A 57,671-nucleotide genomic window follows, 5' to 3' on the forward strand; every position below is an offset into this window, starting at 1 on the left:
GCATGAGTGTATAGAGGCGGTGACTCGTAGGGATAGTTGTGGTATAGATGCGAAGTTCGTCGGATCCGGCGCTTAACACAATCTCTTCTCTCCAGTCGCCAAAGAGGTCGGCCGTCAGATTAGGGTTTCTCCTCGAGTTTCCTCTCACACCACCAGGTACACTGAAGATGGTGTCGCCTCTGTATTTATTAATTTTACCGCCGCTCATCAGCTCGCGGGTTAAATCGCCGTCCCACCAAATTAGCCAGGAGCCCGTAGGGTTGGGGCCTATTTTTTCGCCAGCCATGGTGTATAGCCCCTCAGAGCCTGACCACCACATTTCAGCTCCAGGGTTTTTGGAATCTATATTTTCTGCTATGCCTCCGCCTACATCTGTGTCAATTGCGCCTTTAAAATAGACTTCTCCTGTTCGGGCACTGTAAACCGTTACTCCCGGGCCAGCGTCTTTAACATATCCGAAGTCGCCTTTTGAGTGATCCTCTATTTCATGAGGTCCAAAAACTTCGAGTCCCGGACGAGTTAAATCAAGGTCTCCTACATGAAGGGCATCTCCATGACGAAATCCTGTAGAGAACAGCCCTGTTCCATCATCATCGACAACCATTGAGCCGTAAACTATTTCATCCTTACCATCATCATCAACATCGGTGACGGTTAAATTATGGTTCCCCTGGCCTGAAAAGGGATTTTTACCATCCTTGGTATCGAACACCCAACGGGAGGTCAATTTCCCGTCTCTGTAGTCCCATGCAGCGAGCACGGTGCGACCATAATACCCGCGGCACATGACTACACTCGGTAGCTTGCCATCCAGGTACGCTGCACAAGCCAGGAAACGGTCGACGCGGTTCCCCGTATTGTCATTACCTCCGTTGCCTCCGGGACCACCCCAGCCATCAGTAGGATATCGGGATGGAATATAGTCAGTTGTAGCTAGTGCTGCACCGCTTAATCCATCGAATATGGTAAAATATTCGGGCCCCTCTAACACTTTCCCAAGGGTAGCTGGTTTTTTGCTTCGGTAGTCTTTAGTCGAGTCACCAATCACCTTTCCATTGCCGTCGATCGTTCCGTCGGCGGTTTTCATGGCTACTTCAGCTTTGCCATCGCCATCCATATCGGCCACGATAAATTGAGTATAATGTTCGCCTTCGCGGATGTTATGGCCCAGGTCAATTGTCCAAAGATGCGTTCCGTCAAGCTTGTAAGCCTGAATGATTGGTTTATCAGTCATGCCATTGAAGGAGTTGTCAAGACCTTTCCCCACTTGGTGAAGAATAATTTCGTATTCACCATCGCCATCCAGGTCGCCGGTAGAAGCATCGTGCGGTCTGTATCCAGCCGGCGTCTTAAGTGGAATCGAAAGGTATTGGCCTACAGGGGTGTTTGCAGGTATTAAAAAAGGTTTACTGCCTTGTGTTTCTTTACCATCAACAAGGGCCTTAACGACATAAGTATTCGGTTTTGTTAAATCGGCTTTTACATCGATAAAGTTTGTGCCGCCTGTAAGAGGCCGGGAGTTTAACTTGTGAGGCCTTAAATCGCCGGTCTTTCGGTAAATGTTAAAAGGAAGGTTTTCAGGTTCCGTTGCCAATAAACGCCAGCTGATGAAGACCGAATCAGGTGCATGCCGGACGGCGACAACTCCCCGGTCGAGATTTTCCATCATACGCTGACTAAAACCGGAACTGGTTAAGAATAATAGGAGTAAGGTTAGAATTGGTTTTCGCATATCTTAAATCTACGGAAATTTCGATTTTACTCCGCCTTACGGTATCATTTCATATGGAATTCTTTTTTTCGTAATAGGATGAGTTCAGGTTCTCGTTAGCCATTTCAGCATTTTCGATGATACCAAAGTCTGTCAGGATGATAGGACTGCCTTTCTTAACACATATATCCTGTTCGAAATGTACGGATGGTTTGCCATCCATTGTCAGGAATGTCCAGTTATCTTTAGAAAGGTAGACCCTCGGGGATCCCAGGTTGATCATTGGTTCTATAGCGAGTACCATGTTTTCTTGCAATACCTTGCCATGGCCTCTGCGGCCGAAGTTGGGTACATCGGGTTTCTCATGCAGCTCTTTGCCCAGGCCATGTCCGACGAGGTCCTGAACTATACCAAAGCCGAACTTGTCGACGTGTGACTGAATAGCATAACCGATATCTCCGGTTCTGTTTCCATGTTTTGCATTCTCAATGCCCCTGGAAAGAGATTCTTTCGTCACACGAACAAGATCTAAAAGTTCAGTAGACAGGTCACCGATTAAAAAAGTATAAGCCTGATCGCCATGGTATCCGTTTTTATAAGCCCCAACATCTACAGATACTATGTCACCTTCCCGCAAAGGTCTATCATTTGGAAAACCGTGTACTACTTCGCTATTCACGGATGTGCAGATATGGAATGGAAATCCTTCAAACTGGTAAAAAGAGGGGGTAGCGCCGTTGTCTCGAATGTACTCGTCGGCATATTTATCAAGAGTCAGCGTGGTTATTCCGGGCCGGATGATGGAGGCTAATTCGGCTAAGGTCTTGCTTACAAGCAACGCGCTTTCAGCTATCAAGGATATTTCTTCTTCTGTTTTCGTAAGCATGGTATTTATTTATGTTGCTGTCAAAGTTCGTAAGCTCCGGCTTTCGCTGAAAGTAAAAAACCGACACTTCGTTAGCAGGCAGTTATGCTTATCTTTGCGAAGTATGCCCATATCATTATTAACGGATATCAAACTTTCTGGCCAGCCTTGTTTCGACTTCACTGACGAGATGGAGTCAGCTTCTGGAAGTTGGTTTGGTGGGCCTATCATGGGTGCATATTTTCTCTCTTGCAAGGATCTGAAGTTCAATCAACCGCTTTTTAGCGATGGCATTCCCTCTATGATATTTATGCCGGATAGGGCAGACGAGGTATCTTTGATTAAAGAAGGAGAACTGCTTAGGCTGAAGTCTGTTTGGGTTTGTTGTGGCGTGATCCGGGACACTCAATGGATAAGACCAGAACAACTCGAACATATCCTCGTGCTGAGGTTTAACCCTTCCGCCTTTTATTCTGCGTTTAATATTAGTCCGTCCATGTTTGTCGCTTCGCCTGTATGTAATTTCGAGGATCTGGTGGATCAAAGCTGGCTCGGAGTAATAGGCGAGATGTATAAAGTGAACAGTCCCGCAGAAAAGCTAACGGTGATGAATAAAGCCTTGTCAGCGTCTGGGAAAAGCAGTTATCTCCCGTACTTATTGGAAGTTGCCATTGACCATATTGATCAACGCAAGGGCAACACAACGGTTTCCGATTTACTGGCCGCGATTGGAGGCAAGGTAAATCAAAGATGGTTGCAGCGTAACTTTATCAAGTATATTGGGATGCCTCCTAAACGATACATTTCTCTTCAGCGGTTTATATACACTTATGGCCAGTGTGATAGGAGTAAGTCCTCAGATTTTTCTGATGCCGCTATATCCTATGGATATTATGATTACAATCATTTCCAAAAAGACTTTAAGCATTATATGGGTATTGCTCCATCAAGGTACAGGTGGAAATAGGCGAAGCCCGGCGTCAGCGGATAGTAGACCCAGTCCGACGGTTCAGCAGGTTTGGTTCTTTGATCTTGTTTTCTTAGCTTAGTTTGACCTCAAAACAGAATAGATGAGGAGTTTGCTTATCAGTAAACCACTTTCATGAAGAAGTATTGTCTGAGTTTGTGTCCAGTGTATTTACGGTAATCTTTGCACGAAGAAGTGCGCTTATTTCAGCGGATCGCGGGTATCAATAAATTAATCTATGTCGCAAAAATTGGAAGTATGGCAACGGGGGCCATTGCCTCAAGTCAGTTCGCTGTTACAGCCAGTAGCTCACGCTTTGCTGCAAGCCAGAGAAGAGCTCAACGAATATATGGAAGATTTTCCGAGTGAACTGCTTTGGTTACGTCCAGCCGGAATGGCTTCTGTGGGTTTCCATCTTCAGCACCTGAGTGGTGTACTCGACCGCGTTTTTACTTATGCCAGATCTGAGGGCCTAACTCCGGCCCAGTTTGAAGCGCTTGCTGAAGAAGGAAGGGATTCAGCAGAGGGATATACCGTCTCAGATCTTGTGGAGCGGTTTAATCAGCAGGTTGACCTTGCGCTTAAGCAAATAAAGGAAACCAATGAGGCTACGCTATCAGATTTTAGAAAGGTGGGGAGAGCTGGTTTGCCTTCAACCGTTATCGGGCTGCTCTTTCATGCTGCGGAGCATACCATGCGTCATCTCGGCCAACTTATGGTAACCGCCGCAGTCTTGAGAGAAGGGTTTGCAGGTTCAGGAATCGATAGCGAAGGAACTAAGTAACCAGGCGGACGTTCGGAGCCCACGTGATCAAATACAGTAATCGCTGAGCCAGACAACTGTTGAAACCCATTGAGGGGATTGTTATTATAACAAGCCCCTCAGTATTTATATTCCTAAGCGAAAATCTTTCACACTGCTCTGCTCTAAGCTTACTTCTCCAAAGTTACTTAGGCCGCCCTTAGCTACAGGACACTGCGCACTTAGGCCCATCCAAATCTCAGATGGATAATCGTTTTTGTAAAGGCGGGCCAAATTCCAGGTCTTCTTATCCACGGAAAAATAAAAGCCAACCGTACGTGTATCGGATGATATCTTCATGTATACCGACCCGCCCGAGACGACATCATGGTTGTTGTCATCTGACGTTCCGATAGTACGAACTGTAACGACTCGATGATTACCCCGTTCATCTTGTTCATAACAAAACTTTTGCCAATGGCTATCATTTACATAGATGTATAGTACCCCGGCGTCATACATCCCCTCCTTTGTGAACTCCGGTGTAACCTTCGCAATCAGGGTAAATGGCTGAGAATTGTCAACTTTTGATAAAAGAATAGGCGCCGTGTTATTAGACAGCTTATTGTTAGGATCGTTGAAGTAGTCCTTTTTCTCACCTACCCGAAAAATGACATTTCCTTTGGTGTCTACAGTCGCGAGTGAGTCGGCACCGTTTATACTTCTGGTGAAGTGAATACCTGGAAGCTTGATGTCGCATGGGCTGCCTTTAGCCAACGCGGAATCTTGTCTGATTTCGTCAGAAGAAGTTACCTGGGTAAAGCTTTGATTATTGGAGTTGGTGCAACTTGCTGAGAAGTAAAGGGTTGCCAGCGTTAGCAATGGATAGAATTTTGATCTCATGAGAATAGTGTGATTGGTCATTACTTAGCCAGGCCTTACTGTGCAAAGCCAGGTTACAAAATAAGATTATTAAACTAATTTCTGTTACTATGCGTGTTAAACTTCGCAGAGCAGCGTAATTTATGTCCCTCTATGTACAGGTTGGGCAGTTAAGAAAGCGGCTTCATAGGTGTTATGTCTATATTTTGCAAGGTGGGTATAGTTTCTTTACTTTGTCAAAATATCATCCCCAGGGCTCATGCACAAAATCGCTATATTCATCTTTTTTTTCATTATTTCAATCCCGGTTACCAAAGGAGCTTCAGGAAAATGGCAGAGCAGGGTAACCGGAGGTGCAATCGCTTATAAGCTTACAGAATCGAAGAAGGTAAATCCTGATTTCCATGGAGACTATCCAACAATTGTTTATTTGGAGAACTTAAATATAAAGAAGATAGGTAGAAACACGAATTCTGCTGATGTGGCCTGGCTATTATCGCAGGGCTACCGTGTTATAGAGTTAGACTACAAAAACAATGCGAATGCTACCGCTATCTCGATTAACGCTGATATAATTGCCATCAATGATTCGATTGCTGCAGGCTCTTTTTGCGGCCATAAACGTTCCTCCAGATACCAGTCTTATGTGTTGTTCGAGGGCTACCGGATTTCACGTAATGTTCCATATTTCAACGATGATCCCACCGTCTATAATACTCCAGCCGAGTACAAGTTTGGCGATATGCTGCAAATGGATATCGTTTATCCTGCGAATGCAGCTGTTAAAGTGCCGGTTATCCTTTCTTTTTCATATAGCAACAGCTACGCTACGTACGACGCTGAAACAAGAACACTTACAACAGCTAACAAAGATCAAAGGTTGAACCTAGCTTATACCCTTGCTGGTTTTGACGATTCATTTCTGGAGGGAGCACCTGCGAATGGGATCGCCTGGGCGATAGCAGACCATCCTAAATATTGTCCCTGGGGAAAAGGCCGGCCAGCCGATGGCAGGAACGATACCTACAAATCTTATCAGAGTAATCCCGATGCAGCAAGGAAAGTAAAGTCAGCTGTACGCACGTTGCGTTCTTTGGGTGCCGGACTGGGTCTTTCAGAGGATATCGGTATTTATGGATTCTCTCGCGGGTCAACTGCTGGCTCAATGGCTGTGGGTGACAGAACGGTTCCTGGCTTCGAGAACGCAGGCTTTCATATAGGTGTAGATGATAATGTACAAGCCGCAGCTCTTGGCCCCGGCGTTTTTGACTACACCATAATATATAATAACCTAAATGACGGTGATGTTAACCTGGAAACCAGGTGTCCATGGGCCTGGGGATCTCTCGAAACGAATCTCGATTTTTGGCAAACTATGGGCGCCGCCTATCTGGTAGAATCTGCCGATACAGCACCCGTTTTGTTTTTCTATAACACGACAGATGAGCGGTATTATCAGGACCAGGTGGCGAGCTTTAAATTTAAACTGGACTCGCTGAATATTCCGAACACTACGCTTGTTGACTACGGTAAGGGCCATTCTGTTCCTCAAACTAAAGACTCTTTACGTAAAATGTATAGCTTTTTTAGCACACACCTTCATCCGCCTAAAGTATAGGCCGATCTGAAGAGTGCTTTTCGCAGGCTTCAAACTTTGCAGCATCTTCAATATTCCCGCAGCATCTTATTATCTGTATGAGATTAACTTATTCTGTGTCGATTGGATTAGATCATCTTTTTAACATAAGGATAAACGTCAACACCACTTTAGCGCTACACCACCAGACTGTTGATATATTTCTCCAGCATTGTATAGCCGTCGTCAGCGACAATATTTCGGTCCTCCACGTTGTTGGGGTTTAGTTTATTTTTGATTTCCCAGTCATCAGCCATGCCGTCGTGGTCTAAGTCGACGGGTGCCTTGCTCGACTTAAGCTCCGGCCAGCCGCCGACACTTTTTTGTGTGTCGATGATTCCTTTGTTTTGACCATAGGCACCGCTGCCCGACGGCTTTAGTTTACCTGAGGCCTCATTAACAACTCTTTTGTCAACTTTATCTCTCTCCGGAAATATTGCACCTGCATTGGCCAGGACAGACTTGTAAGCCTCCCCGGCAGTCTCTGTAAAAGGTCTTTCCACGTGAAATTCGCTCATTGACCGGATATTTTCAGCTGAACCTACTTTGCTTGCATCAACGCCCTTCCAGTTGTCGGAATTTAGCGATCCATCTGTTCCCTCCATGACGTTTCCGTCCAAGTACCATTTGGCATAACCCTTAGCGGCACCTTTCCGGGATTCATAAGATGGTTGAACAAAATACAGATCGGATGCGGTGGCCGGTCCCGGCTTATAATAATTGTTTACCCAATTAACATAACACCTGGCATTCGGGTCATTTACTTCCAGCTCGCCTCCGTACACGGCACCCGATTTCCCCCAGTTGTAGATTACATTATTACGATAATCGCATACAGCTACCGTATCGTGAGATCTGGATCCGTTAACACGCGGAGAACGGCTGGCATTGCTCGCAATCAGGTTATGATGGTAGGTAGCGTATTGGCCACCCCATTGTGCAGCATAGCTTCTGGCACCTTTTGAGTCAAATGACTTGTAAAGACTTTCACTAAGAATGCACCATTGTACCGTGATGTACTTATTATCGTAACACGTATGACTTTCTTCATTTGACCAACTCAAAGAACAATGATCAATGATGACGTTTTGAGAGTTTTCGTTACCCAAACAGGAGAGATCACTAAGTCCTGAGGCGTCGCCGGGCCTAAAGCGCATAAAGCGTATAATGAGATTACTTCCGCTGAACTTCAGATATCCATCTTTGATACAAATTCCACCGCCGGGAGCGGTTTGCCCGGCAATGGTCATATTGGACCTGCCTACCTTTACCTGACCGTTAGTAAGACTAATGTTTCCTGAAATTCGGAACACGATAGTGATGGGGTCAGACCCCGGGGTATTTAAAGCCGCCCGCAAGCTGCCCGGGGACTCGTCCCCTTTAAGATTCGTCACCTCTATCACTCTTCCGCCTCTGCCGCCAGTGGTGAATTTGCCATAACCTTCCGCCCCGGGGAAGGCTATTTGCTGCGCCTGTAATGGCAAAGTAAAGGCTAAAAATACTAGGGTTATACAAAAGATACGCGTGGAATATGTTGCCATCGGTTATTGGTTTGTAATGGCTAAAGCTAGGCGCTTATCATTCGCAAATCTTATACCTTCTTTACAAAAAATTGTAGCATATTACCCCATTTTTGTCAATCTATCCTAAACAAAGTGAACGGAAAGGCGTTGCCTAGGATAGATGAAAAGTTTTGATAATTCAGATAAGCACAGGCGTTTCAGACCATCAAGCAAGTCTGGTTTTGGAGGTGTTGCTATAGGCAACGGATTCAACGTAAATCCGGATTTGGAATGTTTGCAATGTATATCAGCAGCCTGGGATGCGGGTGTTCGCTACTACGACACCTCTCCATGGTATGGACTGGGCATAAGTGAACGCCGGCTAGGCCTGTTTCTTAAAGACAAAGCGCGGGATGAGTACACATTGTCGTCCAAAGTAGGCAGAATTTTAGAGCCCAGAGAGGATTTCGATGTGACACAGGCGATATGGAAGGGTAAAATGAACTTTGCTTACCGCTACGACTACAGTGCCGACGGCGTACGCCGGTCAATAGAGGATAGTCTACAGCGCCTTGGTGTTTCCTCACTCGATATCATTTACATCCACGACCTGTCACCAGATAACGGAGACTTCGGCAAGGATTGGTTACAATATTTTGAAGCTGCTAGAAAAGGGGCCATGAAGGAGCTTACCAGGATGAGAGAGGAGGGGCTGATCAAAGCCTGGGGCTTGGGCGTAAACACCATTGAACCCATTTTGAAAACGATGGAAGTGGCAGACCCGGATATTTTTCTTTCGGCATGCCAATATTCGCTGATCCATCATGAAGATGATCTGAATATGGTATTTCCCAAAGCTGCTGAGCGCGATATCTCCATCGTTGTCGGGGCTCCTCTATGCGCAGGATTTCTTTCCGGAAAGGATAGGTATTTATACGAAGATGAATATCCTGCTGGTGTAAAGGAAAAGTTAGCTGCCCTGAAAGTAATTGCTGAGAATCACCGGGTAACCCTTCGCAGCGCAGCCCTACAGTTCTGCGCTGCTCCTGAGGTTGTTTCTGCCGTCATTCCTGGGGCGCATACTGTGCAACAGGCCGTGGAGAACGCTGCCTCATTCTCTGAAAAAATCCCTGCGGACTTTTGGACAGAGCTTAAACAGAAAAAGCTGATTGCTGATAATGCTCCTGTACCTCCGGCATAGCAAACTACAGTTTCATTCTCTTCATAACCCACCAAAAGCCAAGCGCTGCCAGGATCGTTACGAGGCCGGTCAATGACCATAGCATATCAAAGCCGAGGTTATGTGCAATACGGGTTCCCAGAAAAGGAGAAAGAACATAAGCCACTGAAAAAGCGAGAGAGTTCATCCCCATGTAGGCGCCTCTGGTTTCGGCTGTAGCGCGCTGCATAGCAACTGTCGACATGAACGGCATTGCAAGTATCTCTGAAATACAGAGCACAAAGATCGACGTGTAAAGGATGATAAGGCTTCCCGGCAACAACAACATCAGATAAGACGCGCCACAAAGTAATGTGCCCAGGATAATGACGGCTGATGCACTCAGGCGTTTCTCCGCGATGTGTACCAGCAGCATTTCGAGGGAAAAGACCACGAGCCCACTGAACCCCAATATGAGTCCTATATTCCATTCATCAAGCATATGCACCTCCCTGTAAAAAAGCGGCAATGTGTTGAGTAATTGAAAGAAGCAAATGGTATAGAGACAGCAAAACAAGCTAAATAGTACAAATTGAGCATCTTTCCATGGAGAGGTGCCTTTTTTCCTTCCCGGTCTCTCACTTGTTTTTTTATGATGTTCTCTTGCCCGTTTCCTGAAGAAGGCATAAAATACCATTGCTGCAATCGCACAACTTAAGGCATTACCATAGAACAGGAGGCGATAAGAAAAAGCAGCCAGAAAGCCGCCGAGCGCCGGGCCGATCGAAAATCCCAGGTTTACGGCCATTCTGTTTAAGGAAAATGCCTTTGTGATATTTTCCTCCTTCGTGTATGATGCGATAGCTACTGAATTTGCAGGCCTGAATGTCTCTGAAACAACACTCAGTACAAATACACCTGCCGAAAGGCTTAACGGATCAGTAAGAGCTGGCAGAAGACAGAATATCGGAATACAAAGCAGCAAGCAAAATAGCTGGATATTAAAGTGGTCCATGCGATCGCTAAGCCAGCCACCCGCCCAGGAACCACAAATCGCACCGATTCCGAAGCAGCTCAGAACCGTACCCGTCTCTGTCAGGCTGAAGTTCAGCGACTGCGTCATATAAACTCCCAGGAATGGTATTACCATTGCACCGCTGCGGTTAATCAGCATAATAACCGCCAACATCCATACTGGCCTGGAAAGGCCTTCGTAAGATCCTAAGTATAGTTTCCAGAGCCGTTTCATATGTCTGCAGAAGAAACGACCTCATCGCTGAAAATCGAAATGGTCATATCATATTTGAGCCGCAAAGTTAACGTATAACACGGAGCTACAAACAAAAATCTTCATGCTTTATCCATGCTGGTTCTGCCGATAATCATGTATTTTTAATATCTTGTAATCAATTAGATACCATCTTAACCGACAGAAACTATGAAAGAAATTAAAAAAGAGGACATCAAGCAGGAAGTATTTGACCTATATGACGATTACGCGCATAACCGGGTAAACCGACGTGATTTTATGCAAAAACTATCGTTATTTGCGGTTGGCGGCCTAACCGTAACCTCGCTCATGAGTTTTCTTAGTCCTGACTATATTCATGCGATTCAGGTTAAGGAAGATGATCCGCGGCTTAAGTCTGATTTTATTTCTTACCCGTCTGTTAAAGGGGGGGGCGAGATCAAGGGTCTGCTATCTTCGCCGGTTGACGCGAAAGGGAAGCTTGGTGGGGTTATTGTGGTCCACGAGAACCGAGGTCTGAACCCACACATAGAAGATGTTTCGAGAAGAGCCGCATTAGCCGGATTTGTTAGTTTAGCTCCGGACGCCTTAACGCCGCTCGGCGGATATCCTGGCAATGATGATGATGGCAGAACATTGCAGAGTAAGCGCGATAGGGATGAAATGCTGGAGGATTTTATTGCTGCATATGAATATCTGAAAAATCACAAGGATTGCAACGGGAAAGTGGGGGTGGTAGGATTTTGTTTCGGTGGCTGGATATCGAATATGATGGCCGTGCGAATACCAGACCTCGCAGCTTCGGTCCCGTTCTATGGTGGACAGCCTCCTGTGACGGACGTTCCGAAGATCAATGCACCGCTGTTGATCCACTACGCCGAACTGGATACGCGTGTTAACGAAGGTTGGCCTGCTTATGAAGCTGCCTTGAAAGAGTATGAAAAATCCTATGAGGCGTATATCTATCCGAAAGTGAATCACGGGTTTCATAACGACACAACGCCACGTTATGACCAAGCAGCATCTGAACTTGCATGGAATCGTACGGTGGAGTTTTTTAAAAAGAAACTCAGTTAATTTGATAATTAGTATTATTGGGCAACTAAAAGAACACATGAAAATAGAACACTTCGCCCTTAATGTGGAAGACCCAATCAATATGGCCGAATGGTATGTAAAAAATCTGGGACTATCGATTATAAAACAGCAGAACCAAGCCCCTTTTATGACGTTTCTGGCGGATGATAGTGGTCAGATAATGATCGAAGTTTACACAAATCCCGTTGATCAGGTGCCCAACTATCGTGACTTGGACCCATTAATTGTGCATCTCGCGTTTGTATCTGAAGCTCCGGAGCAGGATAGAACGAGATTGGAAAATGCGGGTGCTACCACCGTGTCTGACGATGTCCTGGATGATGGATCGCATCTGGTAATGATGCGTGATCCATGGGGCTTAGCGATTCAATTTTGTAAGCGCGCTATTCCAATGCTTAAGTAAAATCCTGTTCTTTTACTTTCAGACTAGCACGCTATCCGCAGATCCGGACAATCCAAAACAATAAGTAAGGATGCTCCCAAGGGATTTCGTTCGTACCGGCCTGTGAATCATCTGACTGCATGCATTGTTAAATAAACAGTAGAATATCCACATTAACGTGTTGAGATTCTACATTTTTGAAATTCCTCAAAGCGCACATTGTCAGCACCTAAGGCTTTTTAAATAAGTCAGCCGTGTAATCAAACAGTTCGGGGCCGCCGATCTTTCCATGCCCGGGAATGACCATCCGGGTGTTAGGATACCGGGCTTTTAATGAAATAATCGTTTCCGCCCAGGCAGCTATATTAGCATCCGCCAAGTTGCCTTTACCCGCACCTTGTTCTTTGATCAGGCAGCCTCCGAACATGATGCCTTCATGGGGAAAGTAGGCAATTATGTTGTCACGAGTATGGCCTTCTCCTGAATAGTCGAGAAGCACTTGCTGAGTTCCTACCCTAAGCGTCTTCTTATCTGCAAAGCCCGATTGTGGAACGGGCAGATTTTTTTCCTTGGCCAAAGCTATAGTACGTTCATTTGCAACCGACGGAATTCCACGCGTATGGAAGGCATTGAGCCCGCCAAGACAATCATCATGAAAATGAGTAGCTACAACAGCCTTAACCTTGCAGCGAAGGGAGTTTTCGACCCAACTGATCAATTCAGCTGACGTTTTTTCATCCGTGGGAGTGTCAATAATAATCGCTTCATTATGGTTGGCAACGATCATACCGTTGCAAGAAACACGGCCAAAGCTCTCTGTCTTCAGGTAGGAAATATGCTGATATACATCTTCGGCAATCGGCTTGACCTCCAACTCGCCGGATTTATAGGAGCGGGAGCTTTGCGGATCTTTCTTGAGTGCACAGCTACAAGCAAAGGCGGAAAGGATCAACAGTATGAAAGTTTTCATGACATTCTGGTTTAGGGGTAAAATTACAAAGACCTGTTTATATTTTGAATGAACACCCGTATATCATGGTATTTTTCAGGTGAATTTATTAAGTTAGTAAGTATCAAAACGATTATCTACCAAAACCCTAATAACGGACCAACAGAGATGTCAGCTTTACAGTTAATCTATCAACACCCTTTGCTATCTGCTGAGGATGTCAACACCATAATAAACGCCCACAAGAAAGTCTACTTCCGGAAAGGGGATTACCTGTTAAAAAAGGATCAGGTGGCAAAAATGTACTTCTGTGTGGAGAAGGGCCTTATACGGTCTTATGTGTATGACTTCGAGGGAAATGATATCACCACCGGTTTTGTCGGCGAAAACGAATTGGCCATTGATGTGATATCGCTATTCCACGGGATTCCGGCGGTAGAGTATTTTCAGGCGCTTACAGATTGCGAGTGCTACTCAATTCCATTTAACGATTTCCAAGTCTTGTATCATTCGATTAAAGGATTTAACGAGTGGGGACGGGCCTGGATGTCAGGAAACTTATTTGAATTGAAACAACGTACCATCTCTATGATAACAGATTCGGCAAGCGAACGTTACAAAACCTTACGTTCAAGGCACCCCCAAATTCTCCAGCAGTCCCCTTTAAAGTATATCGCCAGTTACTTAGGTATTACGGACACATCACTTAGCAGGATCAGGAAAGAACTTGTAAGGGAAAGTTAGAGGTTTTTCTTGTCTTATGGTAAGTGGCTTTTCCTGAGGTTACGTTAGTTTTGGTCTATCAAGCAAAGGCTTGAATACAACTACATAACTAAATTAATCTCAACATGAAGCTCAATCCCTATCTTAATTTTGACGGAAACGCCGAGAAAGCGTTCCAGTTCTATCAATCGGTCTTTGGTGGTGAACTATTCATCCAGAAAATGGGCTCGGCACCGGGGACAGAAGGCCTGTCGGAAGAGGAAAAAAACCTGGCCATGCATGTTTCCATCCCTATAGGCGATGGGCAGTTTCTAATGGCGTCTGACTGTATCAAATCACAGGGGCACACGTTAGTGAACGGAAATAATAATTATATATCCGTTTCCCCGGATAGCCGGGAGGAAGCAGAAAGAATCTTTAATGGACTGTCTGAAGGAGGCAAAATCGAAATGCCGTTGGAAGATATGTTTTGGGGAGACTACTTCGGTTCATTCCAGGACAAATTCGGCACTTTCTGGATGATAAACTACGCTAACCAACAACCAAACTTATGAAAAGCTTCGGATACATGTTGATGGCGCTACTATTAGCAGCTGGCAGCATCAACGCACAACAAGCTTCAGTCGATCAGCATTCGGTCGCATCATTGAACGGAAAAAACTTTCTGCTGAATTATTATCAGCAGACCTTTGACGCCCTTAAAAAAAGTACCGAAGGTTTAAGTCCGGCACAACTCTATTTCAAGCCTGCGACTGACAAATGGTCTGTGGGGGAGTGCATGGAGCACATTGTCGCCACTGAAAAAGTGCTATTCGATTATGCTAAGCAGGCAATGGAGAAGCCCGCTACCCCAGAGCGCCGGTCGGAAGTTAAGTCGAAAGACGAGGACATTATCAAAGGAATCAATGACAGGTCCTTTAAAGCCAAAGCGACTGACGATATAACCGGAAAGAATCAACTCAATAACGCTTCAAAGGCACTCGATGATTTGCAAGATGGTAGAAAAGTGATTCTAGCGTATTTAGAAGGCGTGCAAGAGAGCGACCTCCGTAATCACATCAGTGACTCTCCATTCGGACCCATTGACGCTTTTCAGTCTTTCTTATTTATTGCCGGACACACCTCCAGGCATACACTCCAAATCGAGGAAGTCAAAGCAGACAAAAATTTTCCCAAGAAATAGATCACGGCAATTAAGTAGCTAACCGATATGATGAAAAGACCTGTTTATCCCTGCCTTTGGTTTGATGGAAAAGCAGAAGAAGCCGCCAGGCTATACTGCCGTGCCTTCAACGATGCCAAATTGGAAGAGTGTACACCTTTGGTGTGCACCTTCTCCATTAAAAATAAGCCATTTATGGGACTCAACGGAGGTCCGCAGTTCAGACCTAATCCATGCATATCTTTCTTTACTATCTGCGGTTCAGAAGAGGAAATCGATCGCGCCTGGACCTTACTCAGCGAAGGCGGGAATGTTCTGATGCCGCTAAATAGCTATCCATGGAGCGATAAGTACGGATGGGTGCAAGACCAGTACGGGGTTTCATGGCAGCTTAGTCTTGGAAAGAAGGACCTCGAGAACCCCGACGTCTTTCCGTCTTTGATGTTTGTAGGCCAGCAGAACGGAAATGCAGAGCGGGCCATTAACTTTTACACCTCCTTGTTTAAAAACTCTGATATCGAATTGATAGCCCGTTACGAAGTTGGTGATCAGGATACGACGGGAAATATCAAATACTCCCAGTTCTATATCGACGGATGCCGCTTCGCGGCGATGGACAGTTCGATGCCGCATGGCTTCAGCTTTAACGAGGGTATAAGCCTCGTACTGAGTTGCGAGTCACAAGAGGAAATTGACTTCTACTGGCTCAATCTCACTGAAGGGGGCAAAGAAAGCCAATGCGGTTGGTGTCAGGACTCCTTTGGCGTATGGTGGCAGGTTGTTCCTTCCGCGTTAAGCAACCTGATGAAAGACCCGGTCACAGGTCCGCAAGTGACCGCGGCCTTAATGAAGATGGGTAAAATCGATATAGCAGGGCTGAAGAGAGGCTCAGGTGAGATTTAATCCAGTGGTTGCGGCAGAGGCAGAAAGTAATTGCCTAGGGCAAGGCATCGAATCCTCTTACCAGCTCTTCTACCTGAATCCCAATATCTTCACCTTTTTTATCCCAATCGACCGATGTTACCTTCCTGGTAACATGGGTTAATTTTCTGAGAAGTGCCATATGCTTGGCCTGCCATTCCGGACTTTCGAACTTTCTTTGCAGTTTTTCGATTTGCAGATGCAGCTTTCCCTGTTCTTTTGGAAGCTCAGGAGGAGGAGGAGGAAGAGGGAGCTCGTCAAGATACTGTGCATCCAGGGCGGCCTCGGCTACAGCTGCGCTGTGCTCAGCCAATTTTTTTTGCATGTCTTTCCATTCCTGACTCTCGAAATGCTTTTTTACCTCCTCAGCATGCTGGCGGACGCTCGCATGGTGTTTCGCCTGAAGCAATGCGTGTTCCCTGGCTATTTCAGCATGTTTCCGGAGCTCTCTCTGGTGCAGGCCCATCGTTGCGTCTTCCAAACATACGGTATCCGTCTTTTTGGAAGCTTTCAGCAGGTATTTATTCAGCACCGGCCGGCCCTCATCATTATCTGATGAAGATATGGTTTCTTCAACCTTTTGAACGGTTATTTCCTGCCGTTTATCGGATAACGCTTCGTTTTTAACAACAATAACATCCGTTTCTTCTTGTGGTAATGCAACAGCAAGAGACAAGCCCACACACAGTATGGTAACCAAGACGATCAGGCCTGTTTTAGGCGAAGGATCGGGATTCTTCATTCCCGAAATTCTCTTGATCCTGTCAAGAAGCGGATACTTTTCTTCACCGCTGGCGGCCATGGCCAGTTCGTTATACTTTACCTGGACCTCTAGTTGGAGCAAGGCTTTTGCGTACGTCAGGGGATCCGACGTTTTGCTAACGACGATTTCATCACAGCAGTACTCACGTTCCTTGTGTATTTCTTTAACGATCAGCCAAACGAAAGGATTAAAGAAAAGTATACTTTCGATAACCTTTTGTACTATATTCCATAGATAATCAAGCCTTTTAATATGCGCTAACTCATGTAATAGTATAGATTCGACCTGCTCCGGGCTAAGCCTGGAAACCATTGCCAGAGGTAATATAATAACAGGCTTTAAAAAACCGGCTGTTACCGGAACCTTGATCTTTTCTGAAACATGCAGGCTGACATGTTTCACAATGTCGAGCTGCCGGCGCAGTGCGTTTAATTTTGCTATCCATACAGGTTCTTCCAAAAGCGGATCGGACTTACCCAAAGTCCGCGTCCGGAACCATGCGAAAGCAAGAGACAGAAACTGTATACCAACACCCGCTAAATATAACGATGCAATCCAGCCAGCATATTCTTGTTTCCATGCCTCTGCCTTATCCAACCAGCTGATTTGATGTGTCCCGGCATGATTTTCCGATACTACCCTGGTTAAGGTGTCCAGCTCAAGCTTTTGGTTGTAAAGCGAAAATAAGGTATAAACGAAAAGGCCAAAAATCAGAACGAGCGACGAATACCATAGCCGGTATTTGATTGCAGAAGGGATATCCGGTACTGCACCAAACATTACTCTGAAAAAAAGCACAATCGCAAAAGCCTGCGCTGTCGAAATAAGCAGCGTTTCGGTCAAGGCTTCAATAAATGCAGAGGTTTCCATAATTTTATTGTTTTTGCATCTGTTCCAAGTATTTCCGTATAAGCTCTATTTCCTTTGGAGAGGATTTCTTGCTGTTAAGAGCCTGCATGACCAGTTGGGATGGCGAGCCGTTAAACACCGTGTCGATAATCTTGCTCACCAGATTGACCTGTGTGTCTTTCTGACTGATTAAAGGCTTGTAAATATGTGTCCGGGAGCTTACGTCGCGAACAACCAATTCCTTCTCATGCATGATCTGCATGAGCTTAAGCGTTGTAGTATAGCCTACTTCTTTATCCTTGTTTTTCGACAACGCTTCATTCACTTCCCTTACCGTGGCGCTTTTAAGCTCCCAAAGGATCTGCAGGATTTCTAATTCACTATCTGTTGGTTTGCTGGACATTCTTATCTACGAATATTTTCGTATGTAATATTACGAATGATTTCGTAAATAAAAAAGGAATCTTCCTGATTGTTTATTTATTTGTGTACATTGTTGTAACAACTGTATACTGTTCATTAATCATTTTTGACATCTTATCGCATGGTAGTTACCAAGAAATCCTTTCCTGACCTCGTTTACCTCAACGGAGAATGGCTGTCTCACGATAGCGCGTATGTTTCGGTCTTCGACCGCGGATATATGCTCGGTGACGGGATTTACGAAGTCATCCCCGTTTATAAGGGGAAGCCATTTGCCCTGGAGGGACATATGACGCGGTTTCAAAACGGCTTGAACGCGGTCGCGATTGACTTCAACGTTGGCGACCTACAGCCCCTGTTGCTCGAGTGCCTCAGGCGGTCGTCCCTGGACTCCTCTGATGCAGCAATCTATGTACAGGTGACCAGAGGGGTAGCACCGCGAACCCATTTTTTTCCTGAAGGTGTAAGGCCCAGTATTCTGCTCTATGCTTACCCCATCACATTGAAGGGGTTTGAGAGTAAGCTCGCCGGTGTAATCGTCTCCGAGGACATTCGATGGCACAGGTGCGATATCAAATCCATTTCTTTAATGGCGAACGTGCAGGCAAACAACGAAGCCCACCGGCAAGGAGTCCTTGAAAACCTTCTTTCCAGGGATGGATATATTACAGAGGGCTCACACACATCTGTTTTTTTCGTTAAAGACAATACGGTATACACACATCCTGAGGGTCATCATATATTGCCCGGCATCACTAGGAAGGTGGTAATAGGCCTGTGTGAAAAGCTAGGCTTCGCCTTTAAAGAGGAAGCTGTCCGAACCGATGAGATGAAGTATGTAGATGAGGTTTTTCTGACCGGAACCACCGTACAGATTACCGCGGTTACTTCCGTCAGGGTAGACGGTAACGAAGTGTTTAAGACAGAGGATGGAGGTCCGCTCACCAAAAGGCTTCAAAGGGCGTTTATAGACTATGTGGCGGCCGAGATCGACCGGTAATTAACCTTCTATAGACAAATATTAGCGCGTAGCATTTCCTCCGGAGATCCAGTTCTGACTGGTGGGCATAACGCAGGGCCGATGCTAATCCTGATCCTCGCCCATTGTAGTTTTTACCTCCAGCGGCTTACTGTAATCACGCCACATGCGGTCTATAAAACGAATATCTGCATCACCGTCATAAACGATGAACCGATATCTCGCTATATAGGGTTTTCCGGGCTCGATCACGAATTCTCCGGCCTGAGACGGAGCGAAACTGATGTAAGGCTCTTTCGGATGAATCCTTAGCGGTTGTGGAGCCCGAAAGTTTTCAGGGTGAGACAGAATGGTAATCCCGGTTTCCTGACCAGCTACATTTCCGCTGACGCGGATCCAGTCGGCAGCCGTGGCATTCCCTGTCTCTCTGTCCTTTCCTACCGAAGTAAGGAAGTTTGCATTGCCCGTTCCGTTCCATTCGCCGTTACCTCGGAAGGCAATGCCGCCATATATATGATGCAGGAGCTTAAGGGGATCTGACGTCGCACATTCTTGTCTCAGCTCAACATCAAACAAGTAATAAGGCTTGTCCGATCCTGTCAGGTTAAAAACGCGAACGGTAAAATCTTCATCTAAAACCTTCGTATGAGGTATTGACGTCTTATCTATATAGCTGTTTTTTGCTGAGAGCAATGCCAATACCGGGCCCGATTGAATATGGTCAATTCCTTCGAAAAGTACGGCACCTGTATTATCATCTACATTCCAGAAATCCGGCTTGTTTCCACGGAACGACGTTTTAGTCCAGGCTGCCCATACCCCATGATGATGCTTGTGATCTGACGGGTAATCATCTGTTATCTGTAGTCCGCCGGGCGAAAGTACTGGATGCACATAACCACCCCTTCTGTAGACAGGGGCTACACCATCCGGCAAAGGCGCCTGACCTGTCTGGAAGCCTAGAACTTGCTTCCCCGCAAGCATAACGCTATAATCCGTTTGCGACTTAATCGCTGTTATAGTGGCCTGTGCCTTCTTTGCTTTCGCGAGGCTGAGAACCTTCTTTTCACCGGCATCAATGTCAATTATGCTGACCGCTTCACCACCCGGCAGCACCTGAACAGGGTATATGGCTTTGCTCACGCGATCAACGAGCTGGAGTTGTGCCTTGCCTGCCGATTGTTTGTACGGGAAGCTTATAATACTGCTCTTCCTTGCATCTCCGTTGTTGGAAACGGTTAACTGGAGGGCTTTCTGTCCGTAGCCCTGAGCCGACGTCGAAATTAAAAATAGTGTAACAAATCTCTTAAACATCCTAGGAATTGGTCTTACTGAGGGAACTTTCTTAATTTATCCCTTAATTTGTTAAATATAAATAACATTATGAACAAAATAAGAAGAGTTATCGTGATGGCAGTCGCGGGGGTAATGCTGTCTGCTAACCTGCAAGCCCAGGATGTGAAGCTGCCTGCTCCGAGCCCTGCCCAAACAGTTACCCAGGAGTTTGCACTTTCCAATATTTCGGTAAGCTATTCCAGACCGGCAGTGAAGGGAAGGACTATTTTTGGTGACCTGGTTCCATACGGGCAAATTTGGCGGACAGGAGCTAATTCCCCTACAAAGATCAAGTTCGGCGAGCCAGTCTCCATCAATGGAAAGCCAGTACCCGCCGGGGAATATGCACTTTACACCATACCAGGAGAGAGCCAATGGACATTTATCTTAAGCAAAAAGCTCTCTTTATGGGGATCTTCGGGTTATCAGGAAGCCGATGATCTGATGAGGTTCAGCGCTGCACCACAGCAACTTCCTTTGAACGTGGAAAATTTCACCATTCTTTTCACCAATCAAACGGCGAACGCTGTTGATATCCAGCTGTTATGGGCTAATGTCGCGGTAGGATTTACCGTCAAAGCGGATATAGACGACAGGATCCTTGCATCAATCGATCAGGCGATGAAGGGTGAGAAGAAACCCTATTTTCAGGCAGCAAGCTATTACTTTGAAAAAGGGCTTGACATCAACAAAGCTGCGGCCTGGGCTACTGAGGCGGTAAAGTTACAACCCGACGCCTATTGGGTAGAGCATCTTAAAGCAAAGATCTTATTAAAGAAGAATGATAAGAAGGGTGCAATAGCTGCGGCTCAAAGCTCTATGAAGAAAGCTGAGGCTCAGAATAATCCCGATTACGTCGCTTTGAATAAGAAACTGATAGCAGAAGCCGGTAAATAACCAACACTTTAACTGCGTCCTGCCGATAGCAGGCGCAGTGATCTTTAGATTTCCTTTGAGACGTCCAGGAAAGTACCCCCGGTGATTATCCTCCACCTGCTCCCCGAAGCGTCGCTTTCTCCTCTTGTTTTGGAAGCAGCATTTCAGCAAGAATACTGAAGATGACCACCAGTACACAGCCGAGTACGTTTAGCCAGAGATAAGCCATTACTTCATAGTAGTACGCCAGGCATACTAAAACTTCTGCCACAACCGCCGCCACGAAAACGGCATTTCCCTTAACCCATTTAACATAAAAGGCTACTACAAATATGCCTAGAATAGTTCCGTAGAATAGCGAACCTAATATGTTGACGGCCTCAATCAGATTCCCCATTTTTCCGGCGTATAGCGCCATGCCGATGCTGATCAGTCCCCATCCGATGGTACTGGCCCTGGAAAACTTAAGGTAGTTCTCCTCACTGGCGTTTGGATTTATCAAACGCTTATAGATATCCACCGAAGTGGTGGAAGCCAGGGAATTAAATGCGCTGGCTATAGAACCCATCGAGGCAAGAAAGATGATCGCAATCAGCAGTCCCACCAGCCCCTTTGGAAGATGCTGCGTAACGAAAGTTAGAAAGACATAATTCGAATCGTTGGTATCCGCTTCCTTATTGTTCCTCTTCATCAAAGCAGTCGCTTCGTCCCTGGTCTTTTCCATAGCCTGGTTCGACTCTTTGACCTGTTTCCTCAGCAGTGGATTCTCGCTATCTTCAGCAAGTAGCGTAGCAACTTTCCGCCGCTCCTGAAATTCTGCCTGATACCGTTCATCTAGCTGATTGTATTCCTTGCTGAGCGGAGACTCAGATATGCGCTTTACTTCATAGCTATTGAAGAACAAAGGAGGCTGATTGTACTGATAAAAAGCGAATACCAGCACACCGATCAGGAGAATCAAAAACTGCATCGGGATCTTTACTACGGCATTCATGATGAGCCCGAGCCTGCTCTGGTTAACAGACTTTCCGGTAAGATACCTCCCTACCTGCGACTGGTCAGTGCCAAAATAGGAGAGCTGCAAAAAGAAGCCTCCCAGAATTCCGGTCCACACCGTATAGCGGTTGTCCCAGTCAAAGTTCCAGTCGATTACATTCATCCGATCCATGCTGCCGGCAATATGCAAGGCTTTGTGCATACCTACATTATCCGGTAAAAGCATAACAACAACGATCCCCGCCAAAAAGAGTCCGGAAAAGATAATGCTCATCTGTAGAAGCTGTGTGTATGATACCGCCTTAGTTCCCCCATAAACGGTGTATATGATCACCAATCCGCCGGTAAACAGGGTTGTGTAAAGGGTATCAATTTGCAGTATGGTCGATAGAATAATAGCAGGAGCATAGATAGAGATGCCTGTAGATAAACCCCTCTGTATCAAGAACAGAAACGCGGTAAAAGCGCGGGTCTTAAGATCAAATCGTTGCTCAAGATATTCGTAGGCAGTATAGATCTTCAGCCTGTGAAAGATTGGCACGAACGTGATGCAGAGAACAATCATCGCCAGAGGTAAGCCGAAATAGAACTGCACAAACCTCATCCCATCTGAAAACGCCTGTCCGGGTGCCGACAGGAAGGTGATGGCGCTTGCCTGTGTCGCCATAACAGACAGCCCGACGTGGTACCATGGCAAAGACTGATCTCCCAGAAAATAGTGGTCCATATTTCGGCTGCCACTGCTCTTCCATACGCCATAGATAACTATCGAAGCTAATGTTATTCCAAGAACAACCCAATCAACTAAGCTCATGAGTAAATATTAGTTATCACGGAGAAAGCGGCTATCATGAAAATGAGCCATAATAAAATGATCAGGTAAAATTGCTTCCAGGATCGTATGAAAGGAGGAAGGCCTTCTTTGTTCTCTTTCATTTTCAGCGGGAAATAAGATTTACAAACAGACGGTAGGCGCCAGGTACGCCAGCAGGGAGTTGTCTGAAAAAAGACAAACCGGTATAGACAAATCTACCTTTTCCATAGTTTGAAACAAATAAAGCTCCCGTATTTTCAACTTCGCCCATATCTCGCATGGCAAGCAGCGATTCATACCTCGGATCAATTGAACCGCCGAAATATAAACCTCGTTCCTGTACCCAGCCATCAAAGTCCCGGGCAGTGATCTTATTCGGGTAATTGAAGATCCGGTGTTCTGGATGAAGCATCTTAACGGGTGCATCTTCCTCGGTTACCCGGCTACGCGTAATGGAAAAAGGGTAAGGGCCAATATTAGGGAGCATCAAAGGCTGGCTGACGTTATATTGTACGAGTAATACACCACCGTCCTCTACATACTTTAAAAGTTTATCATTGGCATGTTTGATAGCGGGCGAAACGTTGTAAAGTCGTATGCCGGCAACAATGGCGTCAAAAGAGCTCAAGTCAATGTTATCCAGGGATCCCGGGCTCAGCATGATCACCTCGTATCCCATTTGCTTCAAAGACTCGGGGATAAGATCGCCGGCTCCGGGTATATATCCAATCCTGTTGCCTGCCTTCCTGACTTGCAGTCGCACCAGATTAATGGCAGCTTCCGGAAACCAGGTTGTGGCCGGGATATGATCATAGTGAATGCTTCTCATTGCCTTGCTCCACGTGACTCCGTCAGTGGTTAACTCAGCGGTCAACTGTCCTGATACGGCCGATTGACCCGCTTTTACCTCAAATCTGAATGTTCGCTCTTCTCCTTTGGTCGTCATCTGATAGGGAACTGATTGCGGATTTGATGTCCATCCATCTGGTAATTTGAGCCGCAAATCACCTTTAGCAGCGCTATTGAACGATTTCAACTTCACCTCTAAGGATTGCGGTTGCTCATCCGTGTAAAGTAAGCGGGAGCTTTGGAGAGCGATAACGACAGGCGGAGTCACTTCCAGCTTGCGGTACACCTCACCCCGTACAGGATCGGTGAATTTGTAGACTACGGGTCTGTTATATGGAATCGTCCGGCCGTCAATGTGAAGGTTGATTGTGATTGCAAGCGGAGCAGGACTCTCAGCCATGCCAATATATTCCCTGTTGCTGATCTTGTATTCGCCTATCGGATGTGCGTTTTCCAGCCAATAAGGCTGACTTAGACGAGATGCTTTAACACGTTCATCCAGAGACTCCATCCGGTTATAGGCTAACGAAGTTTTCTGCTCTGAAGCTCCGCTGATGATTGGAGCGATAGCTGCACCACCCGGGTATCGGGAGATGGCCTGAATTCTTAGAGGGATACTATCTGTAATAGAGTAGGCCGGCTCTGACGCATATACTTCGAACCACGTGCCGCTCGCTGCAAGAATGAGATCCGCTACTTCGGCCATTTTTAGCGCCTTGAGTTGTTGATCCGGAAGACCCGACATCATTTCGTATAGCCGTAGCAATGCGGGCACAGACTTTTCTGGCGACTCGATCCGGTAATCGCGGTTAACCTCTGCAACGAGCTTGGCAATGGAAGCACCGTTTGGTGCTATTTTCCAATTCTCCTCCCTGCCCTCCAAAAGATCTTTCCTGGCAGGTGCACCGCCTAACAATTGAAAGTATTCAAACGATTCACCCCTTTGCTTGGCTACTCCAAATCCCTGTGATTTGTGCTGTGAGCGGCTCTCAGATGCAATTTCCCCGTAAGACTGGCCCAGAAGAGCATTATACTGTCCCACATCAATCTTCAGTTGATCTTCGCTCGTTGTGTTATTTCCCCCGAAATTGAACGTATTCCATAAAATGCGGTGTGACTTCCAGGGCTTGACAAAGGAAAGCTGCTCTGGAAAGGCGAGGGGATCTGCGGCTGCTTTAAATGCTTCGATTGCTAAAATAGCAGAAGCTGCATGATGTCCGTGACCGGCCCTGGCATCAGGTGGAAAGCGCGTTATGATAACATCAGGTCTGAACTTTCGGATTACCCATACAACATCTGACAAAATGCTGTCTTTGTTCCAGATCTTGAACGTCTCTTCGGATGTCTTGGAGAAACCAAAGTCATTGGCTCTGGTGAAAAATTGTTCCGCTCCATCTATTTTTCTTGCTGCCAGGAGTTCCTGTGTGCGAATCAGCCCAAGCTCCTCAGCTTGTTCTGTGCCGATCAGATTTTGCCCTCCATCTCCTCTCGTTAGTGAAAGATAACCGGTTCTTACCTGGCGTTCAGTGGCCAGGTAAGACAACAACCGCGTGTTTTCGTCGTCAGGATGCGCGGCGATATACAGCACGCTGCCTGTAACTCTGAGCTTCTGAATGCCTAGTTTAATTTCTGACGAAGAAAGCTGCACGGAAGTCTGACCTAAGACAATACAAGATAAGAGCAGAAAATTGCAGACAAGGAAAAAAAGTTTCATTTTATGATGTAGTAGGGGGAGTAAATTTAATGCCTTCGATATACCTTACCATGCAATGTCTGTAAAAAAGATGATTGATACGCGCATATTTCGCTAAATATCTCTTTTTTCAATAAAGACACAGGATAAATTTATAGTTTTATGGAAACGATTCAACTAACTTAACCTAAAATACCAACGTTGGCATGAAGCTGAACATTAAAATTTTTTCCATGAACAAACCACTTAACCTACTGATTGTATTGATCCTCGTGGCAACCACGTCCTTCAAGCCTCCGCAACAAGCTCCTTATACCTATCTCTTTCAGGATCCCGCGAAAAGCATTGAGGCACGGGTGGATGACCTTGTTTCGAAGCTGACTTTGGAAGAGAAGGTAGCACAGATGTTAAATGCCGCACCAGCTATTGAGCGTCTCGGGATTCCGGCATATGACTGGTGGAACGAAGTACTTCACGGAGTGGCGCGTACGCCTTATAAGGTAACCGTATTTCCGCAGGCAATCGGTATGGCAGCTACATTTGACACCTTGTCTTTATTTCATATGGCTGACTTTTCAGCTTTAGAAGGCAGGGCAATCTATAACAAGGCTATTGCTGACGGAAAAGAGGGTCAGCGCTATGTCGGCCTTACTTACTGGACGCCGAACATAAACATATTCAGAGATCCCCGCTGGGGCAGAGGTCAGGAAACCTACGGGGAGGATCCTTATCTGACGGCTATGCTGGGCAAAGCCTTTGTTCACGGGCTTCAGGGGGACGATCCGAAATATCTGAAAGCCGCCGCCTGCGCCAAGCATTATGCCGTCCACAGTGGTCCTGAGCCCTTAAGGCATGTATTTGATGTCACTGTCAGCAAATATGATCTGTGGGACACTTATCTGCCCGCATTTGAAGAGTTGATCGTCCGGGGGAAAGTTGCAGGTGTCATGTGTGCATATAACGCCTATCAGGGTCAGCCATGTTGTGGAAGCGATCTGCTGATGACTGATATCCTGAGAAATCAATGGAACTTCGATGGTTATGTAACATCTGACTGTTGGGCGATAGACGATTTTTATAAAAATCACAAAACCCATCCTGATGCAGCGAGTGCCTCCGCAGACGCTGTGATGCACGGAACAGACCTTGACTGTGGAGAGGAAGCATATAAAGCGCTGGTGCAGGCAGTAAAGCAAGGGAAAATAACCGAGAAACAAATCGATGTTTCCGTAAAGCGATTGTTTACCATCCGGTTCAAGCTGGGCATGTTTGACCCGGTCGCCATGGTTAAATATGCACAAACGCCGGTTTCTGTGCTGGAAAGTGAGCCGCACCGCGCGCATGCCCTTAAGATGGCTCAGCAATCCATTGTACTGCTGAAAAATCAAAACAATGTTCTTCCTCTAAGTAAAAAGCTGAAGAAGATTGCTGTACTCGGACCGAATGCCGATAACGAGATTTCTGTTCTTGGAAACTACAACGGAACTCCATCAGAAGTGGTAACTGCCCTGAAAGGTATAAAGAACAAGCTCGGACCGGGCACCGAAGTGGTATTTGAGCGTGCGACTACCTTCACAAAGGACACATTGCTTATTTACAGAGATGTGAGTGCACAATACAGCTTTGATGGAAAAAAAGGTGTGAAAGTCGAATATTTCAGCAATAAAGAGCTCAGTGGCAGCCCTATCGTTAGCCGTATCGAACAGGATATCAACCATAGCTGGCAGGAAGGTGAAACAGTAGTGAATCAAATGAAAGCCTACAGTTTTTCCGCACGTTATACTACAGACTACAAAGCAACCGAGACCGGAAGCATCACCTTTGAAGTGGAAGGCGATGACGGTTACCGCTTTTCTGTCAATGGAAAGGAAGAACTGAACGCCTGGACAAGGAACAGGTGGGGGGCGAAAAGCTTCAGGTTAAACACCGAAAAGGGCAAAACCTATCGTTTAGTTATGGAGTACTATCAGGATGGTGGAAAGGCTTCTATAAAGCTTCGTGCGGGAGATTTTGCGAAAACGAACTTCCAGCAATTGGCCAACCGTCTGAAAGACGCAGATGCGATCATCTATGTGGGCGGTATTTCGCCGCAGCTTGAAGGTGAAGAAATGAAGGTGAATGAGGTGGGCTTCGATGGAGGTGACCGTACTTCCATTTTATTGCCTGCTGTTCAGACGGAAATGATGAAAGCACTCCAGTCTACTGGTAAACCTCTTGTATTTGTAATGATGACAGGAAGTGCTATCGCTACCCCCTGGGAAGCTGAAAATGTTCCGGCAATTGTTAATGCCTGGTATGGTGGACAGTCTGCCGGTACGGCGATAGCAGATGTACTTTTTGGTGACTACAATCCTGCAGGCCGTTTGCCGGTAACATTTTATGGAAAGGATTCCGATCTACCACCATTTAATGATTATTCCATGAACAACCGTACTTACCGATACTTTACCGGAAAGCCGCTGTTCGAATTCGGTCATGGCTTAAGCTATACCACTTTCACTTACGATCAGCTGAATATTCCAGGGAATGTAAAGACGGGAGATAAAGTGTCCGTTAATGTTCGGGTTACCAATTCAGGTACCCGTGACGGCGATGAAGTTGTCCAGTTGTATCTTTCGCACGATGGCAAAAATAAAACTGCTTTAAGATCGCTTAGGGGATTTAAACGGGTATTCCTCAAAAAAGGCGAGAGCCAGGTGGTATCGTTCACCCTCAACCCTGAGGACCTGTCTGTCGTAGGTGAAGACGGAACCGCTCGCCAGCCGAAGGGAAAGGTGATGATCACCACTGGGGGGAGTCAGCCAAACCCAGGCGCAATCAGTAATAAAAAGGTCGCGCAAAAAGTCTTAACTGTTCTCTAATAGAAACCAGTACTTTTTTTAACGGTCTGTGACTTACATCACAGACCTTTTTTTTGTGCGAAGATTTTCCCTGGTTGCTGCCCCGGGACGACTGTAGTCGATGGGGTGTCTGTTAAGTGGCATCATGCACTTAGTGCAATTCTAGACAAGTAGGATATGCAGGTGATAAGACCCCCACTTTATTCCCTGATGAGTCCGACTTTTAGCTGTTAAAGTCGGACTCATCAGGGCCTTACATCGGGATAAACAGGGTCTCATATAGAGGATTGTTAAGCCCAGCCAGTCCGGATTCTGTAAGGTGTTTTTACGAATAGGCCCCATTGGTTTAGTAAGTTTGTCATAAAATGGGGGAACAGATCTGAGTCTGCGATTTAGTATTTAAGTTTGTGTCGTAAAATCGCGTTAATATGGAATCTATAAAAGGAAAAATAGCATTGGTAACCGGAGCAGGGAAAGGTATCGGGAGAGCAATAGCCTTAGCTTTGGCCGATGAGGGAGTACATGTAGGCTTAATAGCAAGGACGGAGAGCGACCTTCAGCGCCTGGCGAATGAAATTGAGGCGAAAGGAGTAAAGTCTGCCATGGCAGTGGCAGATGTAAGCAGCATCGACTCTGTGAGCACAGCAGTTGCAGAAATTCAGCAGGCTCTCGGGAACGTCGATATACTGATAAACAATGCCGGTATTGCTAAGTTTGGCAAGTTCCTGGATTTGGAACCTGAGGAATGGGAAGCACAGCTAAAGGTAAACTTGTTCGGCGTGTATTATGTAACGCGGTCTGTCATACCGCAGATGATCGAAAGAAAGACAGGCGATATCATAAATATCTCATCTACCGCGGGGCTGAAAGGTGCAGCAACTACTAGTGCTTATAGTGCTTCAAAATTTGCGCTCTTAGGATTAACAGATTCGCTGATGCAGGAAATGCGCAAGCATAATATTCGCGTAACGGCACTTACACCAAGTACTGTTGTAACAGATCTCGCAAAAAGTTCTAATCTGATTAACAATAACGAGGAGCGCGTAATGCATCCGGAAGATCTTGCAGAGCTTATCATTTCTCAGCTAAAGCTTAACAGACGGGTTTTTGTAAAGGACTCGTCTATGTGGTCAACGAATCCCTAGCATATTTGACTTTAAAAAGAAGAGTTGCGCATGGCAACTCTTCTTTTTAAACTATGCATTACCTCTGGTCGGGTGCGGTTTGAGTTTAGTCAGATCTTTGATCTTCACGACCTTTCCTTTGTCTATACTCTGTCTGGCGGCAATACCGACCAAAATAGACATAGCACCATCACGACTTCCGGCGCCTTGCTTATAAGGATCAGGTCCAGGGTTAAACAGCTGCTGTCTCAGGCGTTTATCTCCTCCACCATGTCCTTCTTCGGTATTGTCGATGCGGATATATTCGGTGTCGCCAAAATTCCTGGTAACCTGTATTTCGTCATATTTTTCCATCTCCCAGGGTTGTCTTTCATGTATCCATGCGTCGAGCTTACCTTTGGTACCATTGAATGAAATCCGGTAGCCCTCGTATGGTGAATACGTGGTGAGAGAATAGCTAACCTGAACGTTGTTTGCATATTTAATTTGAACGGCCATCTTGTCGAAGATATCGATATCTTCTTTCCATACACAGCCATCACGGTGATAGCCATCGTACTTCTCATTGTCTACGTAAAGCTGGACCAGGCGCGGGCTCTTCGTTACGTCGAAATAGAATTTACATTTATCTTTATGAGGACAAGGACGGCAGTGGGTGTGGCGAAACGGATTGTTTTTTCCGTAAAACTCCAGCGAGCCGTTTGCATAAACTTCTTCCGGGTCGGAATTTAGCCACCAATTCAGGAGGTCAAAATGATGCGTTGATTTATGGACCAGCAAAGAGCCTCCAAACTCTCTTTTCCTGTGCCATCTTCTGAAATAGTCGGCACCATGAGAGGTATCCAGATACCAGTGAAAGTCAACTGACGTTACTTTTCCGATGGTGTCATTGTTAAGGAGTTCATAGATCTTTTGCCGGTGCGGAGAGTATCGGTAATTAAAAGTAACATATACTTTTTTGCCTGTTCTCGCCTCGGCATCGAGAATCATCTGACACTTCTTTTCGTCGGTCGTCATGGGTTTTTCCGTGATGACATCAGCTCCCGATTCCAGTCCCTTAACAATCTGCTCATGATGTGTACTATCAACGGTAGTTACTATTAGGATCTCTGGCTTTGTTTCCTTTAACATCTTGTCAAGATCCACATAAGTAGGGCAACTTAAATTCATCATTTTCTTTGCTGTTGCGACCCTCCCGGAATTTTTATCACAGAGCCCCACAAATTCGACAGTTTGTGCATATTCCTGAAGCACTTCCGTACCCCACATTCCAGTTCCCCTATGGCCGGTGCCAACCATAGCAATCTTTTTCTTGGGCAAATTAAGAGCAGAAGCAAATAGCGAGTCTGAAAGGAGGGCACCTGCCATTACAGTGCCGGTCTGTTGTATGAATTTTCTCCGAAGCATATTATTTTGGTTAGTAAAAACGAATCTAAAAAAATACACTGGCAAAACACGTTCGTCTAAACAAGAAAACTATGCAATCGATCCCGTAATAAATATATTACATGCTCGTATGTCCAACGGATCAGAACGGTGTCGTCTGCCCGATTCTGCTCCTGATTTTTTCGGCACACTTAAGGGCTTCAGCAAGGATTTCGTCATTTTCAATACCCTTATTCATATTCAATGTAGTTAAGCGGGAAACGGTCAGACATGCAGTGACTCCCTGAGCTGAAATGGAGACAGGAACTGCAATATCAACAACCCCTTCGGCCAACTCACTTCTTTTGATATAGTAACCGTCTTTTTTTATCTTTTTTAGCGTATCAAAGAAATTCTCCGGTTGGCTTTTGGTCACATCATCAAGATTGCTTTCGTGTAAGCTCTCTTTTAATACAGAGTCAGACATATAGGCTAGAAAAACTTTTCCCGATGCAGTAAGTGAAAGAGGGAAAGTATTTCCTTCTTCAACGGATAAGGCTATCGGTTCGGGACTCTTGGCGTGCATGATCACCAGCACCTTACTCATATACAAAATGCTCATATGGCAGGACTGCCGAATATGGTAGGCTAACTCTTCTATTGGATAGCGGGCAGCTTTGCGTAGTTCATCGATCGGTGAGTGACGATGGGAGAGATGATAGAGCTTCAGAGAAAGTCTGTACTTTCCGGAGATTTCGTCTCTCAGGATGTAATTTCTGGCTTCCAGGGTAGTTAACATCCTGTAAATTTCATTTGCGTTTTTATCAATTCCGGCAGCAATTTCAGTCTGCGACTGAGGTGTCGACTGCGATGACAGATACTCCAGTATGTCCAGTCCCTTATCTAAAGCCGGCGCATTGTACTTACTTTCCTTTTCTTTCATTGAGAGCGGTTTAGGTTAACAAACATACAAATCCCGGTGATATGTTTTAATAAACTCATTTAGGGAATTATCAAAAAGGGTTTTTATATATGAAATAACTATTTATATTTGAATTTACATCAACTAACTATTTTAATACATCAACTAATGGGGGAAATAACTTATGAGAAAAAACTAGTGTAGATCTTCTTAAGACTGCCGGATTCTACCGGGTTATTATTAACTAACCATCAATTATTTAACAATGCAAACTTTCAAACTAACTCTATCTAGTTGGGGAAGGATGTGTTTAACAGTATCATTTCTGTTAATCCATGTCTGTTATTCTGACGCTATCTACGCACAGGCCCCTGGTTCATCACTCATCTCTGGAAAAATAACCGCTGAAGACGGCGAGGAGTTGCCTGGCGTGAGTGTCAAGGTAAAGGGAACGGCCCTCTCAACAGTATCCGATGTTAACGGTAATTTTAAGATCTCCTCGTCGGGAAATGCAACGCTTGTCTTTACTTATATCGGTTTTGTCACACAGGAGGTACCCGTTCAAAACCGTACTTCGGTCAATGTTCAACTAAAGAGCGATAGCAAGGCCCTGGATGAGGTGGTTGTAATCGGCTATGGCACACAGCGCAAGGTCAACCTCACTGGATCTGTAGCGTCTGTTAGTGGTAACACCCTGACGCAGAGAGCAGCACCAAATGCAGCCTCGCTTTTACAGGGTCGTGTAACCGGACTTCAGGTAACCCAGAATTCCTCTGAGCCGGGGCGCGACAATCCTAGCTTTCTGATAAGAGGCCGCGGGTCATTCAGCGGTGGAACAGCCAACGAACCTTTGGTGTTAATTGACGGAGTGACAGGATCTTTCAGCAATCTGTCACCCGATGACATCGAATCAGTGACCGTGTTAAAGGATGCTGCATCCGCATCAATTTACGGTGCGAGAGCTGCGAATGGCGTAATATTGGTCACAACGAAAAGAGGGAAGAAAGGGCAGACGGTAATCAGCTACAGAGGAAATGTGGCCAGGCATACGCCAACTGCTTTACCTGACCTGATCACGAACTCCGCGGAGTATATGGAGATGTTCAATGCTGCCGCTACGAGACAAGGACTTCCTGCAACCAGCCAGTTTCAGCAAGCTGAAATAGAAAAGTATCGAAATGCAACAGATAGAAATCAGTATCCGAACTTCGATAACGTTGATTATTATATCAATCCCGCCACAGTGAACAATCATAATATCTCGGCATCAGGCGGGTCGGAAAAGAGCACGTATAATTTGTCACTGGGATACCTGGACCAAAACGCAATGATAAAAGGTTACAAGTACAAACGATACAATGGCCTGCTTAGCTACACGAATGATATAAGCAAGGTTGTCACGATCGGGACGTCAATAAACGCAACCTATAAAGACAGAAATGAACCTCCCTTCACCGGAGAGAATCTTACATTGGCCATTTATGCTGCGGGACCATTATACGGCCCGTTCCTGGCGGACGGAAGTGGTAGAATTGCTTCCAAGGCATACGCCTTTGAAGGCAGGAACCGTAATCCGCAGGAGTATTACGCCATGGGAAACCAGAGTACAAAGGAATACAACTTCAACGGACAGGCATTTATTGATGTAAAGCCATTTAAGGGTTTGACCTGGACAACCAAGGTGGCGATGAATTACGTGGATGAGTACTATAAGATGTACCAGAAAAATTATGATGCTTTTCTCTTTCAAAAGGGACCTGCTGATGCTGATTACACCCGAAATACCTTCGGGCCTGATATTTTAGGTGTTACAGATCAATACTCAAAAGTGTTGAATCCGACTATTTATTCTACCGCTACCTATAACACGACCATCGCCAAGGACCACAATGTTCGCTTCCTGGCAGGTTATGAGCAGTTGTTCTACAAGAATCAAAACCTCAGAGGGCGCAGGATTAATACGGTTGCTCCGGTCTTGACAGACCTTACGGGATACCTGCCGGGCGGTGAATCGTTATATTTTAACCATCCGAGACTTCCTTCGCTTCAAGCACCATCCGAATGGGCGATGCGATCTTTCTTTGGGAGTGCCAACTATAACTTCAAAGGAAAATACTTGTTAGAAGTAAACGCGCGATATGACGGAACATCGAAAGTATCGCCTGATTATCGTTGGGGTTTCTATCCCTCTGTCTCAGGAGGCTGGATAGTTTCTGAAGAAAGTTTCGTTAAAGACCGGTTTAACTGGCTAAGTAACTTCAAGCTGAGAGCATCATATGGTATACTTGGAAATCAGGATGTGGGGACTTACCTCTACCAGGATAACTTGGTGATTAACAATATATTTTATCCATTCGACAACGGAACGCTTCAGCAAGGTGCCGTAAACAACGTTTTCCGGGATCAAAGCCTGAGATGGGAGTCAACAAAAATGCTTGACCTGGGGCTTGATCTGGACATTAGGAACGGTCTGTTAGGGCTTACCTTTGATTGGTTCAATAAGACAACGTACGACATTCTGGCCAGCCAGCCGATCCCGGCAAGTCTCGGTTTAACCGCACCTACACTTAATGACGGAAGGATGCGTAACCGCGGTATTGAACTTGGGCTTACGCATCAGAACAGAATTGGCGAGGTTACTTACGGAGTTAACGGTCTCATATCTACGGCTAGAAATCAGGTGCTGGACATACGTATTCCGGCCGAGTCAGGTGCTAATATCAGAAGGATCGGGCTACCTTACGACGCACATTATCTCTACGTCTGGGACGGCATTTTCCAGGTAGAAGACATCGGCAATCCAAATGTTCCAAAACACGCTTTGAACATGAACCCCAAGGCAGGGGATCTTAAGATGAAGGATTTGAACGGCGATGGGGTAGTAGACGTGAACGACAGAAGGGTAGTCGACGGATATTATCCTGATTTCTCTTATTCCTTCGGTTTCAATGTAGGTTATAAAGGCTTCCAGTTAAATGGATTCTTCCAGGGCGTAGAGGGAATTAAGAGCCGGGTGAACAACTGGGGCATCGACCCCTTTATGCAAGGTACTGCACCAACTACAAAGTGGAGGGATGCATGGACTCCGGAGAACAGGAGCAATGAGCTTCCTGGCATCTACATCGCAGGTTATTCTGGCGTTGCAAGCTACGGTAGTTCTACCTACTACCTACAGGATGCATCCTACCTGAGACTTAAAAACATCATGCTTTCTTATGAGGTGCCTGTGTCTCTGGCGAAGAAAGTAGGTGCTAAGAATCTGGGTGTTTATGTATCAGCGGATAACCTCTTCACCATTACAAAATACGAAGGTGGTGATCCGGAGCGCGCCAGCCCGACAGGGAATTACGCCCAGTACCCTCAGGCGAAGATTTATAACGTGGGACTTAATGTTAAATTTTAAAAGACTGCCATGCGACATACATTTAAAATAGCCTGTGTGCTTACGGCCAGTATTCTACTGGGAAGCACTGCATGTAAAAATGACTTTTTAGACCGGAATCCTTTAAACAGCATTTCGAGCCAGATATTCTGGACGTCGGAAGCGGATGTTCAAACAGGCCTTACCGGCGTATATTCACGTCTTCAACAGAATTTCCTTGGATACGAGCGTGTATATCTTGATGGCCTTAGCGATAATGCCTATCTGGACCCGGGAAACGGGAACCAGCCTAACATGCAGATTCTGACCACGGGCGGCATCAATGCCGGCGTGACGGGAGCCATCGCAAATATGTACAGTACGCCATACCGGGCTATATCGTCATGCAATTATTTTCTGGATAATATCGATAAGGCACCCGTATCTGAAGAAAACAAAAATAAATACAAAGCTGAAGCACGCTTTATTCGTGCCTTGTGTTATTTCGACCTTGTTCAACTGTTTGGAGGTGTGCCGGTTTACAGGAACTATCTGAAATCACTGGATGAATACAAAATAGCGAAAAGCAGTCAGGAAGAAGTTTACGCCTTCATCGAGGAGGATCTTGATTTTGCTATACAGCATCTGCCCAATACCCGGTATAATGGTCACGCGGTGAAGGGAAGTGCACAGGGAATTAAGGCCAGAGTGCTCGTAACACAGCAGAAGTGGACTCAGGCCGTTACCGTATTGGAGGATTTGATGAGCAATTCATCTGGCTTGTTCTCTTTATCGAATAACTATGCTGCTTTGTTCACGGCGGCCGGACAAGCAAATCCTGCTGTTAATTCGGAAATTATGTTTTCGACACAATATCTTGGTCCTGTGAACCCGCAACGTACCACTCCTGGAGCAGCAGGCATGAACATCGAGCTTGGATGGTGGTCATTGATGCAGCCGTACAAGGATCTGGCTGACGATTACGAGATGAAAGACGGGCTTCCAGCGAGCGAATCATCCCTGTTTGATCCCGCCAATCCGTATGCCAACCGTGATCCACGTTTGGATCTAACAGTGAGGCTTCCAGGCGAGGTCTGGAGAAACGCCTCAGGTGTAGCATGGACGGACAGTTATACAACGGCTACAGGTTTCCTGGTTGAAAAATATGTTGATCTCTCGCAAGCGCCGTTCACTACGTCAACAGCAACGACCACGGATCAAGACTATATTCATCTTCGATATGCCGACATTCTGCTGATGTATGCGGAAGCGAAAAACGAAGTTTTAGCAACTCCCGACCAGTCGATATATAACGCTATTAACAAGGTGCGCTCACGCCCCGGCATCAATATGCCAGCGGTAGACGAGGAAAAATATAATACAAAGGAAAAGTTACGTGATTATATACGCCATGAATACCGGGTGGAGTTTGCCCTTGAGGGACAGCGTTATAACGATCTGAAGCGGTGGAAAATTGCCCATGTTAAACTTCCTTTGTTGAAAACTCCCAGCAATACGCCTCTTGTTTTCAATGAAAACAACTATCTTTTGCCATTTGCATCTTCTGAATTATTAAACAACCCGCAACTGATACAGAACCCGGGTTACAATTAACATATAACAAGAGAGGGTGGTGCGAACCACCTTCTCCATTTACTTATTTAAAACATGCCAGATACAATAACGCTAAAAGGAATTACCTGGAATCATAGCAGAGGGCTTGTGCCAATGGTTGCAACAGCGCAGCGATTTGCCGAGCTACATCCCGGAATGGAGATATCCTGGGAAAAACGCAGTCTTCAGCAATTTGCAGACTTTTCGATAGAAGAGCTTGCCAAAAGATTCGACCTCCTTGTCATCGATCATCCCTGGGCGGGGTTCGCTGCTAAAAAGCGGTCAATTATCCCATTGGATGAAGTACTACCTGCCGATTTTTTGATGAACCAGCAGCAGAACTCTGTTGGCCATTCTTACGAAAGTTATGCCTATGACAATCACCAGTGGGCATTGCCCATCGATGCTGCTACACCTGTAGCTGCAAGCAGGCCCGATCTGCTGGAGAAAGCTGGCATGGAGCTGCCCAAGAATTTTGAGCAACTGCTTTCCCTTGCTGATAAAGGTCTCGTCGCGTTTGCGGGAATTCCGATCGACGTGCTGATGAGCTTCTACATGTTCTGTAGTTCTCTGGGCGAAGACCCTTGCCAGGAGGAAGGTCAGATCGTTTCTGAGTCTGTTGGTATAAACGCACTGAAAATGTTCAGAGCACTCGCTTCGCGCATTGATGTTGCTCATTTCGGCCGAAATCCTATACAGATTTACGAAGTGATGACTCAGACAGATGAAATAGCCTATTGTCCGTTTGCCTATGGATATTCGAACTACGCACGGGAGGGATATGCCAGGAGTGTGCTGCACTTTCATGATATGATAACCCTGGATGGCAGGTCAAATATGAGGAGCACTCTGGGAGGTACCGGTCTCGCTATTTCAGCACACAGTGCCCACATGGAGGTTGCGGCGCAATACGCACATTTTGTAGCTTCAGAGGAATGTCAGCGCAGCCTTTACTTCAGTAATGGCGGTCAACCGGGACATTTGGCTGCCTGGCAGGATCCAGAGGCTAACCGTCAGACGAATAACTATTTTGCCGATACGCTTCCGGCATTGCAGAGAGCTTTTCTACGCCCGCGTTACTATGGACATATGTATTTCCAGGATCATGCCGGCGACATCGTACGCAACTACCTGATGAATGGTGGAGAAGAAAAATCCGTATTAAATGCTATGAATAAGCTGTATTTAGAATCAAGAAAACTTCAGATGATATGAGCAGGCCGCTGGAAGGATTATTAGTTTTGGAGTTTTGTCAGTTTCTCGCTGGTCCGTCAGCCGGGCTAAAGCTGGCAGACATGGGTGCCCGGGTTATCAAAGTTGAGCGGCCGGTGAAAGGGGAGGCAGGCCGGCAGCTGGCTATTAAAAATATGTTTGTTGATGGCGATAGCCTGCTCTTTCATACTATCAACAGAAACAAGGAATCATACGCAGCTGACCTGAAAAATCAGGATGACCTCGATGCTGTAAAGAAGCTTATTGAAAAGGCTGATGTCATTACGCATAATTTCAGGCCGGGTGTAATGGAGAAGATCGGACTGGACTATAAGTCTGTAAAAGCGTTGAACGCTAGAATAATTTATGCTACCGTTACCGGTTATGGCAACGTAGGCCCCTGGGCCAATAAGCCAGGTCAGGATCTGCTGGTGCAGTCTTTATCGGGACTTACCTACCTTTCGGGAACCGCTGATCAGGGACCTGTTCCCTTCGGCTTGTCAGTTTCGGATATTATGTGCGGCAATCACCTGACACAGGGTATTCTAGCCGCACTTATCAAGAGGGCCAGAACAAATGAGAGCGTACTGGTGGAAGTAAGTTTGCTGGAGTCTACGCTTGATCTGCAGTTTGAGGTAATCACAACTTATCTTAACGACGGCAAGAAGCTCCCCCAAAGAAGCCATGTCAAAGGTAGCGGACACGCGTATCTGAGCGCTCCGTACGGTATCTACGAAACTGCCGATGGTTACCTGGCACTCGCAATGGGAGATCTGAATAAGATTGGTCCGGCGATAGGGTGTGACATTTCTCAGCTCTACACGGATAGCCTCTCTTCTTTCGACAGGAGGGATGATATTCTTCGGGCGTTTTCAGAGACATTTAAAGAAAAAGAAACGAACGATTGGCTGAAGATCCTTGTCCCGCGCGATATATGGTGTGCTGATGTTTTAGACTATAAGGGAGCAACTGAGCTTTCTGTATTCAGGCAGCTAGGCATCAGACAGTCTGTTCAGGTGAGTGAATCGGTGCAAATCGAAACGACACGCAGTCCGATCCGCATCAACAGGGAGAAGCTACTATCTTCTAAACCAGCGCCAAAAGTTGGAGCACATAATTGTACACTGAATCAGGAATTTAATATAAAGAATGAAACCACTTGAAGGATATCTGATCATTGATTTCGGACAGTTCCTCTCGGGACCATCGGCAAGCTTGCGACTGGCGGACCTTGGTGCCAGGGTGATTAAAATTGAACGACCAGAGGGTGGTGATATATGCCGCTCCTTATATACATCGAATGTGGTGATGAATGGGGACTCATCCGTATTCCATGCGATAAACAGAAATAAAGAGAGCTTTGCTGCGGACTTGAAAAATCCGGAAGACCGCGATACGATAAGAACCCTCCTTGCAAAGGCCGACATCGTGATGCACAACTTCCGGCCGGGGGTAATGGAACGCCTGGGTTTCGACTATAACAGCGTTAGAGCAATAAAACCTGACGTCATCTACGGAGAGATATCCGGCTATGGAAGTGAGGGGGAGTATAAAGACCGTCCAGGTCAGGATCTCTTGCTCCAATCGCTGACCGGCTTGACCTGGTTAACGGGAAACGCTGATAGCGGACCCGTGGCAATGGGACTTTCTATTGTAGATATGCTGGCGGGTGCACACCTGGCCGAGGGAATCCTGGCATGTCTCTACCGGAAGACGGTCTCAGGAGAAGGGGGACTCGTGCAGGTCAGCATGCTGGAATCGGCTTATGATTTCCAGTTCGAGACGATCACCACCTTTATGAATGACGGGGGTGAGAATCCAAAGAGGTCTAAGACAAGCAATGCGAACGCCTATCTGGGCGCGCCTTACGGTATCTACCAGACAGCTGATGGCTATTTGGCCCTGGCGATGGGCTCGATTCCTGTCCTGGGAACGCTCCTGGAATGTGATGCCTTGGCTACTTATGCGGATGCTGCCGTCGCATTTCAAAAAAGGGATGAGATTAAAGGCATACTTGGGCGTCATCTCCAAACGAATACGACCCGAAAATGGCTTTCCGTTCTTGAACCTGCTGATATATGGTGCGCTGATGTCCTTAACTGGAATCAACTGTTCGAACATGAGGGATTCAAGGTATTAAATATGACCCAGGAAGTCAGTATGTCCGACGGCTATACTTACCAAACAACCCGTTGTCCTATACGTATCGACGGAGAGCTGCTGACCTCGGGGAAGGGCTCGCCAAAGCTTGGCCAGGATAATCAGAATATACTAAACGAATTCTCATTGTAATTATCAAAACATGCACGATACATCCGAAAGACTCAGAATAGCCGTACGTAAATTCGGTCCCTTCGAGAGGGCTATGGACATTATCTGGCAGCGGTACTGCGAAAGTACAGGCTGCAAGATGCAAGTGGAGATGGTACCGATGGACCTGCATGAGCTTCACGAAACGACTATTCAGAACGGCGGTCTGGGAACTGGTGAATGGGATATCGCACACATCAACACTGATTGGATATATGAGGCGTATACCGCCGGACTCCTTGAAGACCTGAGTGCGTCCATTGACCAGAATCCTCCTGTGGATTATCCGGTCGGCTGGAGCGAATCACTTCTACAACTTCAACGGTTTGGTAACCATATTGCCGGTTTGCCTTTTCATGACGGACCCGAATGTCTTGTTTACAGGAAAGACCTGTTTACGGATCCAAATGAGATGAAAAGCTACCTGGAACGTTTCGGCCAAACGCTGAAACCGCCGGCATCCTGGGATGAATTTTACCAGATCTCGCAGTTCTTTTACCGACCGGAGGACAATCTCTATGGAAGTGTGTTCGCTGCTAAGGCTGATGGTCATAATACGGTTTTCGATTTCTGTCTGCAATTATGGAGTCGGGGAGGGTCGCTTACAGATCAGCACGGCGATATTCGGGTTGATACGCCTCAGGCCGCTGAAGGCTTAGACTTTTATAGAAAAATACTCGGAGATACAACGGCTGTTCATCCCCGTTCCCCGGAATATGAATCGGTTAAAACAGGTATGGCATTCGCCAGGGGCGAAGCCGCTATGATGGTTAACTGGTTTGGTTTCGCGTCTGTTTGCGAGGTGTCGGATGACTCTATGGTGAAGGGGAAAGTAGATGTCTGTAACCTGCCATGCACGAGCGGCAACCAGCCGGCTTCCCTGAATGTTTATTGGCTGTATACTGTTGGTTCGGGAAGCAGTCACAAAGACCTGGCCTACGACTTTCTTCGTTTTGCTGTAAACGCCGCGAACGATAAGAAGCTCACGCTGGAGGGTGGAATCGGCTGCCGGATGTCTACATGGTACGACGAAGAAGTGAATAAGACAATACCTTACTACCATAAACTTGCCGGTCTGCACCAACACGCAAAATCTCTGCCTCAACGAACGGATTGGGTCCAGATTGCGAAAATTATTGATCAGACTATTTCAAATGCTTTAAAGACAACAATACCTTCGTCTGCACTCTTGCGCGAAGCGCAAACGAACATTGATGAACTAAAAAACAAGGACTATGATAATACCCTATAAGCCTGATTTACCCCAAACCGTTCAGCCGATCATTATCATCGGAGCTGGAGGTATCGTAAGTGACGCACATCTTCCAGCGTATAAAAAAGCGGGATTCCTCGTTTATGGCATTACAAACAGAACAAGAGCCAGGGCAGAGAAGGTTGCTGTTGAGTTTAATATTCCAAACGTATACGATACCGTTGCTGAGGCAGTGGCCAACGCACCGGCAAACGCGGTTTATGACTTAACCATTATGCCTGATCAGTATGTCGAGGTTCTTAATCAGCTTCCTGACGGAACTGCAGTCTTGATTCAAAAGCCTATGGGGGACTACTTTTGGCAGGCTAAGGAGATTCTTGAGGTCTGCAGGCGTAAAAACCTTGTAGCCGCTATCAATTTCCAGTTGCGTTTTGCACCCTTTGTTGCCGCGGCGAGATATATGATTGACAAGGGGATGATCGGCGACTTGTATGATATGGAAGTCAGAGTAACGCTGAAAACCCCCTGGGAATTATTTCCTCTGGTTAAAATACATCCCCGGCTGGAAATACAGTATCACAGCATTCACTATATCGACCTGATCAGATCATTTATCGGAAATCCGGAAACGGTATACGCCAAGACATTGAAGCATCCGGCCAAGAGCCTTTCTTCTTCCCGGTCGACCGTTCTGATGGACTACGGAGATACGATGCATGCTGTCATCAACACGAATCATGATCATGACTTCGGTCCGCACAATCAGGAAAGTTTCATAAAGTGGGAGGGTACAAAAGGGGCTATTAAGGCAAAGATGGGACTGCTGATGAATTACCCTGACGGCGTGGCTGACCTGTTTGAATACTGCATTCCTGAAGAAGGAGCGCCGCCGCAATGGAAGACCATTCCACTTGAGGGCTCGTGGTTTCCGGAGGCCTTCATAGGTACGATGGCGAGTTTGATGAGGTTTAAAGAGGGATCTTCTGATATACTGCACACGGGTGTAGAAGACGTCATACAGACCATGGCTGTAGTGGAGAGCGCATACATTTCGAGCGACCAGGGTGGTGTCAGGGTATCTGAACAACTAAAAGATTAAGAGCAAAAACGATCAACATGTATTTCAAATCAACATTTTTCGAAGGATATAACATAGGAGATAAGCGCGTAACGCTTGGGCGAACAATAACAGAGACAGACTTTGTTGTGCATGCAGGTCACACCGGCGACTTCTTTCCGCATCATATGGACGCTGAGTGGTGCAAGACCCAACCGTTCAAACAGCGGATTGCGCACGGAACCATGATTTTCAGCATAGGCATTGGGTTGACCGCTTCGGAAATTAACCCGGAAGCAATGTCAAAGGGATATGACCGGCTTCGCTTCATTAAGCCGGTTGTTATCGGAGATACGATCCACTCTGTGGTGACCATTTCTGACAAAGCTGATGCTAAGAAGCCAGAGTTCGGAACAGTTACGGAGCATGTAGAAATTATCAATCAGCACGGCGAAGTAGTTCTGGTCTGCGATCACTTGCTGATGGTTAAAAGAAGTAACTAACAGCATAAATCCATCAAGCCATGTCTTTACATCATCAGCACGAGATACCCCATAGCCCTAAGACGACATCTGCCGGTACCAACCCATATCTTGTCCCTTTTATCCTGATATCTTGCCTCTTTTTCCTGTGGGGGATGGCGCATAATCTGGATTCTATCTTGATTCCGCATCTCAAAAAGGCATGCCAGTTAAATAACAGGCAGTCGACGCTCATTGATACGGCGGTATTTATGGCCTACTTTCTTATGGCGATCCCTGCGGGTGCGATCCTGAATAAGTGGGGCTACAAGAACAGCATCATTTTGGGGCTGTTGGTTTTCTCTGCGGGAGCCTTCCTGTTTGTTCCGGCCGCTGATACGCGCATGTACGAACTTTTTCTGGTCGCACTGTTCATCATCGGATGCGGACTCACCATCCTGGAAACGGCAGCTAACCCTTATGCCGCGGTTTTAGGAAAACCCGAGACTGCTTCGAATCGGTTGAACCTTGCCGCTTCTTTCAATGGCCTGGCAGCGATGGTGGCCCCAATCATAGGGTCTTTGTTTATTCTTTCGGGTAAAGAATACTCGGCAGATGAACTCGCTGCGATGCCTGACGCCAGTAGAATGACGTATCTTATGGAAGAGGCAAGCTCTGTTAAGCTGCCCTACATCATTCTGGGGAGCGTTCTGCTGCTGGTGGCTGTTCTTTTTTACTTTATCCGCTTTCCTGAAGTTAAGCCCCCCGCAGCAGCAACACAAAAAAAGCAAAGCTTTCTTTCAGTATTGAAGCACCGTCATCTTTCATGGGCTGTAGCAGCGCAGTTCTTCTACGTAGGTGCCCAGGTTTGTGTCACCAGCTTCTTTATTCGCATGGCTCAACAGGGCGGAGGCCTGGATGAGAAAACTGCTGCGTATTATCTCGGGGTTTACGGGTTCCTGTTTATGTTTGGACGCTTCGCAGGCACGTTCTTCCTGAAGTTTATCAGCTCGCAGAATCTGCTGTCTATCTATGCGGCCGCCAGCGTGGCCCTTTGTGTAGTGGCTATCACCGGGGACGGTGCTTACGTAATCTACGCTTTGGGTGGTTTGGGATTCTTTATGTCCATCATGTTCCCCACGATCTTCGCTCTCGGCATAGCAGGCTTAGGCGAGGGAACAAAAACAGGGTCGTCATGGATTATCATGGCAATCGTAGGCGGCGCGATTCTCCCTTACGTAATGGGGACGATTATCGACTTCAACCATGATGATATCCAGATCGGCTATGTTGTTCCACTTATCTGTTATGTCATTATCCTCCTGTTCGGAATAAGAGGCTATAAACCCACTTCTCATTAACACCTTAATATTCATAATATGCAAAGAGTAACAGCTAAATATTATATTGAAACACCACTCGACCTGAACCATGCGGCGACAGTGCTGGCGGGTGAGCAATCGTCGGGAACATTCGTCGCTGTACCGGGTGAAACTGAGGAGCTTAAACATCGTTTTGCTGCCAGAGTGGAGTCTGTTACACCGTTAGACTCTTCGTCCACTCCGGCGATTCCGGGAGTGGATGTCAAGGGCGGCGTTTATCAACGGGCGATGATCGAGGTATCTTGGTCAGTAGAAAACTTCGGTTACAATTTGCCGGTTCTTATTTCTACGCTGCAGGGCAATCTGTATGAACTTACCCAGTTTACCGGTCTCAAGTTGATGGATATCGAATTTCCACATTCATATTCCCAGGTTTTTGAGGGTCCGAAGTTCGGTGTTGAGGGCTGCAGAAAGCTAACGAATGTTTATGACAGGCCACTGATTGGTACTATCATCAAGCCCAGCGTTGGCCTTAGTCCACAGGAAACAGCAGACCTGGTGCGAACTTTAGCTGGCGCAGACATCGATTTCATCAAAGACGATGAGCTGCTGTCGTCATCAGCAAACTCACCATTCGAAAGTAGAGTAGATGCCGTTATGCGGGTAATCAATGAACATGCTGATAAAACAGGAAAGAAGGTAATGTACGCCTTTAACATCAGTGACGACATGGATGAGATGCAACGCAACTATGAGAAAGTACTCAGCGCCGGCGGCACTTGCGCGATGATCAGTTTGAATAGTGTAGGCATTTCTGCTGCAAAGAAGATTTGTGATATCGGCGAACTGGCTATTCATGGTCATCGGAATGGTTGGGGCATGATGAACAGACATCCTCTTCTTGGAATTGAATTTCCGGCGTATCAGAAGTTATGGCGTTTAGCTGGCGTGGATCAAATCCATGTTAATGGCATTCAAAATAAGTTCTGGGAGTCTGATGATTCTGTGGTAAGATCAATACAAGCATGCCAGAAACCTTTATTCGGAGGATATTCTGTTCTCCCGGTAGTTTCGTCTGGTCAATGGGGCGGACAAGCTCCAGAAACCTATAAGCGCACACAGACACTTGATCTCTTATACATGGCAGGAGGGGGAATAATGGCCCATCCCGGGGGACCTGCCGCTGGGGTAACGGCCCTTCATCAGGCATGGCAGGGTGCAGTACAAGGTCTGACCGTTGATCAAACAGCTTCCAAATATCCAGAGTTTGCCTTGTCAGTTGAAAAATTCGGAAAGAAATGAAAGAGTTAGAAAACAACTTGCTGATGGCCTTTTATGGTGATGATTTTACAGGCTCAACAGATGCTTTGGAATCGTTAAGCCTTGCAGGGATACAGACAGTGTTGTTTATTGATCCGCCTACCAGGGACCAGCTCGCCACATACGAGGGGCTTCAGGCTATCGGAGTGGCGGGTATGACACGTTCTATGCCGCCGGTACAGATGGAGGATACCTTAAGGGAAGCTTATGCAAAGCTGCTGGAACTTAAACCGCGACACGTGCATTACAAGGTTTGCTCTACATTTGATTCTTCACCGGTTATTGGAAGTATCGGCAAAGCAATTGAGACTGGTGTGAGCATATTCGGATCGCCTTTTGTTCCGCTTCTTGTTGCGGCACCAGCCCTCGGCCGCTATTGTGTTTTCGGGAACCTGTTTGCAAGAATGGGGATTGGTAGTGATGGAAAAATACATCGGTTGGACAGGCATCCGTCTATGATGAACCACCCGTCTACACCCTCTGACGAGAGTGATCTTCGCCTGCATCTTCAAAAGCAAACGGATAAGGTAATTGCTCTTGTGGATATCCTGCAAATCGAACGTCCCGCCGAGGAAACTTCAGGAGTTATGGAGAGGCTTGTGGAAGACGGAGCCGAAATAGTGCTTTTTGATGCGATCTACGATTCCCAGATTGAACGGATCGGCGGAATACTTGATGCTCAAGCCGGTAAAAAAGCCCCGCTGTTTTCTGTCGGATCCTCTGGAGTAGGGTCGGCTTTAGCTTCGTTCTGGAAAGAAAGAGGGCTCACCGCTCCGCGAAAACTACCGGGGCTTAGCCGCTCTGATTCGCCCATCCTGATTGTTTCGGGCAGTTGCTCGCCAGTGACAGGCGCACAGATTAAGGCGGCACTTTCTGCTGGCTTTGCCGAGATACCTGTTGATCCGGAGATCTTCGAATCTTCAGAAAGGTACTTTTTGCTAAGGGAGTGTTATGTAAATATGGCCACTAACTATATCAATGAGGGCAAAAATATCATTGTACATACCAGTCGTGGAGTAGAGGATGAACGGCTGGGGAGAGCAAGACAGGCTTTTAAAGCCGGCGGACTCAATCAGTCAAATAGCGCCTACTTTTATGGTACCTTATTAGGAGAAATCGTCCGTGAGGTAACCGCAACGGCGAAAGTTAAAAGGGTTGTTATTGCAGGAGGGGATACCTCCAGTTATGCAGCCAGGGCGATGGGCATCGAGTCTGTCGAAATGATTTCAACTTTTGCTCCTGGCGCCCCGCTTTGTCTGGCGCGAGCACCGGGTTCGCCTCTTGATGGTCTGGAAGTGGCCTTTAAAGGAGGCCAGGTCGGAAAGGCTGACTTTTTTATAAACGCATCTGCAGGAGAATAAAAATGACTAACCAATTAAATTTAATCGATATGAAACTAAAAACATTAGGTCTGATCCACACATCTGCTACGCTTGTACCTATCTTTCAACAGTTATGTAGCGACCTCCTGCCTGAGGTGAGCGTTTTTAACATCGTTGACGACAGCTTGATTAAGGATGTTATTGCGAAAAATCAACTGACCAATCACACTGCCCGCCGCGTAGTAAATCATGTTGGCTCAGCAGAAGAGGCTGGTGCAGACCTCATAATGGTTACGTGTTCATCCATTGGGGCAGCGGTCGAGGCTTCTGCCAAATTGACGAATGTACCGGTATTAAGGGTAGATCAGGCAATGGCCGAACAGGCTGTTCGGACAGGGAGTAAAATTGGAGTCATCGCTACACTCCCTACAACCCTGGAACCAACGAGTGATCTCGTCAGAAGAATGGCCCTTCAAGCAGGAAAGGAGATCGATCTAACGGCGAAACTTTGTGAAGGGGCTTTTGAAGCACTGATGACCGGAAATCCTGAAAAACACGACGAGATGGTATCCCAGGCTTTGATTGAGCTTTCCCAGAAGGTAGACGTTATCGTTCTTGCTCAGGCATCGATGTCCCGCGTAGTGGAAACTCTTGCACCTGAACACAAGATTGTGCCCATTCTTGCGAGTCCGGGTATCGCCGTAGCACGCATCGCAGAACTTCGAAAAGCATCGTCCTATGAATAGTTTTCGAAAAATTTGCCTCGCAGTTTCTGCAGTCACGCTGGTCAGTCTCATTGCTGGTCTCTTTATGGACAATGCTTCCATGTGGCAGGCTTCAGCAGTAACGCTTTCTGTCAGCTTGGCAATTGGAATTGGAGCTATACCGGCTCTGCGTAATTATCAATATACAGCCTGGATCATCACGGCAGTCGTCGCTGGGATGATTTATCCATCGGCATTTTTGCAGTGGGGTGATTTTGATTTACGCAATAAGTGGGTGATCCTGGTAATTATCCAGTTTGTGATGTTCGGCATGGGTATTCAGATGAGCATCCGCGACTTTACCAGCATAGCGAGTACAGGGAAGGGAGTTCTGATTGGTTTACTTTGTCATTTTTCAATAATGCCACTTATGGCTGTTTTGCTGACACGGGTTTTTGATTTCGATACTGAAATTGCGGCAGGCATTATCCTTATTGGCTCTTGCTCCAGCGGACTGGCTTCCAACGTGATGGTCTATATTGCCCGGGCTAACCTGGTGTTGTCGGTGACAGTGACTGCTCTGGCTACACTGGTCGCCCCGTTCATGACACCCTTGCTAATGAAACTTTTCGCAGGGACCATGATTGAAGTGAAATTTGTGGAAATGATGATGGAGATTATTAAAATAATGATTGTTCCTATCGGTGCAGCTTTGATTCATGATTATCTGAAAAACGCTGGTAGCGGTGGCTGGAGATTTATCCAAAGGGCTTCACTTGCTTCAGCAGTTCTTCTTGTGCTTATGCCCATGGGCCTTTGGAGTACTTTAGAGACCAACTTATCTCAGGAATCAATGCGCGTGATTGAAACTCTCAATTTCTTTGCGGGAGCAATCATTGTGGGGCTGGTTTACCACTATGCGACCTTGCGGTTTAAAAATCTTGATCAGCTGATGCCGTATATATCCATGTTCGGTATTGTATACTTTACTACAGTGACGACGGCTGCAGGAAGAGATAACTTATTAAAAGTCGGACTTCTGCTGTTTATATCCTCTGTGATTCATAACGCAGCAGGCTATATTTTTGGCTATTATCTGAGCCGCTGGTTCGGTTTGGACAAATCCTCTTCCCGCACGGTCGCCTTCGAAGTAGGACTTCAGAATGGTGGAATGGCTTCAGGGATCGCTGGCTCAATGGGAAAACTCGGAACTGTCGGTCTGGCAGCGGCGGTTTTTAGTCCGTGGATGAATATTTCAGGGTCTATACTCGCCAATTATTGGAGAAGAAAGTCTTTAAAAGAGGAGGAACAGTTGAGTAAGCGGGAACCCGCCGTTTCTGAAGCGCGATTGAAATAACTTAAATGACAAAATACTGATACTCGGTATCCAAAAGAAATCTACATTTGTTTAACACTGTTAAATTATTATACGGTATTGTTTCATGGGAAGTAAAGAAAGAATTCAAAGGCAGAAAGAGGAAACGAGATCCAATATATTGGAAGCAGCATTGGAGATTGTGAAGGAGGATGGATGGCAGGCGTTGAGCATGCGGAAGATCGCTGATAAAATCGAATACACTGCTCCTATAATTTATGAGTACTTTGAAAATAAAGAGGGGATCTTGTTAGAGCTTACACGTCAGGGAAATCAGTTGCTGCTGAAAGACTTTCATCAAGCGAAGGCCGCTCACGATTCGCCAAAGGAACAGTTGATAGCAATGTGGACCGCATACTGGGATTTCGCCTTTGCTAATACACAGCTTTATCAATTGATGTTCGGTGTGGATATGAACTGCTGCGTGACTAAACAGATTCCCGAAGGTGAGGCTGCTAAGACATTACTTATCGATGCGATCATTGCGGTAATGGATTCAGAAAACCCGGACAAGGCGATGGTTTGCCGAAAGTATTATACGTTTTGGTCTGTAATCCACGGGCTTATCTCCATCAATCTCGTCAGAAAATGTACAAACGATGAGAAAATGAACAGGCAGATCCTCAATGATGCTATAAATGGAATTATCAAGTACATAAACGATTAATTCTCTATTTCTAAAAAAGAAGGAAGAAGCAAATGTCTTCCTTCTTTTTTAGAACTTCACTTAACGATGTTAAATAAGATATCAATATTAAATATTTACACTCAAATCAACCCAATGCTTTTTTATACTCCAATACTTAACACTGTTAAATTATTAATTAACGTTATGAAAATCCCTCTGGCTCTCTCTCTCTTAGTATTCGCAGGTTGCACCAGCGAAAAAGTTCAGCTGGCTGATCCGGTGGTTCAGTCGATGCCTGTCAAGTTATTAAAGAATGGTCCTCAAACTACGTACATAGAATATCCTGCATCGGTGAAGGGTACTGTGGACTTAGAGATCAGGCCGCAGATCTCTGGATTACTTGAAAAGATCTATATTAACGAAGGTGCTCAGGTTCGTAAGGGACAGACCCTTTTCAAGATTAATGACCTTCCTTTCAAGGAGGCCTTGAACAATGCAAACGCGAATCTGCAAGCTGCAAAAGCTGCAGTTTTAAACGCTCAGATTGAAGTGGATAAATTAACACCACTCGTATCTGCAAAGGTGGTGTCGGAGTTCCAGCTGCGAAGTGCGAAAGCTGCTCATCAGATAGCTATTGCCAACGTGGCGCAGGCGAAGGCTGGGGTAGCTGCGGCTAAGATTAATCTTAGCTATACCGATATAAAGTCTCCCGTGGACGGCTATGTTGGCCGCCTTCCTAAAAAGCAGGGAAGCGTGGTAGGGCCAAATGATCCGATCGCATTAACTCAGCTTTCTGACACCCATGATGTTCATGTCTATTTCTCGCTTGCTGAAGCTGATTTCATCAACTTCAATGCTAAATATCCAGGTAAAACGGTGTCTGATAGAATCAAAGCACTGCCAGCTGTCTCATTGATATTAACGGACGGGTCTGTATACGCCGAGAACGGACGGGTCGATATGGTCGACGGGCAGTTTGACAGTCAAACTGGAGCGATCACCTTGAGAGCAAAGTTTGCCAATCATAACGGTATACTGAGGTCTGGGAACACAGGCAAGATACGACTGCCCATTCATCACGAGAATGTGATCCTGGTACCACAGTCTGCCACAGTTGAAGTACAGGATAAGATTTTTGTTTATACCGTTGACCCTAAAAATAAGGTTGGTAGAAAGCCCATCTCAGTCTTGGCGACAAGCGGAGGAGACTATCTCGTTAATTCCGGTTTGCGTTCAGGCGAACGCATCGTGATCGATGGAATAGATAAGCTAAAAGACGGTGACATCATCGATCCTACAAATCCGAACAATCAGACAATTGCTACTGCAACCAGATAACATTTATCAATCATGTTTAAAGTATTTATAGACAGGCCAGTCCTTGCCACGGTAATATCAATCCTGCTGGTTATTGTCGGTATTCTAGGTCTTACAAGGCTTCCTTTACAGCAGTTCCCTGATATAGCACCTCCTGCAGTCCAGGTTACGGCTTTGTACCCCGGTGCAAACGCAGAAACCGTCCTTCGTTCCGTTGCTCCGTCCCTGGAAGAAGCAATAAACGGTGTTGAAGGGATGAGTTATATGAGCTCAACAGCCAGTAACGACGGCTCGTTACTCATCACCATCTATTTCAAACTCGGGACCGATCCGGATCAGGCAGCGGTAAACGTTCAAAATCGGGTTTCTCAGGCGACAAGCCAATTGCCCGCAGAAGTAGTGCAGGCGGGTGTAACGACTGCGAAACAGCAGAACAGTTTGATCATGGTCGTAGATCTGTACACCGACAATGAAGCCGCGTATGATCAAACATTTATGGCAAACTACGCGGCAATAAACCTGATTCCTGAGATCAAGAGAATTCAAGGGGTCGGACAAGCGCTCATATTCGGAGGTAATAAAGACTATTCTATGCGAGTGTGGTTAAACCCGGCTCAAATGTCTGCATACAATCTGACTCCAAACGAAGTTATTTCCACTATTAAAGATAAAAATCTGGAGGCTGCCCCAGGTAGGTTTGGAGAAAGCAGCACCAACGCCTTTGAATATATTATCAAGTATAAAGGGAAGTTGAACAAGCCAACGGACTATGAGAATATCATCATTCGCTCCAATCCTGATGGATCATTTCTTCGTCTCAAAGATGTGGCGCGCATTGAATTCGGCTCATATTCATACTCAAGCTTAACCCGAATCAATAGCAAACCGGGACTAAATATCGGTATCCAGCAGCTCAGCGGATCTAATGCTAATGAAATCCAAATCGCCATCATGGATTTCATGAAGAAAGCTGAAAAGGACTTTCCAAGCGGCGTAAAGTATGATATTCTTTACAGCACAAAAGTATCTCTTGATCAGTCGATTAATCAAGTCATTCATACCCTTATCGAAGCTTTTATTCTGGTGTTCATTGTTGTGTTTCTTTTTCTGCAGGACTTCCGATCTACCCTTATCCCCGCGATTGCAGTTCCAGTTGCCATATTAGGAACCTTCTTTTTCATGCAGATATTTGGTTTCTCTATTAACTTATTGACTTTGTTTGCATTGATCCTCGCTATTGGAATCGTTGTTGATGACGCCATTGTAGTAGTAGAGGCTGTCCATGCGAAGATGGAGCATTCTCATCTTGCACCGAAGCCGGCGACAGTAGCTGCCATGCATGAAATTACGGGAGCGATCATCTCTATCACCCTGGTGATGAGTGCTGTATTTCTACCGGTTGGGTTCATGGAAGGATCTACCGGCTTATTTTACCGCCAATTCGCTTTTACACTTGCTATTGCGATTGTTATCTCCGCTGTTAACGCTTTAACCTTGAGCCCAGCTCTTTGCGCCATTTTTCTTAAAGGAACGCACACCTCCAGAGATGGCATGGCAAAGCCCGAGGGATTCAAGGCGCGCTTTTTTACGGCGTTTAATACTGGCTTTGAAAATTTGAGCAATAGATACGTTAAAAGTCTCAAGTTTCTGATAAGATCTAAATGGGTTAGCTTAGGTGGGCTGGCTGTCGTTCTTCTAACAACGATCTGGATGGTAAACAGAACACCATCAGGATTTATTCCTTCTGAAGATCAGGGATTTATAGCCATTTCAATGTCTATGCCTGCGGGCGCCTCTATGGACCGCAGTACAGCAGCTCTAAAGGAGGCTGAGGAAGCGTTAAGCCCTCTTCCATTTACCAAACTTTTCAACGTGTTATCAGGTTTCAACCTGCTGACGCAGTCGACCAGCCCTTCAGCCGGTGTCGCTTTCATATTGCTAAAACCGACAGATGAAAGGGGAGAGGTACAGAATATCAATGCTATCATGGACATCGTTCGAGCGAAGCTTTCAGCTATTAAAGGAGCAAATTTCTTTGTATTCACTTTTCCAACAGTTCCGGGCTTCAGTAATGTCGACGGTCTGGATATGGTGCTACAGGATAAGACAGGTGGAAAACTGGACAAGTTCAGCGGCATTGCCAATAATTTTATCATGGAGTTGATGAAGCGTCCGGAAATCGCTGTGGCATTTACTTCTTTTAGAGCAGACTATCCGCAGTTTGAACTTGAACTTGACGATGCGAAGGCTGAGCAGCTGGGCGTGTCCGTAACCGACATTCTGCAGACCATGCAGGCGTATTTCGGATCGGCCCAGGCCTCTGATTTTAACCGTTTCGGGAAATACTACCGCGTCATGGTTCAGGCGGATGTCACAGACAGGGCCGACCCTTCAGCCATGGATGAGGTTTACGTGAAGAATAGGTACGGCGAGAATGTACCTATAAATACACTTGTGAAGTTGAAAAGGGTATACGGACCGGAAACTGCCTCACGTTACAATCTTTTTAACTCAATAGGGATAAACGCCATGGCTAAGCCGGGTTTTAGTTCAGGAGATGCGATTAAGGCCGTTGAAGAGGTTGCTGCGAAGGAACTGCCCTCTGGGTATGGCTTTGAGTTCACCGGACTCACGAAAGAAGAGATATCATCTGGAGGACAGTCTGCTATTATCTTCGGACTATGCCTGATCTTTGTTTACTTCCTGCTCTCAGCACAATATGAAAGTTATATTTTGCCCCTGGCGGTTATATTTTCCATCCCTACAGGAATCTTCGGCGTGTTTGCGGCTATAGGATTGGCAGGTATTGAGAATAATATCTACGTGCAGGTGGCTCTGGTGATGCTGATCGGACTGTTGGCTAAAAATGCGATTTTGATCGTAGAATATGCTGTGCAGCGACGAAGGTCGGGAACTCCCCTGGTAGCTTCTGCTCTTGAAGCGGCCAAGTTAAGACTACGTCCGATTATTATGACCTCTCTGGCTTTTGTAGTAGGACTGATTCCGATGATGAGCGCCACGGGTCCATCAGCTCTCGGAAATCATTCGATAAGTATTGGAGCCGCAGGAGGAATGCTGACAGGTGTGGTCCTTGGACTCCTGATTATCCCTGTGTTGTTTGTTATTTTTCAAGCCCTCCAGGAGAAGGTCAGCGGCAAACCAGTTACCAGGAAAACTCACGTACAACCTTTAATTCTCAATGATCATGCAACCACAGTTTAAAAAAAGATATCTATTTCTGCTTATGCTGATGTTCTCTTTTACGTCATGCATTATTTCGCAGAACCTTCCCGTCCCCAACAATACACTCCCTGCAAGTTATAGGGGGGCGGCATTAACTGATACAGGCAGTATCGCTACACTGAAATATGCTGATTTTTTCCAAGACAGATCCATGATAGATTTGATCGACAGTGCGGTAGCTAATAATTACGATATGCAGATAGCGCTGAAAAACATTGACGCAGCTGCACTATTGTTCCGTCAATCAAAACTTGGAAATTTGCCTACACTTAGTCTGAATATTTCAGCTAATTCAAACAGACCTTCAGATAATAGTTTAAATGGATTGACAATAAATCAATTTGCTGGTACCACTCATGTGGAAGACTACAATGCATCAGCTAGTTTGAGCTGGGAGGCCGACATATGGAAAAAGATATCCAACCAGAAAAATGTGGCAGGGGCTGCGTACCTACAGTCGGAGGAAGCAAGAAAAGCTGTTCAAACCAGACTTGTTTCAGATATTGCTATTGGATTCTACAACCTTATTATGCTTGATACCCAATTAGCTATCGCGAAAAAGAATCTGGCATTAAATGACACCACCCTCAATATAATCAGGCTTCAATTCAATTCAGGGCAGGTTACTTCACTTGCTATCCAGCAGGCAGAAGCGCAGCGGCAAGTTGCAGCTGGCCTTGTTCCTCAACTGGAGCAGTATATTGCACTTCAGGAAAATGCACTCAGCATCCTTACCGGTGTATTTCCAGGCACTATCAGAAGACAGGCGAAGCTGAATAGTATTGCTGTAAATAACAGTTTATCGGCTGGCATTCCTTCAGAGATGCTGTCTCTCCGCCCAGATGTCAGATCTGCAGAACTGGAGCTGCAAAAGGCTAACGCTCGGGTCGGTATTTCCCGTGCCAATATGTATCCTTCTTTGACTATTTCCGCATCTGGCGGCTTGAACGCCTTCAAGGCCAGTGAATGGTTTAATATCCCGGGATCTTTGTTTGGAATAGTTGCCGGGGGGATAACTCAGCCTGTGTTCCAGAGAAGACAGTTGAGAACGCAATATGAACTCGCAGCAATTGATCGGGAAAAGTCTGTACTTCAATTTAGATCTACAGTGCTCCATGCGGTCAGCGAGGTTGCAGACGAACTAACGAAGATTCGTAAGCTCGACCAGCAATATGCTATTTCGGACAGCCGGGTCAAAATAGTACAGGAAGGGCTACGCAATGCCAATTTGCTCTTTAAGAGTGGACTGGCTAATTACCTTGAAGTTGTTACCGCACAAGCAAACGCGTTGCAAAGCGAGCTCGATTTAACCGCCATAAAAACTGCCCAGCTCAACGCGAATGTGGGTCTTTACCGCACCTTGGGAGGAGGATGGAAATGAATAATGACAGGCATAGCCACTGGGATAGTATTTTGATTTACAGAACGTCCGTACGTAATGATAAAGAAAAGCTAAAAGTTGCAGACAAACTCAATTATCTGGTTGGGGAAAATAACTGGACGATCGATCTTGAGGACGAGGATAAAGTACTCCGAGTAGTATGTAATCGTGAACTAGCCAAAGAAATTGAACAGGTTTTTGCCGCATACCGATACAGATGCGAGTCAATGCCATATTGGTAAGTGATCAAATTCGGGAGGAACTGCTTGAGCGGTCCCTCCTGGATTCTACATTTCCTTCCGCTGGGTCAGAAGGCCTCCTATGACTATTCCAGAAAGGCCGATCACCAGAAATGTGTTTCGTGCAGCCGCATTTTCAGAAAATTTACCTAGCCAGGGAGCCAGCAATGATACGGCTCCCAATGCGATGTCTGCATCCAAGTGCGCTTTAAACGGCATGTATTTAAAGAGTCCCCACTCCGATCGGGTAACCAACGCGGAACCAAGCATAGCGGCTGCCATCAGGCGGGCCAGGGTCGCTGGTCTTTTGTCATTTTTGAAGTGCAGAAGCTCCGGAGCCAGTGCAGTCAAGGGAATATACGTCCAATCGGCAATTCCATGTGCTTTTCTCGAAATAGGTCGTTTCATAATAGATGTTTTAAATAGATATCTATCAAAACGTGAGGGCTGTCAGATTGATTTATTTTCTTTCAAAATGATCTCTTTGTAGCCCTAAGTGTCGCTACATTTCAGATATTTGTCCAACTAAATACTCAAAAAATACAATTTGGAATCTACACTGAACCTTTACATGTTATTACTTGGTTGTAAACCAAAGGGCAGACATACCGAACAACATGATATATTTTTTGCCATAGGAGATAGTCTGAAAGCCCTTATTCCTGATATCCATCTTTTCTGGCCGGAGGCGGAGGGAGTGCTTCATATAGATGCCTGGCGTGAGGTTAAACAGGTTGGCTCATATAGCATCGCAGTAGTACCTCGTGCTAGCATCACGAAGCATGAGGATGCAAGCCACTTGTTTTTTGTCAATCTTGGCGGGTACCAGAAAGGCCTTTTTGACGAGCCTCACTTCAAGGTACTAACAGTACAAAAAGATATGGCAGCTGCTATAGCTGAAGCTAAGAAGACCTCGTTCTACAGAGAAACCCAATTTCCAGGAGCCAACTCACATATAGATGATAAATACGGACTGGACGTAGACGATATCTATGATGTTGAAGACATACTTCCTCAATACCAAAGAGAAAAATATGCCTTGAAAATCGCAGAATGCAATTCACTTATTCAGGATGAATACCATCTGGGATATTTCAAATTAAACAAACTTCCCGGCTAAACTCCTTTGGGAAATTTGATCTGATGCTCTTTGTTTTCCCGGATAACTTGTATGTTTATCAAAAAACACATGAAGATATGAAGTTTGCAAAATCCAGTTTGCTCCCTGTAATTATTTCCCTTATAGCATTGACAACCTTCCAGGCTTGTAAAACAAAGAAAGCGGGGATAGGTACCAATCCTTATGGCACCATCAAGGAAGAGCCCGAAGCCGAGAAGCCCGAAGCCCCAGCTCCTGAGCCGAAGAAAACTGAACCGGTAGCAGAGCCTGTTAAAGAAAGTCCGGATTTCAACTTCCGAAATATCCAGTTCGAATTTAATTCGGTCGTACTGAAAACGGTCTCTTATCCGATTCTGGACAAGGCTGCAACAGAAATGAAAAAAGATGTGAACGTCAGATTTATCATAAACGGTCATTCATCAACTGAAGGATCCGCGGAACACAATATGTCTTTATCAAGAGATCGCGCCAATTCTGTTAAGACATACCTGGTAAACGCAGGTATAGGTGAATCCCGACTGACAACGAAAGGGTATGGAGAAACCAAGCCTATTACAAATAATGATACAGAAGAATCCCGCGCACTGAATCGCCGCGTGGAAATAGAAATCGCACCATAGTACTACAGTCCATAGGGTATCTATCCGGTACCCTATGGTTTTGATTTTCTTTCGTTAATATCGTTCAGGCCCAAAG

At 46.0% G+C, this 57,671-nt stretch carries 49 protein-coding genes (2 of these 49 running past the window's edge); 34 read left to right on the plus strand and 15 right to left on the minus strand.

Annotation, left to right across the window (positions count from 1 at the left end; all coding sequences use genetic code 11):
- Positions 1-1,669, minus strand: the 5' portion of a protein-coding gene (locus ACKI5J_RS12675) for a rhamnogalacturonan lyase (RefSeq protein ID WP_407429842.1). 149 nt of this gene lie to the left of the window's left edge; the window shows 1,669 of its 1,818 coding nt (coding positions 1-1,669); its start codon is at positions 1,667-1,669; the stop codon falls past the left edge of the window.
- 112 nt (positions 1,670-1,781) lie between these two features.
- Positions 1,782-2,597 carry a type I methionyl aminopeptidase gene (gene map, locus ACKI5J_RS12680; RefSeq protein WP_407429843.1) on the minus strand — a complete coding sequence of 272 codons (816 nt, stop codon included), beginning with the start codon at positions 2,595-2,597 and terminating at the stop codon, positions 1,782-1,784.
- Positions 2,598-2,700: 103 nt separating this feature from the next.
- On the opposite strand from map, the gene ACKI5J_RS12685 reads away from it, so the two are divergent.
- Both ACKI5J_RS12685 and ACKI5J_RS12690 read left to right on the plus strand, forming a co-directional pair.
- A complete protein-coding gene (locus tag ACKI5J_RS12685) occupies positions 2,701-3,543 on the plus strand; it encodes a helix-turn-helix domain-containing protein (RefSeq protein ID WP_407429844.1) in 843 nt (280 codons plus the stop codon).
- 238 nt (positions 3,544-3,781) lie between these two features.
- Complete coding sequence (locus ACKI5J_RS12690; RefSeq protein WP_407429845.1) at positions 3,782-4,327, plus strand: DinB family protein; 546 nt, start codon at positions 3,782-3,784, stop codon at positions 4,325-4,327.
- A 105-nt stretch (positions 4,328-4,432) separates the two neighbouring features.
- Here the strand turns inward: ACKI5J_RS12690 and ACKI5J_RS12695 are convergent, their stop codons facing one another.
- A complete protein-coding gene (locus tag ACKI5J_RS12695; protein ID WP_407429846.1) occupies positions 4,433-5,188 on the minus strand; it encodes a DUF1349 domain-containing protein in 756 nt (251 codons plus the stop codon).
- 238 nt (positions 5,189-5,426) lie between these two features.
- Between ACKI5J_RS12695 and ACKI5J_RS12700 the strand changes: the two genes are divergently transcribed.
- Positions 5,427-6,785, plus strand: a complete 1,359-nt coding sequence (locus tag ACKI5J_RS12700) for an alpha/beta hydrolase family protein (protein WP_407429847.1) — start codon at positions 5,427-5,429, stop codon at positions 6,783-6,785.
- Between the two features lie 155 nt (positions 6,786-6,940).
- On the opposite strand, the gene ACKI5J_RS12705 is transcribed toward ACKI5J_RS12700, so the two are convergent.
- Positions 6,941-8,344: a polysaccharide lyase family 1 protein gene (locus ACKI5J_RS12705; protein ID WP_407429848.1), complete on the minus strand. Its 1,404-nt coding sequence runs from the start codon at positions 8,342-8,344 to the stop codon at positions 6,941-6,943.
- A gap of 142 nt (positions 8,345-8,486) precedes the next feature.
- Between ACKI5J_RS12705 and ACKI5J_RS12710 the strand changes: the two genes are divergently transcribed.
- Positions 8,487-9,506: an aldo/keto reductase gene (locus ACKI5J_RS12710; RefSeq protein WP_407429849.1), complete on the plus strand. Its 1,020-nt coding sequence runs from the start codon at positions 8,487-8,489 to the stop codon at positions 9,504-9,506.
- A gap of 4 nt (positions 9,507-9,510) precedes the next feature.
- Here the strand turns inward: ACKI5J_RS12710 and ACKI5J_RS12715 are convergent, their stop codons facing one another.
- A complete protein-coding gene (locus ACKI5J_RS12715; protein ID WP_407429850.1) occupies positions 9,511-10,713 on the minus strand; it encodes an MFS transporter in 1,203 nt (400 codons plus the stop codon).
- Positions 10,714-10,902: 189 nt separating this feature from the next.
- On the opposite strand from ACKI5J_RS12715, the gene ACKI5J_RS12720 reads away from it, so the two are divergent.
- Together ACKI5J_RS12720 and ACKI5J_RS12725 are read left to right on the plus strand one after the other, a co-directional pair.
- Complete coding sequence (locus ACKI5J_RS12720; RefSeq protein ID WP_407429851.1) at positions 10,903-11,790, plus strand: dienelactone hydrolase family protein; 888 nt, start codon at positions 10,903-10,905, stop codon at positions 11,788-11,790.
- Positions 11,791-11,827: 37 nt separating this feature from the next.
- Positions 11,828-12,214: a VOC family protein gene (locus ACKI5J_RS12725; RefSeq protein ID WP_407429852.1), complete on the plus strand. Its 387-nt coding sequence runs from the start codon at positions 11,828-11,830 to the stop codon at positions 12,212-12,214.
- A gap of 208 nt (positions 12,215-12,422) precedes the next feature.
- Here the strand turns inward: ACKI5J_RS12725 and bla are convergent, their stop codons facing one another.
- Entirely contained in the window at positions 12,423-13,163 is a 741-nt protein-coding gene (gene bla / locus ACKI5J_RS12730; RefSeq protein ID WP_407429853.1) for a subclass B1 metallo-beta-lactamase, read from the minus strand.
- 48 nt (positions 13,164-13,211) lie between these two features.
- Here bla and ACKI5J_RS12735 point away from each other — a divergent pair, with 48 nt between their 5' ends.
- The 4 genes from ACKI5J_RS12735 (at position 13,212) to ACKI5J_RS12750 (ending at position 15,930) form a co-directional block, all read left to right on the plus strand.
- Entirely contained in the window at positions 13,212-13,886 is a 675-nt protein-coding gene (locus ACKI5J_RS12735) for a Crp/Fnr family transcriptional regulator (RefSeq protein ID WP_407429854.1), read from the plus strand.
- Between the two features lie 104 nt (positions 13,887-13,990).
- Positions 13,991-14,419 carry a VOC family protein gene (locus ACKI5J_RS12740; RefSeq protein WP_407429855.1) on the plus strand — a complete coding sequence of 143 codons (429 nt, stop codon included), beginning with the start codon at positions 13,991-13,993 and terminating at the stop codon, positions 14,417-14,419.
- On the plus strand, positions 14,416-15,048 hold the full coding sequence (locus tag ACKI5J_RS12745) for a DinB family protein (protein ID WP_407429856.1): 633 nt from the start codon (positions 14,416-14,418) through the stop codon (positions 15,046-15,048). The genes ACKI5J_RS12740 and ACKI5J_RS12745 overlap by 4 nt, the downstream gene beginning before the upstream one ends.
- Positions 15,049-15,075: 27 nt before the next feature.
- The gene (locus tag ACKI5J_RS12750) at positions 15,076-15,930 is read left to right on the plus strand and encodes a VOC family protein (protein WP_407429857.1); all 855 of its coding nucleotides are present in this window, start codon (positions 15,076-15,078) and stop codon (positions 15,928-15,930) included.
- Between the two features lie 34 nt (positions 15,931-15,964).
- Here the strand turns inward: ACKI5J_RS12750 and ACKI5J_RS12755 are convergent, their stop codons facing one another.
- Positions 15,965-17,581 (minus strand): M56 family metallopeptidase, encoded by a 1,617-nt coding sequence (locus ACKI5J_RS12755; RefSeq protein ID WP_407429858.1) that lies wholly within the window; start codon positions 17,579-17,581, stop codon positions 15,965-15,967.
- A 4-nt stretch (positions 17,582-17,585) separates the two neighbouring features.
- Positions 17,586-17,963: a BlaI/MecI/CopY family transcriptional regulator gene (locus ACKI5J_RS12760; protein WP_407429859.1), complete on the minus strand. Its 378-nt coding sequence runs from the start codon at positions 17,961-17,963 to the stop codon at positions 17,586-17,588.
- A 141-nt stretch (positions 17,964-18,104) separates the two neighbouring features.
- On the opposite strand from ACKI5J_RS12760, the gene ACKI5J_RS12765 reads away from it, so the two are divergent.
- The gene (locus ACKI5J_RS12765; protein ID WP_407429860.1) at positions 18,105-18,983 is read left to right on the plus strand and encodes an aminotransferase class IV; all 879 of its coding nucleotides are present in this window, start codon (positions 18,105-18,107) and stop codon (positions 18,981-18,983) included.
- A gap of 84 nt (positions 18,984-19,067) precedes the next feature.
- On the opposite strand, the gene ACKI5J_RS12770 is transcribed toward ACKI5J_RS12765, so the two are convergent.
- The gene (locus ACKI5J_RS12770; protein ID WP_407429861.1) at positions 19,068-20,276 is read right to left on the minus strand and encodes a PmoA family protein; all 1,209 of its coding nucleotides are present in this window, start codon (positions 20,274-20,276) and stop codon (positions 19,068-19,070) included.
- 69 nt (positions 20,277-20,345) lie between these two features.
- Here ACKI5J_RS12770 and ACKI5J_RS12775 point away from each other — a divergent pair, with 69 nt between their 5' ends.
- Complete coding sequence (locus ACKI5J_RS12775) at positions 20,346-21,194, plus strand: DUF2911 domain-containing protein (RefSeq protein WP_407429862.1); 849 nt, start codon at positions 20,346-20,348, stop codon at positions 21,192-21,194.
- 85 nt (positions 21,195-21,279) lie between these two features.
- On the opposite strand, the gene ACKI5J_RS12780 is transcribed toward ACKI5J_RS12775, so the two are convergent.
- Positions 21,280-22,983, minus strand: coding sequence for a sodium:solute symporter (locus ACKI5J_RS12780; RefSeq protein ID WP_407429863.1), 1,704 nt, complete (start codon positions 22,981-22,983; stop codon positions 21,280-21,282).
- Positions 22,984-23,107: 124 nt separating this feature from the next.
- Positions 23,108-25,546 carry a PIG-L family deacetylase gene (locus ACKI5J_RS12785; RefSeq protein WP_407429864.1) on the minus strand — a complete coding sequence of 813 codons (2,439 nt, stop codon included), beginning with the start codon at positions 25,544-25,546 and terminating at the stop codon, positions 23,108-23,110.
- Positions 25,547-25,758: 212 nt separating this feature from the next.
- On the opposite strand from ACKI5J_RS12785, the gene ACKI5J_RS12790 reads away from it, so the two are divergent.
- Both ACKI5J_RS12790 and ACKI5J_RS12795 read left to right on the plus strand, forming a co-directional pair.
- The gene (locus ACKI5J_RS12790) at positions 25,759-28,386 is read left to right on the plus strand and encodes a glycoside hydrolase family 3 C-terminal domain-containing protein (RefSeq protein WP_407429865.1); all 2,628 of its coding nucleotides are present in this window, start codon (positions 25,759-25,761) and stop codon (positions 28,384-28,386) included.
- 407 nt (positions 28,387-28,793) lie between these two features.
- Positions 28,794-29,510 (plus strand): 3-ketoacyl-ACP reductase, encoded by a 717-nt coding sequence (locus ACKI5J_RS12795; protein WP_407429866.1) that lies wholly within the window; start codon positions 28,794-28,796, stop codon positions 29,508-29,510.
- Between the two features lie 51 nt (positions 29,511-29,561).
- Here the strand turns inward: ACKI5J_RS12795 and ACKI5J_RS12800 are convergent, their stop codons facing one another.
- Entirely contained in the window at positions 29,562-30,896 is a 1,335-nt protein-coding gene (locus ACKI5J_RS12800) for a Gfo/Idh/MocA family protein (RefSeq protein WP_407429867.1), read from the minus strand.
- Positions 30,897-31,017: 121 nt separating this feature from the next.
- A complete protein-coding gene (locus ACKI5J_RS12805; RefSeq protein WP_407429868.1) occupies positions 31,018-31,797 on the minus strand; it encodes an IclR family transcriptional regulator in 780 nt (259 codons plus the stop codon).
- Between the two features lie 283 nt (positions 31,798-32,080).
- Between ACKI5J_RS12805 and ACKI5J_RS12810 the strand changes: the two genes are divergently transcribed.
- The 18 genes from ACKI5J_RS12810 to ACKI5J_RS12895 all read left to right on the plus strand — a co-directional run bounded on the left by ACKI5J_RS12810 (position 32,081) and on the right by ACKI5J_RS12895 (position 55,858).
- On the plus strand, positions 32,081-35,179 hold the full coding sequence (locus tag ACKI5J_RS12810; RefSeq protein ID WP_407429869.1) for a SusC/RagA family TonB-linked outer membrane protein: 3,099 nt from the start codon (positions 32,081-32,083) through the stop codon (positions 35,177-35,179).
- A gap of 9 nt (positions 35,180-35,188) precedes the next feature.
- Entirely contained in the window at positions 35,189-36,751 is a 1,563-nt protein-coding gene (locus ACKI5J_RS12815; protein WP_407429870.1) for a RagB/SusD family nutrient uptake outer membrane protein, read from the plus strand.
- Between the two features lie 54 nt (positions 36,752-36,805).
- Positions 36,806-37,966, plus strand: coding sequence for an ABC transporter substrate-binding protein (locus ACKI5J_RS12820; RefSeq protein ID WP_407429871.1), 1,161 nt, complete (start codon positions 36,806-36,808; stop codon positions 37,964-37,966).
- Positions 37,963-39,126, plus strand: a complete 1,164-nt coding sequence (locus tag ACKI5J_RS12825; RefSeq protein WP_407429872.1) for a CaiB/BaiF CoA transferase family protein — start codon at positions 37,963-37,965, stop codon at positions 39,124-39,126. The genes ACKI5J_RS12820 and ACKI5J_RS12825 overlap by 4 nt, the downstream gene beginning before the upstream one ends.
- Complete coding sequence (locus ACKI5J_RS12830; protein WP_407429873.1) at positions 39,113-40,255, plus strand: CaiB/BaiF CoA transferase family protein; 1,143 nt, start codon at positions 39,113-39,115, stop codon at positions 40,253-40,255. The genes ACKI5J_RS12825 and ACKI5J_RS12830 overlap by 14 nt, the downstream gene beginning before the upstream one ends.
- Positions 40,256-40,265: 10 nt before the next feature.
- Positions 40,266-41,525: an extracellular solute-binding protein gene (locus tag ACKI5J_RS12835; RefSeq protein WP_407429874.1), complete on the plus strand. Its 1,260-nt coding sequence runs from the start codon at positions 40,266-40,268 to the stop codon at positions 41,523-41,525.
- Positions 41,509-42,585: a Gfo/Idh/MocA family protein gene (locus ACKI5J_RS12840; RefSeq protein WP_407429875.1), complete on the plus strand. Its 1,077-nt coding sequence runs from the start codon at positions 41,509-41,511 to the stop codon at positions 42,583-42,585. The genes ACKI5J_RS12835 and ACKI5J_RS12840 overlap by 17 nt, the downstream gene beginning before the upstream one ends.
- A gap of 17 nt (positions 42,586-42,602) precedes the next feature.
- Positions 42,603-43,046 (plus strand): MaoC family dehydratase, encoded by a 444-nt coding sequence (locus ACKI5J_RS12845; protein ID WP_407429876.1) that lies wholly within the window; start codon positions 42,603-42,605, stop codon positions 43,044-43,046.
- A 20-nt stretch (positions 43,047-43,066) separates the two neighbouring features.
- Positions 43,067-44,365 carry an L-fucose:H+ symporter permease gene (fucP, locus tag ACKI5J_RS12850; protein WP_407429877.1) on the plus strand — a complete coding sequence of 433 codons (1,299 nt, stop codon included), beginning with the start codon at positions 43,067-43,069 and terminating at the stop codon, positions 44,363-44,365.
- A gap of 18 nt (positions 44,366-44,383) precedes the next feature.
- On the plus strand, positions 44,384-45,628 hold the full coding sequence (locus ACKI5J_RS12855) for a ribulose-bisphosphate carboxylase large subunit family protein (protein ID WP_407429878.1): 1,245 nt from the start codon (positions 44,384-44,386) through the stop codon (positions 45,626-45,628).
- Entirely contained in the window at positions 45,625-47,007 is a 1,383-nt protein-coding gene (locus tag ACKI5J_RS12860; protein ID WP_407429879.1) for a four-carbon acid sugar kinase family protein, read from the plus strand. Before ACKI5J_RS12855 ends, ACKI5J_RS12860 begins: the two co-directional genes overlap by 4 nt.
- A gap of 29 nt (positions 47,008-47,036) precedes the next feature.
- A complete protein-coding gene (locus ACKI5J_RS12865; RefSeq protein ID WP_407429880.1) occupies positions 47,037-47,714 on the plus strand; it encodes an aspartate/glutamate racemase family protein in 678 nt (225 codons plus the stop codon).
- Complete coding sequence (locus ACKI5J_RS12870) at positions 47,707-49,029, plus strand: bile acid:sodium symporter family protein (protein ID WP_407429881.1); 1,323 nt, start codon at positions 47,707-47,709, stop codon at positions 49,027-49,029. Before ACKI5J_RS12865 ends, ACKI5J_RS12870 begins: the two co-directional genes overlap by 8 nt.
- A gap of 85 nt (positions 49,030-49,114) precedes the next feature.
- The gene (locus tag ACKI5J_RS12875) at positions 49,115-49,714 is read left to right on the plus strand and encodes a TetR/AcrR family transcriptional regulator (RefSeq protein WP_407429882.1); all 600 of its coding nucleotides are present in this window, start codon (positions 49,115-49,117) and stop codon (positions 49,712-49,714) included.
- Between the two features lie 165 nt (positions 49,715-49,879).
- Complete coding sequence (locus ACKI5J_RS12880) at positions 49,880-51,013, plus strand: efflux RND transporter periplasmic adaptor subunit (protein WP_407429883.1); 1,134 nt, start codon at positions 49,880-49,882, stop codon at positions 51,011-51,013.
- 12 nt (positions 51,014-51,025) lie between these two features.
- On the plus strand, positions 51,026-54,214 hold the full coding sequence (locus tag ACKI5J_RS12885; protein ID WP_407429884.1) for an efflux RND transporter permease subunit: 3,189 nt from the start codon (positions 51,026-51,028) through the stop codon (positions 54,212-54,214).
- Positions 54,198-55,616, plus strand: a complete 1,419-nt coding sequence (locus tag ACKI5J_RS12890) for a TolC family protein (protein WP_407429885.1) — start codon at positions 54,198-54,200, stop codon at positions 55,614-55,616. Before ACKI5J_RS12885 ends, ACKI5J_RS12890 begins: the two co-directional genes overlap by 17 nt.
- On the plus strand, positions 55,607-55,858 hold the full coding sequence (locus ACKI5J_RS12895) for a hypothetical protein (RefSeq protein ID WP_407429886.1): 252 nt from the start codon (positions 55,607-55,609) through the stop codon (positions 55,856-55,858). Before ACKI5J_RS12890 ends, ACKI5J_RS12895 begins: the two co-directional genes overlap by 10 nt.
- A gap of 45 nt (positions 55,859-55,903) precedes the next feature.
- On the opposite strand, the gene ACKI5J_RS12900 is transcribed toward ACKI5J_RS12895, so the two are convergent.
- Positions 55,904-56,263 carry a hypothetical protein gene (locus ACKI5J_RS12900; protein ID WP_407429887.1) on the minus strand — a complete coding sequence of 120 codons (360 nt, stop codon included), beginning with the start codon at positions 56,261-56,263 and terminating at the stop codon, positions 55,904-55,906.
- 139 nt (positions 56,264-56,402) lie between these two features.
- On the opposite strand from ACKI5J_RS12900, the gene ACKI5J_RS12905 reads away from it, so the two are divergent.
- Together ACKI5J_RS12905 and ACKI5J_RS12910 are read left to right on the plus strand one after the other, a co-directional pair.
- Positions 56,403-56,975: a DUF1543 domain-containing protein gene (locus ACKI5J_RS12905; protein WP_407429888.1), complete on the plus strand. Its 573-nt coding sequence runs from the start codon at positions 56,403-56,405 to the stop codon at positions 56,973-56,975.
- A 77-nt stretch (positions 56,976-57,052) separates the two neighbouring features.
- Complete coding sequence (locus tag ACKI5J_RS12910; RefSeq protein WP_407429889.1) at positions 57,053-57,595, plus strand: OmpA family protein; 543 nt, start codon at positions 57,053-57,055, stop codon at positions 57,593-57,595.
- A gap of 32 nt (positions 57,596-57,627) precedes the next feature.
- Here ACKI5J_RS12910 and ACKI5J_RS12915 read toward each other — a convergent pair whose 3' ends face one another.
- On the minus strand, positions 57,628-57,671 hold the 3' portion of the coding sequence (locus ACKI5J_RS12915) for an MFS transporter (RefSeq protein WP_407429890.1). 1,234 nt of this gene lie beyond the right edge of the window; only the last 44 of its 1,278 coding nucleotides appear in the window; the start codon falls outside the window, past its right edge; it ends in the stop codon at positions 57,628-57,630.

Source organism: Arcticibacter sp. (genome assembly GCF_045629565.1).
GTDB lineage: Bacteria > Bacteroidota > Bacteroidia > Sphingobacteriales > Sphingobacteriaceae > Arcticibacter.

Coding starts and splice junctions, on each gene's coding strand:
- bla (WP_407429853.1), bottom strand. CDS start 13,163: ATGAAAACTTTCATACTGTTGATCCTTTCCGCCTTTGCTTGTAGCTGT.
- fucP (WP_407429877.1), top strand. CDS start 43,067: ATGTCTTTACATCATCAGCACGAGATACCCCATAGCCCTAAGACGACA.
- ACKI5J_RS12830 (WP_407429873.1), top strand. CDS start 39,113: ATGAAACCACTTGAAGGATATCTGATCATTGATTTCGGACAGTTCCTC.
- ACKI5J_RS12785 (WP_407429864.1), bottom strand. CDS start 25,546: ATGAAACTTTTTTTCCTTGTCTGCAATTTTCTGCTCTTATCTTGTATT.
- ACKI5J_RS12715 (WP_407429850.1), bottom strand. CDS start 10,713: ATGAAACGGCTCTGGAAACTATACTTAGGATCTTACGAAGGCCTTTCC.
- ACKI5J_RS12795 (WP_407429866.1), top strand. CDS start 28,794: ATGGAATCTATAAAAGGAAAAATAGCATTGGTAACCGGAGCAGGGAAA.
- ACKI5J_RS12815 (WP_407429870.1), top strand. CDS start 35,189: ATGCGACATACATTTAAAATAGCCTGTGTGCTTACGGCCAGTATTCTA.
- ACKI5J_RS12720 (WP_407429851.1), top strand. CDS start 10,903: ATGAAAGAAATTAAAAAAGAGGACATCAAGCAGGAAGTATTTGACCTA.
- ACKI5J_RS12700 (WP_407429847.1), top strand. CDS start 5,427: ATGCACAAAATCGCTATATTCATCTTTTTTTTCATTATTTCAATCCCG.
- ACKI5J_RS12790 (WP_407429865.1), top strand. CDS start 25,759: ATGAACAAACCACTTAACCTACTGATTGTATTGATCCTCGTGGCAACC.
- ACKI5J_RS12775 (WP_407429862.1), top strand. CDS start 20,346: ATGAACAAAATAAGAAGAGTTATCGTGATGGCAGTCGCGGGGGTAATG.
- ACKI5J_RS12755 (WP_407429858.1), bottom strand. CDS start 17,581: ATGGAAACCTCTGCATTTATTGAAGCCTTGACCGAAACGCTGCTTATT.
- ACKI5J_RS12890 (WP_407429885.1), top strand. CDS start 54,198: ATGCAACCACAGTTTAAAAAAAGATATCTATTTCTGCTTATGCTGATG.
- ACKI5J_RS12750 (WP_407429857.1), top strand. CDS start 15,076: ATGATGAAAAGACCTGTTTATCCCTGCCTTTGGTTTGATGGAAAAGCA.
- ACKI5J_RS12805 (WP_407429868.1), bottom strand. CDS start 31,797: ATGAAAGAAAAGGAAAGTAAGTACAATGCGCCGGCTTTAGATAAGGGA.
- ACKI5J_RS12865 (WP_407429880.1), top strand. CDS start 47,037: ATGAAACTAAAAACATTAGGTCTGATCCACACATCTGCTACGCTTGTA.
- ACKI5J_RS12690 (WP_407429845.1), top strand. CDS start 3,782: ATGTCGCAAAAATTGGAAGTATGGCAACGGGGGCCATTGCCTCAAGTC.
- ACKI5J_RS12820 (WP_407429871.1), top strand. CDS start 36,806: ATGCCAGATACAATAACGCTAAAAGGAATTACCTGGAATCATAGCAGA.
- ACKI5J_RS12710 (WP_407429849.1), top strand. CDS start 8,487: ATGAAAAGTTTTGATAATTCAGATAAGCACAGGCGTTTCAGACCATCA.
- ACKI5J_RS12800 (WP_407429867.1), bottom strand. CDS start 30,896: ATGCTTCGGAGAAAATTCATACAACAGACCGGCACTGTAATGGCAGGT.
- ACKI5J_RS12765 (WP_407429860.1), top strand. CDS start 18,105: ATGGTAGTTACCAAGAAATCCTTTCCTGACCTCGTTTACCTCAACGGA.
- map (WP_407429843.1), bottom strand. CDS start 2,597: ATGCTTACGAAAACAGAAGAAGAAATATCCTTGATAGCTGAAAGCGCG.
- ACKI5J_RS12875 (WP_407429882.1), top strand. CDS start 49,115: ATGGGAAGTAAAGAAAGAATTCAAAGGCAGAAAGAGGAAACGAGATCC.
- ACKI5J_RS12835 (WP_407429874.1), top strand. CDS start 40,266: ATGCACGATACATCCGAAAGACTCAGAATAGCCGTACGTAAATTCGGT.
- ACKI5J_RS12880 (WP_407429883.1), top strand. CDS start 49,880: ATGAAAATCCCTCTGGCTCTCTCTCTCTTAGTATTCGCAGGTTGCACC.
- ACKI5J_RS12740 (WP_407429855.1), top strand. CDS start 13,991: ATGAAGCTCAATCCCTATCTTAATTTTGACGGAAACGCCGAGAAAGCG.
- ACKI5J_RS12810 (WP_407429869.1), top strand. CDS start 32,081: ATGTGTTTAACAGTATCATTTCTGTTAATCCATGTCTGTTATTCTGAC.
- ACKI5J_RS12910 (WP_407429889.1), top strand. CDS start 57,053: ATGAAGTTTGCAAAATCCAGTTTGCTCCCTGTAATTATTTCCCTTATA.
- ACKI5J_RS12705 (WP_407429848.1), bottom strand. CDS start 8,344: ATGGCAACATATTCCACGCGTATCTTTTGTATAACCCTAGTATTTTTA.
- ACKI5J_RS12895 (WP_407429886.1), top strand. CDS start 55,607: ATGGAAATGAATAATGACAGGCATAGCCACTGGGATAGTATTTTGATT.
- ACKI5J_RS12860 (WP_407429879.1), top strand. CDS start 45,625: ATGAAAGAGTTAGAAAACAACTTGCTGATGGCCTTTTATGGTGATGAT.
- ACKI5J_RS12725 (WP_407429852.1), top strand. CDS start 11,828: ATGAAAATAGAACACTTCGCCCTTAATGTGGAAGACCCAATCAATATG.
- ACKI5J_RS12760 (WP_407429859.1), bottom strand. CDS start 17,963: ATGTCCAGCAAACCAACAGATAGTGAATTAGAAATCCTGCAGATCCTT.
- ACKI5J_RS12745 (WP_407429856.1), top strand. CDS start 14,416: ATGAAAAGCTTCGGATACATGTTGATGGCGCTACTATTAGCAGCTGGC.
- ACKI5J_RS12840 (WP_407429875.1), top strand. CDS start 41,509: ATGATAATACCCTATAAGCCTGATTTACCCCAAACCGTTCAGCCGATC.
- ACKI5J_RS12885 (WP_407429884.1), top strand. CDS start 51,026: ATGTTTAAAGTATTTATAGACAGGCCAGTCCTTGCCACGGTAATATCA.
- ACKI5J_RS12825 (WP_407429872.1), top strand. CDS start 37,963: ATGAGCAGGCCGCTGGAAGGATTATTAGTTTTGGAGTTTTGTCAGTTT.
- ACKI5J_RS12855 (WP_407429878.1), top strand. CDS start 44,384: ATGCAAAGAGTAACAGCTAAATATTATATTGAAACACCACTCGACCTG.
- ACKI5J_RS12845 (WP_407429876.1), top strand. CDS start 42,603: ATGTATTTCAAATCAACATTTTTCGAAGGATATAACATAGGAGATAAG.
- ACKI5J_RS12870 (WP_407429881.1), top strand. CDS start 47,707: ATGAATAGTTTTCGAAAAATTTGCCTCGCAGTTTCTGCAGTCACGCTG.
- ACKI5J_RS12735 (WP_407429854.1), top strand. CDS start 13,212: ATGAACACCCGTATATCATGGTATTTTTCAGGTGAATTTATTAAGTTA.
- ACKI5J_RS12695 (WP_407429846.1), bottom strand. CDS start 5,188: ATGAGATCAAAATTCTATCCATTGCTAACGCTGGCAACCCTTTACTTC.
- ACKI5J_RS12685 (WP_407429844.1), top strand. CDS start 2,701: ATGCCCATATCATTATTAACGGATATCAAACTTTCTGGCCAGCCTTGT.
- ACKI5J_RS12770 (WP_407429861.1), bottom strand. CDS start 20,276: ATGTTTAAGAGATTTGTTACACTATTTTTAATTTCGACGTCGGCTCAG.
- ACKI5J_RS12900 (WP_407429887.1), bottom strand. CDS start 56,263: ATGAAACGACCTATTTCGAGAAAAGCACATGGAATTGCCGATTGGACG.
- ACKI5J_RS12780 (WP_407429863.1), bottom strand. CDS start 22,983: ATGAGCTTAGTTGATTGGGTTGTTCTTGGAATAACATTAGCTTCGATA.